57 protein-coding genes, 1 tRNA gene and 2 pseudogenes (2 of these 60 only partly in view) are annotated in these 57671 nt (G+C 49.9%); 20 read left to right on the forward strand and 40 right to left on the reverse strand.

From position 1 onward, the window contains the following. From gshB to ruvX, 3 genes are all read left to right on the forward strand, one after another. A protein-coding gene (gshB, locus tag OGX86_RS20650; RefSeq protein WP_003027083.1) for a glutathione synthase crosses the window boundary here: on the forward strand, positions 1-172 show its final stretch. The gene continues 776 nt to the left of window position 1, outside the view; the window shows 172 of its 948 coding nt (coding positions 777-948); its start codon lies off the left edge, out of view; it ends in the stop codon at positions 170-172. Between the two features lie 176 nt (positions 173-348). After that, a complete protein-coding gene (locus OGX86_RS20655) occupies positions 349-912 on the forward strand; it encodes a YqgE/AlgH family protein (RefSeq protein ID WP_003027086.1) in 564 nt (187 codons plus the stop codon). Then, positions 912-1328, forward strand: a complete 417-nt coding sequence (gene ruvX / locus OGX86_RS20660; RefSeq protein WP_136392335.1) for a Holliday junction resolvase RuvX — start codon at positions 912-914, stop codon at positions 1326-1328. Before OGX86_RS20655 ends, ruvX begins: the two co-directional genes overlap by 1 nt. Here ruvX and OGX86_RS20665 read toward each other — a convergent pair. Then, on the reverse strand, positions 1325-2305 hold the full coding sequence (locus OGX86_RS20665) for a type IV pilus twitching motility protein PilT (RefSeq protein ID WP_136392336.1): 981 nt from the start codon (positions 2303-2305) through the stop codon (positions 1325-1327). The genes ruvX and OGX86_RS20665 overlap by 4 nt on opposite strands. 17 nt (positions 2306-2322) lie before the next feature. On the opposite strand from OGX86_RS20665, the pseudogene OGX86_RS20670 reads away from it, so the two are divergent. Continuing rightward, a pseudogene (locus tag OGX86_RS20670) lies at positions 2323-2493 on the forward strand (YggS family pyridoxal phosphate enzyme); the annotation flags it as partial. A 5-nt stretch (positions 2494-2498) separates the two neighbouring features. Here the strand turns inward: OGX86_RS20670 and OGX86_RS20675 are convergent. From OGX86_RS20675 to OGX86_RS20685, 3 genes and pseudogenes are all read right to left on the reverse strand, one after another. After that, positions 2499-2918 (reverse strand): DUF3828 domain-containing protein, encoded by a 420-nt coding sequence (locus tag OGX86_RS20675; protein WP_048225501.1) that lies wholly within the window; start codon positions 2916-2918, stop codon positions 2499-2501. Continuing rightward, complete coding sequence (locus OGX86_RS20680) at positions 2918-3277, reverse strand: hypothetical protein (protein ID WP_071692592.1); 360 nt, start codon at positions 3275-3277, stop codon at positions 2918-2920. The genes OGX86_RS20675 and OGX86_RS20680 overlap by 1 nt, the downstream gene beginning before the upstream one ends. Positions 3278-3629: 352 nt before the next feature. Then, positions 3630-3755, reverse strand: a pseudogene (locus tag OGX86_RS20685) (type IV pili twitching motility protein PilT); the annotation flags it as partial. Positions 3756-3772: 17 nt separating this feature from the next. On the opposite strand from OGX86_RS20685, the gene OGX86_RS20690 reads away from it, so the two are divergent. From OGX86_RS20690 to hemW, 5 genes are read left to right on the forward strand one after another with little or no spacing between them, the layout of a single operon-like run. After that, complete coding sequence (locus OGX86_RS20690; RefSeq protein ID WP_048215572.1) at positions 3773-4477, forward strand: YggS family pyridoxal phosphate-dependent enzyme; 705 nt, start codon at positions 3773-3775, stop codon at positions 4475-4477. 18 nt (positions 4478-4495) lie between these two features. Continuing rightward, complete coding sequence (locus OGX86_RS20695; protein WP_003825417.1) at positions 4496-5062, forward strand: YggT family protein; 567 nt, start codon at positions 4496-4498, stop codon at positions 5060-5062. Then, positions 5059-5349, forward strand: a complete 291-nt coding sequence (gene yggU, locus OGX86_RS20700) for a DUF167 family protein YggU (protein ID WP_003027101.1) — start codon at positions 5059-5061, stop codon at positions 5347-5349. The genes OGX86_RS20695 and yggU overlap by 4 nt, the downstream gene beginning before the upstream one ends. Before the next feature lie 7 nt (positions 5350-5356). Then, entirely contained in the window at positions 5357-5950 is a 594-nt protein-coding gene (locus tag OGX86_RS20705; RefSeq protein WP_003825414.1) for an XTP/dITP diphosphatase, read from the forward strand. Further along, positions 5943-7079 (forward strand): radical SAM family heme chaperone HemW, encoded by a 1137-nt coding sequence (gene hemW, locus OGX86_RS20710; protein WP_286640588.1) that lies wholly within the window; start codon positions 5943-5945, stop codon positions 7077-7079. Before OGX86_RS20705 ends, hemW begins: the two co-directional genes overlap by 8 nt. A gap of 114 nt (positions 7080-7193) precedes the next feature. Here hemW and ansB read toward each other — a convergent pair whose 3' ends face one another. From ansB to trmB, 4 genes are all read right to left on the reverse strand, one after another. Next, positions 7194-8240, reverse strand: a complete 1047-nt coding sequence (gene ansB, locus OGX86_RS20715) for an L-asparaginase 2 (RefSeq protein WP_003027108.1) — start codon at positions 8238-8240, stop codon at positions 7194-7196. A gap of 188 nt (positions 8241-8428) precedes the next feature. After that, positions 8429-9148, reverse strand: coding sequence for a YggN family protein (locus OGX86_RS20720; protein ID WP_168978778.1), 720 nt, complete (start codon positions 9146-9148; stop codon positions 8429-8431). A 49-nt stretch (positions 9149-9197) separates the two neighbouring features. After that, positions 9198-9524 carry a YggL family protein gene (locus OGX86_RS20725; RefSeq protein ID WP_003027115.1) on the reverse strand — a complete coding sequence of 109 codons (327 nt, stop codon included), beginning with the start codon at positions 9522-9524 and terminating at the stop codon, positions 9198-9200. After that, positions 9524-10243, reverse strand: a complete 720-nt coding sequence (gene trmB, locus OGX86_RS20730) for a tRNA (guanosine(46)-N7)-methyltransferase TrmB (RefSeq protein ID WP_003825406.1) — start codon at positions 10241-10243, stop codon at positions 9524-9526. Before trmB ends, OGX86_RS20725 begins: the two co-directional genes overlap by 1 nt. Positions 10244-10403: 160 nt before the next feature. Here trmB and mutY point away from each other — a divergent pair, with 160 nt between their 5' ends. The 4 genes from mutY to OGX86_RS20750 all read left to right on the forward strand — a co-directional run bounded on the left by mutY (position 10404) and on the right by OGX86_RS20750 (position 14392). After that, the gene (gene mutY / locus OGX86_RS20735; RefSeq protein ID WP_032941749.1) at positions 10404-11456 is read left to right on the forward strand and encodes an A/G-specific adenine glycosylase; all 1053 of its coding nucleotides are present in this window, start codon (positions 10404-10406) and stop codon (positions 11454-11456) included. A 27-nt stretch (positions 11457-11483) separates the two neighbouring features. After that, positions 11484-11753, forward strand: coding sequence for an oxidative damage protection protein (locus tag OGX86_RS20740; protein ID WP_003027126.1), 270 nt, complete (start codon positions 11484-11486; stop codon positions 11751-11753). Positions 11754-11839: 86 nt separating this feature from the next. Continuing rightward, positions 11840-12925, forward strand: coding sequence for a membrane-bound lytic murein transglycosylase MltC (gene mltC / locus OGX86_RS20745; RefSeq protein WP_286640591.1), 1086 nt, complete (start codon positions 11840-11842; stop codon positions 12923-12925). Between the two features lie 210 nt (positions 12926-13135). Next, positions 13136-14392 (forward strand): nucleoside permease, encoded by a 1257-nt coding sequence (locus OGX86_RS20750; protein ID WP_008785778.1) that lies wholly within the window; start codon positions 13136-13138, stop codon positions 14390-14392. A 52-nt stretch (positions 14393-14444) separates the two neighbouring features. On the opposite strand, the gene OGX86_RS20755 is transcribed toward OGX86_RS20750, so the two are convergent. After that, positions 14445-16580, reverse strand: coding sequence for an ornithine decarboxylase (locus OGX86_RS20755; RefSeq protein ID WP_204191861.1), 2136 nt, complete (start codon positions 16578-16580; stop codon positions 14445-14447). A 468-nt stretch (positions 16581-17048) separates the two neighbouring features. Here OGX86_RS20755 and OGX86_RS20760 point away from each other — a divergent pair, with 468 nt between their 5' ends. Continuing rightward, positions 17049-17756: a DUF554 domain-containing protein gene (locus OGX86_RS20760; RefSeq protein ID WP_048215570.1), complete on the forward strand. Its 708-nt coding sequence runs from the start codon at positions 17049-17051 to the stop codon at positions 17754-17756. Between the two features lie 105 nt (positions 17757-17861). After that, a tRNA-Phe gene (locus OGX86_RS20765) sits at positions 17862-17937 on the forward strand. A 215-nt stretch (positions 17938-18152) separates the two neighbouring features. Here the strand turns inward: OGX86_RS20765 and OGX86_RS20770 are convergent. From OGX86_RS20770 to OGX86_RS20850, 17 genes are all read right to left on the reverse strand, one after another. Further along, entirely contained in the window at positions 18153-18740 is a 588-nt protein-coding gene (locus OGX86_RS20770) for a VasL domain-containing protein (RefSeq protein ID WP_286640593.1), read from the reverse strand. Between the two features lie 512 nt (positions 18741-19252). Continuing rightward, positions 19253-20005 carry a hypothetical protein gene (locus OGX86_RS20775; RefSeq protein WP_071692507.1) on the reverse strand — a complete coding sequence of 251 codons (753 nt, stop codon included), beginning with the start codon at positions 20003-20005 and terminating at the stop codon, positions 19253-19255. After that, a complete protein-coding gene (locus tag OGX86_RS20780; RefSeq protein ID WP_128316971.1) occupies positions 20002-21900 on the reverse strand; it encodes a lipase family protein in 1899 nt (632 codons plus the stop codon). The genes OGX86_RS20775 and OGX86_RS20780 overlap by 4 nt, the downstream gene beginning before the upstream one ends. A gap of 144 nt (positions 21901-22044) precedes the next feature. Beyond that, positions 22045-22719, reverse strand: a complete 675-nt coding sequence (locus tag OGX86_RS20785) for a tetratricopeptide repeat protein (protein WP_286640596.1) — start codon at positions 22717-22719, stop codon at positions 22045-22047. A gap of 23 nt (positions 22720-22742) precedes the next feature. Continuing rightward, positions 22743-25268, reverse strand: a complete 2526-nt coding sequence (locus OGX86_RS20790) for a type VI secretion system Vgr family protein (RefSeq protein ID WP_128316987.1) — start codon at positions 25266-25268, stop codon at positions 22743-22745. Between the two features lie 54 nt (positions 25269-25322). Then, positions 25323-25724 carry a hypothetical protein gene (locus OGX86_RS20795; protein WP_053069287.1) on the reverse strand — a complete coding sequence of 134 codons (402 nt, stop codon included), beginning with the start codon at positions 25722-25724 and terminating at the stop codon, positions 25323-25325. Positions 25725-25730: 6 nt separating this feature from the next. Continuing rightward, positions 25731-26423, reverse strand: coding sequence for a hypothetical protein (locus OGX86_RS20800; RefSeq protein WP_128316969.1), 693 nt, complete (start codon positions 26421-26423; stop codon positions 25731-25733). Between the two features lie 490 nt (positions 26424-26913). After that, positions 26914-27561, reverse strand: coding sequence for an Ssp6 family T6SS pore-forming effector (locus OGX86_RS20805; protein WP_048225511.1), 648 nt, complete (start codon positions 27559-27561; stop codon positions 26914-26916). A 76-nt stretch (positions 27562-27637) separates the two neighbouring features. After that, positions 27638-30262, reverse strand: coding sequence for a type VI secretion system ATPase TssH (gene tssH, locus OGX86_RS20810; protein WP_286640599.1), 2625 nt, complete (start codon positions 30260-30262; stop codon positions 27638-27640). A gap of 162 nt (positions 30263-30424) precedes the next feature. Continuing rightward, positions 30425-30916, reverse strand: coding sequence for a type VI secretion system tube protein TssD (gene tssD / locus OGX86_RS20815; protein WP_003024437.1), 492 nt, complete (start codon positions 30914-30916; stop codon positions 30425-30427). Between the two features lie 16 nt (positions 30917-30932). Beyond that, positions 30933-32597: an OmpA family protein gene (locus tag OGX86_RS20820; RefSeq protein WP_286640601.1), complete on the reverse strand. Its 1665-nt coding sequence runs from the start codon at positions 32595-32597 to the stop codon at positions 30933-30935. A 3-nt stretch (positions 32598-32600) separates the two neighbouring features. Further along, on the reverse strand, positions 32601-33242 hold the full coding sequence (gene tssL, locus OGX86_RS20825; RefSeq protein ID WP_286640603.1) for a type VI secretion system protein TssL, short form: 642 nt from the start codon (positions 33240-33242) through the stop codon (positions 32601-32603). 5 nt (positions 33243-33247) lie between these two features. After that, a complete protein-coding gene (tssK, locus tag OGX86_RS20830) occupies positions 33248-34585 on the reverse strand; it encodes a type VI secretion system baseplate subunit TssK (protein ID WP_286640605.1) in 1338 nt (445 codons plus the stop codon). A gap of 23 nt (positions 34586-34608) precedes the next feature. Further along, complete coding sequence (gene tssC, locus OGX86_RS20835; protein ID WP_048225521.1) at positions 34609-36138, reverse strand: type VI secretion system contractile sheath large subunit; 1530 nt, start codon at positions 36136-36138, stop codon at positions 34609-34611. Between the two features lie 65 nt (positions 36139-36203). After that, on the reverse strand, positions 36204-36701 hold the full coding sequence (gene tssB, locus OGX86_RS20840) for a type VI secretion system contractile sheath small subunit (RefSeq protein ID WP_048225523.1): 498 nt from the start codon (positions 36699-36701) through the stop codon (positions 36204-36206). A 466-nt stretch (positions 36702-37167) separates the two neighbouring features. Further along, entirely contained in the window at positions 37168-39030 is a 1863-nt protein-coding gene (gene gss / locus OGX86_RS20845; RefSeq protein WP_286640606.1) for a bifunctional glutathionylspermidine amidase/synthase, read from the reverse strand. A 153-nt stretch (positions 39031-39183) separates the two neighbouring features. Further along, a complete protein-coding gene (locus tag OGX86_RS20850) occupies positions 39184-41472 on the reverse strand; it encodes an FdhF/YdeP family oxidoreductase (RefSeq protein WP_258885893.1) in 2289 nt (762 codons plus the stop codon). A gap of 218 nt (positions 41473-41690) precedes the next feature. Here OGX86_RS20850 and yghU point away from each other — a divergent pair, with 218 nt between their 5' ends. Next, positions 41691-42557, forward strand: a complete 867-nt coding sequence (gene yghU / locus OGX86_RS20855; protein ID WP_008785803.1) for a glutathione-dependent disulfide-bond oxidoreductase — start codon at positions 41691-41693, stop codon at positions 42555-42557. A 94-nt stretch (positions 42558-42651) separates the two neighbouring features. Here the strand turns inward: yghU and hybG are convergent, their stop codons facing one another. From hybG to yghX, 11 genes are all read right to left on the reverse strand, one after another. Beyond that, complete coding sequence (gene hybG / locus OGX86_RS20860; RefSeq protein WP_286640609.1) at positions 42652-42900, reverse strand: hydrogenase maturation factor HybG; 249 nt, start codon at positions 42898-42900, stop codon at positions 42652-42654. Positions 42901-42930: 30 nt separating this feature from the next. Then, positions 42931-43272: a hydrogenase maturation nickel metallochaperone HypA gene (gene hypA, locus OGX86_RS20865; protein WP_003828349.1), complete on the reverse strand. Its 342-nt coding sequence runs from the start codon at positions 43270-43272 to the stop codon at positions 42931-42933. Next, positions 43265-43753 carry a hydrogenase-2 assembly chaperone gene (gene hybE, locus OGX86_RS20870; RefSeq protein ID WP_008785804.1) on the reverse strand — a complete coding sequence of 163 codons (489 nt, stop codon included), beginning with the start codon at positions 43751-43753 and terminating at the stop codon, positions 43265-43267. The genes hypA and hybE overlap by 8 nt, the downstream gene beginning before the upstream one ends. Beyond that, positions 43746-44240, reverse strand: a complete 495-nt coding sequence (locus OGX86_RS20875; protein WP_032944999.1) for a HyaD/HybD family hydrogenase maturation endopeptidase — start codon at positions 44238-44240, stop codon at positions 43746-43748. Before OGX86_RS20875 ends, hybE begins: the two co-directional genes overlap by 8 nt. Further along, entirely contained in the window at positions 44240-45943 is a 1704-nt protein-coding gene (gene hybC / locus OGX86_RS20880) for a hydrogenase 2 large subunit (RefSeq protein WP_003828353.1), read from the reverse strand. The genes OGX86_RS20875 and hybC overlap by 1 nt, the downstream gene beginning before the upstream one ends. Beyond that, on the reverse strand, positions 45940-47118 hold the full coding sequence (hybB, locus tag OGX86_RS20885) for a Ni/Fe-hydrogenase cytochrome b subunit (RefSeq protein WP_003828354.1): 1179 nt from the start codon (positions 47116-47118) through the stop codon (positions 45940-45942). The genes hybC and hybB overlap by 4 nt, the downstream gene beginning before the upstream one ends. Continuing rightward, the gene (gene hybA, locus OGX86_RS20890) at positions 47108-48094 is read right to left on the reverse strand and encodes a hydrogenase 2 operon protein HybA (RefSeq protein WP_003828357.1); all 987 of its coding nucleotides are present in this window, start codon (positions 48092-48094) and stop codon (positions 47108-47110) included. The genes hybB and hybA overlap by 11 nt, the downstream gene beginning before the upstream one ends. A 2-nt stretch (positions 48095-48096) precedes the next feature. Beyond that, complete coding sequence (gene hybO, locus OGX86_RS20895) at positions 48097-49215, reverse strand: hydrogenase 2 small subunit (protein ID WP_003024486.1); 1119 nt, start codon at positions 49213-49215, stop codon at positions 48097-48099. 188 nt (positions 49216-49403) lie between these two features. Then, a complete protein-coding gene (locus OGX86_RS20900) occupies positions 49404-49691 on the reverse strand; it encodes a DUF2623 family protein (RefSeq protein ID WP_003024490.1) in 288 nt (95 codons plus the stop codon). 84 nt (positions 49692-49775) lie between these two features. After that, positions 49776-51416: a methyl-accepting chemotaxis protein gene (locus tag OGX86_RS20905; RefSeq protein ID WP_048225534.1), complete on the reverse strand. Its 1641-nt coding sequence runs from the start codon at positions 51414-51416 to the stop codon at positions 49776-49778. 215 nt (positions 51417-51631) lie between these two features. After that, entirely contained in the window at positions 51632-52519 is an 888-nt protein-coding gene (yghX, locus tag OGX86_RS20910) for a YghX family hydrolase (RefSeq protein ID WP_286640734.1), read from the reverse strand. 155 nt (positions 52520-52674) lie between these two features. On the opposite strand from yghX, the gene OGX86_RS20915 reads away from it, so the two are divergent. Next, complete coding sequence (locus tag OGX86_RS20915) at positions 52675-53715, forward strand: aldo/keto reductase (RefSeq protein WP_032945003.1); 1041 nt, start codon at positions 52675-52677, stop codon at positions 53713-53715. Positions 53716-53783: 68 nt separating this feature from the next. On the opposite strand, the gene OGX86_RS20920 is transcribed toward OGX86_RS20915, so the two are convergent. Then, a complete protein-coding gene (locus OGX86_RS20920) occupies positions 53784-54287 on the reverse strand; it encodes an ESA_00282 family adhesion-associated protein (protein ID WP_008785809.1) in 504 nt (167 codons plus the stop codon). 104 nt (positions 54288-54391) lie between these two features. On the opposite strand from OGX86_RS20920, the gene OGX86_RS20925 reads away from it, so the two are divergent. Beyond that, entirely contained in the window at positions 54392-54796 is a 405-nt protein-coding gene (locus OGX86_RS20925; protein ID WP_048225538.1) for a hypothetical protein, read from the forward strand. A 1-nt stretch (position 54797) separates the two neighbouring features. Beyond that, a complete protein-coding gene (locus OGX86_RS20930; RefSeq protein ID WP_286640610.1) occupies positions 54798-55205 on the forward strand; it encodes a cytoplasmic protein in 408 nt (135 codons plus the stop codon). Positions 55206-55282: 77 nt separating this feature from the next. Here the strand turns inward: OGX86_RS20930 and exbD are convergent, their stop codons facing one another. Both exbD and exbB read right to left on the reverse strand, forming a co-directional pair. Beyond that, positions 55283-55708, reverse strand: coding sequence for a TonB system transport protein ExbD (gene exbD, locus OGX86_RS20935; protein ID WP_008785812.1), 426 nt, complete (start codon positions 55706-55708; stop codon positions 55283-55285). A 6-nt stretch (positions 55709-55714) separates the two neighbouring features. After that, positions 55715-56449 (reverse strand): tol-pal system-associated acyl-CoA thioesterase, encoded by a 735-nt coding sequence (gene exbB / locus OGX86_RS20940; protein WP_048225540.1) that lies wholly within the window; start codon positions 56447-56449, stop codon positions 55715-55717. A 250-nt stretch (positions 56450-56699) separates the two neighbouring features. Between exbB and metC the strand changes: the two genes are divergently transcribed. Beyond that, positions 56700-57671 carry the 5' portion of a cystathionine beta-lyase gene (gene metC / locus OGX86_RS20945; RefSeq protein WP_032945009.1) on the forward strand. 216 nt of this gene lie beyond the right edge of the window, so 972 of the gene's 1188 nt are visible here — the first part of the coding sequence; the start codon lies at positions 56700-56702; its stop codon lies beyond the right edge, outside the window.

Here is a 57671-nt window from a genome sequence, read left to right on the forward strand (position 1 = left end):
GCCAACGCTGAAAGCGAAAGGTTTGATTTTTGTCGGTCTGGATATCATTGGCGATCGTCTGACGGAAATTAACGTCACCAGCCCAACCTGTATTCGTGAAATTGAAGCGGAGTTCCCGGTTTCGATTACCGGTATGCTGATGGATGCCATTGAAGCGCGTTTGCAGAAATAAATATGTTGCCGGATAGCGACGCCATCGCGTCTTATCCGGCCTGAAATTACACCCCGCAGGCCGGATTAGGCGAAGCCGCCATCCGGCAATGCTATCTTCAGAGGGTGACATCTTCGAGCTTTGCCCACATACTGGGCTCTGTAGCTTTTTTGAACCAGGAAACAGAACCTCTGACAATGAATTTACAGCATCACTTTCTGATTGCCATGCCTGCTCTCCAGGATCCGATTTTCCGCCGTTCCGTGGTGTACATCTGTGAACATAATGAGAACGGAGCAATGGGGATTATCGTCAATAAGCCTCTGGAAAACTTACAGATTGAAGGGATCCTGGAAAAGCTGAAGATTACCCCAGAAGAACGCGATCCGGCCATTCGTCTGGATAAACCAGTGATGCTCGGCGGCCCGCTGGCGGAAGACCGTGGATTTATTCTCCACACTCCACCGTCACGCTTTGCCTCCAGTATTCGCATCTCAGATAACACCATCATCACTACCTCCCGCGATGTACTAGAAACCCTGGGTACGCAGGAGCAACCGTCCGAAGTGCTGGTTGCGCTGGGTTATTCATCATGGGAAAAAGGTCAACTGGAACAAGAGCTACTGGATAACGCCTGGCTTACGGCGCCAGCAGACCTCAACATCTTATTCAAAACGCCGATTGCCGACCGCTGGCGCGATGCGGCGAAGCTTATCGGGATAGATATTCAGACCATGCCTGGCGTGGCGGGACATGCCTGATGAGCGGAACATTACTCTCTTTTGATTTTGGTACGAAAAGTATTGGTGTTGCTGTTGGTCAGCGCATTACCGGTACGGCCAGACCGTTGCCCGCCATCAAAGCGCAGGACGGTACGCCGGACTGGAGTTTGATTGAACGCCTGCTGAAAGAGTGGCAGCCGGATGAAATTATCATAGGCCTGCCGCTCAACATGGATGGCACAGAACAGCCCCTTACCGCGCGCGCGCGTAAGTTCGCTAACCGTATTCACGGTCGCTTTGGCGTAACCGTAAAGCTGCACGATGAACGCTTGAGCACCGTCGAAGCCCGCTCTGGCCTGTTTGAACAAGGCGGTTATCGGGCGTTGAATAAAGGCAAAGTAGATTCCGCTTCTGCCGTGGTCATCCTCGAAAGCTATTTCGAGCAGGGCTACTAAATCCGCCCCTGCGCCTGACGCTGCTGCTGGCTTTGCGCAAATGTCTGCATACCTGTCTGCTGCCCGGTTTGAATTACGCCGGGTAGCTGATGCGTTTTCCCTTCACGAATCAAATTGCCCACGGCTGGCGTGTTGACGAGCAGCTCAAATAGCGCCACGCGCCCTCCCTGTTTATCTTCCTCCAGCTTTTGCGAAAGTACCGCCCTCAGGCTATCTGCCAGTTGGTTACGCACCGGCTCTTTCTCTGTTGCCGAAAAGGTGTCCACCAGCCGCGCGATGGCCTGCGCCGCCCCTCGCGTATGTAACGTTGCCAGCACCAGATGCCCAGTTTCCGCTGCGGTTAACGCCAGACGAATGGTTTCCACGTCGCGTAGCTCGCCCAGCAAAATGACGTCGGGATCTTCACGCAGCGCGCCGCGTAAACCAGCGGCAAAAGAAGCGCAGTGCACGCCCACCTCCCGTTGTTGAATAAGACAACGCTGGCTGGTGTAGCGATATTCAATCGGGTCTTCCAGCGTCAGAATATGCCCAGCAACTTGCTGATTAAGGTACTCAACCATCGCCGCCAGGGTCGTTGATTTACCGCTACCGGTAGCGCCTGTCACCAGAATTAACCCATTTTCACTGCGCAGCAGTTCAGGTATGACGTCAGGGGTCTGGAGATCGTCTAAACGTGGGCAATCAAGCGGGAGCAATCTTAGCGCCAGCGAGGTTCCCTGTTGATGAGCAAAAGCACTGGCGCGCAGCCGCCGGGAACCTGCCAGCGCAATAGCAAAATCTACCTGCCCCTGTTCCCGCCACTGTACCTGTTGTTGCTCACTGAGCCAGCACATCAGCAGATTCTCCACGTCAGGCGGAGTAAATGGTGCGATTTCGACTTTTCCATGTATGCGCCAGCGCGCAGGCCATGCATTGCACAGGTGTAGATCCGACACGTTATGCTTTACACTAAGGGCCACTATTTCTTCCATATTCATATGAACATCCTCGGAAAATAAACGATATCGCGCATAACCTGGCACATGTCCGGGACAAAATCTCAACCGCCGCGACGCGTTGCGGGCGGTCTTCAGAAGAAGTTACGTTGCTTGCAGTCAGTAAAACCAAACCTGCGAGCGCCATCGAAGAAGCCATTACCGCAGGATTATTTTCAATTGGTGAAAACAATAACTAATGGCGAGTAGCCACGCTCTTGATTTTCCATACACCATTTTCTTCTACCATGCAGTCAATGACTTTTTGAGATGACTCACCTGTTCCAAATGTTAAATAGACATTGGTACAAATAGGATCAGTTATAGTTAGATCAATACTAATATGCTTACTCCAGTCTTCATTTGCAAAATCCTGAACCTTTAGAAAATAATCCTCTTCAAGCTCATTGTTCATATAAGCTTGTTTTAATTCATTCAATGTATCAATACTAACAAAAGGCTCTAATGCCGTCGGGTTATCTGCAACTGGAATGATATTATGAGCAATCTGCTTTATATACCAGGCATTGAATTTTAATGCTTGCATATCAGCAGGAACTATTTCTGCCATAGCAAATGATGAGAATAGAAAAGTAAATAATATTAATCGCTTCATCAGTTGTGCCTATATAATTTATACGAAGGCTGACTTTTACGATAACCAGGCCCGGGGTACACGCCATGTTCCTGCTTGAAATCTGACCACCAGTAATGCCCATCAAAAATCGCCATATGACCTGCTGTATTTCCTCCAGTATATGGTTGGATTATAGCAACATCACCTTTTATAGGATTCCCATATACTTCACGAAAACCAGCTAATACTAAATATTTACCCATATTTTTAGCATTATCATGATGTAATGATACGCCGCCATGTTCGATAGCTGCTGTTACTGCCCTGGCACAATAACCCGTAGCGTGTGGATGAGCATTATGTCTAACAAAATTTATAGCGGCTTCCTTATTCCACATTTACAACACCTCATTTATAAATGAAGAATATTAAATATCACAAAGCGAACCATTAGCATGAACATTAAATGCTTCCAACTCCATTTATTGACATCATCACCATGTCCCAAACTTATATTTGCAATGTGTATTATCGTTTAGTTATAAAATAAGCAACAATATTCACCCCACCAATTAAGTAATAGCTTAATTTTATTAGAGATATAATTTCACACCTGTTTTTATTACTTTAAACCTTTAAATTAAAGCGAACTTGAGCTAAATAAAAACGAATTAAAAATTCTATTTGTTAAATCTGTTTACATCTTCCTACAGACTCACATTTTGTACTCAGCACATCCACAGTCCCACCAGGTGTAGTAAATGGTGCGATTTCGACTTTTCCATGTATGCGCCAGCGCGCAGGCCATGCATTGCACAGGTGTAGATCCGACACGTTATGCTTTACACTAAGGGCCACTATTTCTTCCATATTCATATGAACATCCTCGGAAAATGAACGATATCGCGCATAACCTGGCACATGTCCGGGACAAAATCTCAGCCGCCGCGACGCGTTGCGGGCGGTCTTCAGAAGAAGTTACGCTGCTTGCAGTCAGTAAAACCAAACCTGCGAGCGCCATCGAAGAAGCCATTACCGCAGGGCAGCGAGCCTTCGGTGAAAACTATGTGCAGGAAGGGGTGGATAAAATCCGCTACTTCCAGGAAAAAGGCGTCAACGATCTGCAGTGGCACTTTATCGGCCCGCTGCAGTCCAACAAAAGTCGTCTGGTCGCCGAGCACTTTGACTGGTGCCATACGATCGACCGTCTGCGTATCGCTGCCCGTCTGAGCGAGCAGCGCCCGGCGGAACTGCCGCCGCTCAATGTACTGATCCAAATTAATATCAGCGATGAGAACAGTAAGTCAGGAATTTCGCTGGCAGAGCTTGATGCACTAGCCGCTGAAGTCGCTGCACTGCCGCGCATTACCCTGCGTGGTCTGATGGCGATTCCGGCTCCAGAGTCAGATTATGTAAGGCAGTTTGAAGTTGCACAGCAAATGGCGGTAGCATTTGCCGGGTTGAAAACACGCTACCCAGGCATCGACACTCTCTCACTGGGAATGTCTGATGATATGGATGCCGCCATCGCGGCGGGTAGCACGATGGTGCGCATTGGCACTGCCATTTTTGGTGCTCGTGATTACACTAAAAAATAAGGAAAACTAAGGAACACCATGAATACGTTGACCTTCCTGCTCTCAACGGTAATTGAGCTGTATACCATGGCGCTGCTGCTGCGCGTGTGGATGCAATGGTCTCGCTGCGATTTTTACAACCCGTTCTCGCAGTTTATAGTGAAAATCACTCAGCCCATCATTGGGCCGTTACGCCGCATTATTCCCCCGATGGGGCCGATCGACAGCGCATCGGCATTAGTTGCGCTCGTTCTCAGCTTTATCAAAGCAATCGTGCTGTTTAAGGTGGTCACGTTCCAGCCGATCATCTGGATCGCCGCCGTACTGATTGTCCTGAAGACTATCGGGCTGCTGATTTTCTGGGTGCTGCTGGTGATGGCAATTATGAGCTGGGTCAGCCAGGGCCGCAGTCCTGTAGAGTACGTGCTGATTCAACTGGCAGATCCGCTGCTGCGTCCTATCCGTCGCATACTTCCAGGCATGGGCGGGATCGATTTCTCCCCAATGATTCTGGTTCTGCTGCTCTACGTTATTAACATGGGCATCGCGGAAGTGTTGCAGGCGACAGGCAACATGCTGCTGCCGGGGCTGTGGATGGCGCTATGAGTGCCGTTACACCCTGCGACGACGGTCTGGTTTTACGGCTCTACATTCAGCCTAAAGCCAGCCGTGACAGTATTGTGGGTTTACATGGCGACGAAGTTAAAGTCGCCATTACCGCCCCGCCAGTAGATGGCCAGGCCAATAGCCATCTGGTGAAGTTTCTCGGCAAACAGTTCCGTGTGGCAAAAAGCCAGGTCGTCATTGAGAAGGGCGAGCTTGGTCGTCACAAACAGGTTAAAATCATTCATCCGCAACAGATCCCGCCCGAAATTGCGGCGTTAACTGATTAGGTATCCCATGCAAAAAGTTGTCCTCGCGACCGGCAATGCCGGTAAAGTGCGTGAACTCGCCTCTCTTCTGAGTGATTTCGGTCTTGATGTTGTTGCCCAAACGGAACTGGGTGTTGATTCTGCAGACGAGACCGGGCTGACGTTTATTGAGAACGCCATTCTGAAGGCGCGTCATGCCGCGCAAATTACCGGCTTACCGGCCATTGCTGATGACTCAGGTCTGGCAGTAAATGCCCTTGGCGGCGCGCCGGGTATCTATTCAGCCCGCTATTCCGGCGAAGATGCGACCGATCAGCAGAACCTGGAAAAACTGCTTCACACCCTGCAGGATATTCCTGATGACAAGCGCCAGGCGCAGTTCCACTGCGTGCTGGTGTATATGCGTCATGCAGACGATCCAACGCCTGTTGTGTGCCACGGAAGCTGGCCGGGCGTGATTACCCGTGAACCTGCCGGAAACGGTGGTTTTGGCTACGACCCGATCTTCTTTGTGCCGTCTGAAGGGAAAACCGCCGCCGAACTGACCCGTGAAGAAAAGAGTGCGATCTCTCACCGCGGACAGGCGCTGAAGCTGTTGCTGGATGCCCTGCGCAATGGTTAAGCTTCCGCCGCTAAGTCTTTATATTCACATCCCGTGGTGCGTGCAGAAATGCCCGTACTGCGACTTCAACTCGCATGCACTAAAGGGCGAAGTCCCTCATGACGACTATGTGCAGCATCTGCTGAGCGATCTGGATACTGAGGTGGCCCACGCCCAGGGACGTGAAGTAAAGACGATTTTTATCGGTGGTGGTACGCCGAGCCTGCTTTCTGGCCCAGCGATGCAAACGCTGCTCGACGGCGTGCAAGCACGGCTGAATCTGGCCGCAGATGCAGAAATCACGATGGAGGCGAATCCCGGGACGGTGGAAGCCGACCGCTTTGTGGATTATCAACGCGCTGGCGTCAACCGTATCTCGATTGGCGTACAGAGCTTTAGCTCCGTCAAACTTGAGCGTCTGGGACGTATTCACGGGCCGGAAGAAGCCAAACGAGCAGCACACCTGGCGAGCGGTCTGGGGCTACGCAGCTTTAACCTCGACCTGATGCATGGTTTGCCGGATCAGACGCTGGAAGAGGCGCTGGGCGATTTACAGCAGGCCATCGCGCTCAACCCGCCGCATCTTTCCTGGTATCAGTTAACCATCGAACCCAACACGCTGTTCGGTTCTCGTCCTCCGGTATTACCGGACGATGACGCGCTGTGGGATATTTTTGAGCAAGGCCACCAGCTGCTGACCGCCGCGGGATATCAGCAGTACGAAACCTCAGCCTACGCCAGACCGGGTTATCAGTGTCAGCACAACCTTAACTACTGGCGTTTTGGCGACTATCTTGGCATTGGCTGCGGCGCGCACGGTAAGATCACATTCCCTGACGGACGCATCCTGCGCACCACCAAAACACGGCATCCGCGTGGGTATATGCAAGGGCGTTATCTCGAAAGCCAGCGCGATGTTGCCGAAGCCGATAAGCCGTTCGAGTTCTTCATGAATCGTTTCCGGCTGCTGGAAGCCGCGCCTCGCGCGGAGTTTACGCAATATACCGGTCTTACCGAAGACGTTATTCGTCGACAGATCGATAAGGCTATTTCCCAGGGCTACCTGAGTGAATGCGATGAGTACTGGCAGATTACCCAACACGGTAAGCTGTTCTTGAATTCGCTGCTGGAGCTGTTTCTGGCGGAGTGATGGCTGGTGAATGTAGGCCTGATAAGCGTAGCGTCATCAGGAAAATTGCCGGATGGCGGCTGCGTCTTATCCGGCCTACAGGGTTAGGGCGGTAAGCGCAGCCACCTTCATCGATTAATACTGATTAAACATTTCCTGGATCTGCTTAGGATCCTTGGTTTGAGTCAGCGCAAGCTGCAGCAGAACACGTGCTTTTTGCGGGTTCAGGGAACCTGAAGCCACAAATCCGTATTTTGCATCATCAACTTCTGCATCCTGTGTAGTGGCGCCCGTTGGTACACGGGATGAACGCACTACAACGGTACCTTTATGCGCGGCGGTTGCCAGCGTATCGAAAATGGTTTTATACAGGTTACCGTTACCTACACCCGCACTGACGATCCCGGCGTAACCCGCATCCACCAGCGCTTTTGCCGGCAGATCGGAGGCGTTAGCGTAGTTATAAACAATTCCAACTTTCGGCAGCTCGGTCAGCTTAGACACATCGAACGGAGTAGACGTGGTGTGCTTACGCGCAGGCGTACGCTGGTAGTCGATTTTACCGTTATGGATGTAACCCAACGGGCCGTAGTTAACGGATTTGAAGGTAGCGACGTCGGTAGTGTTGGTTTTAGTCACGTCACGACCATCCATAACGGTGTCGTTCATCACCACCAGCACTCCGCGGTTGGCAGAGGCTTTGTCTGCGGCAGTTACTACTGCGTTATACAGATTAAACGGGCCATCAGCGCTCATACCCGTAGACGGACGCATTGCGCCGACCAGCACCACCGGTTTGTTACACTTGACGGTCAGGTCGAGGAAATAGGCGGTTTCTTCCATGGTATCCGTACCATGTGTTACCACGAAGCCGTCGGTTTTATCACACTCGGTATTAATCTTTTTCGCCAGCGTTAACCAGACTTCGTCATTCATATCCTGGGAGCCGATATTCACCACCTGCTCGCCTTTAACGACAGCGATATCTTTCAATTGAGGTACGGCCTCAACCAGATTTTCTACGCCAACCTTGCCTGCCGTGTAGTTAGATTTTGTCGCGGAATCACCGCCGCCGGCAATCGTCCCACCGGTCGCTAAAATGGTGATGTTTGGCAGTGCAAGCGCCGCGCCGCTGAAACCCATAACCAGTGCGGCAAGTGCCGTTTTCTTGAAAAACTCCATGTTATTTCTCCAGTTACTTGAATTTGCAGCATTATGTCTATCCTACAGATGAATAATGTGACGAGTTCCAATTAACCAGATTTATATCTCCACCAAATTGCCGTTCTTAGAGATGGATATCAAAAAAACAGAAATATACAAAATAAAACGGCACAGAATGTTTCTGTGCCGTTAATAAGAGGTGAAGATTATTTCAGAGTGCTAACCAGCGTTTTACGATCGTTTTCCAGCGTCACAACGCGGGAACAGACATCTTTGCCAAACTGCTGGAAGTCTTGTTCCTGATTCTTCCATTCGTTCTGAATTGAGGTCTGCAAACCACCGAGGCTTCCGAGTACGCCCTGCAGTGGATTACCACCGCCTTTGAGCACGGCTTTCGCCCCCATTTCGTTGATGCTGTCCTGCAAAATGCCGCCCATCGCCTGATTAACCAGCTGTTGTCCGTCCGCGCGGACCTGATCAATCGCCTTATAATGGAAAGTCAGGCCATCAGTTCGATGCTCGATGATGCGGTTCATCTGCTCTTTCAATTGCGCATCCAGCTTGGTTAAGCGGCCACGCATGTTGCTGCTTTCACCGACCTCTTTGGCGATGATTTTGTCCAGCGCCACGCGACCTTTCTCTACGCGCGCTCTGGCACCTTCGTCGATCCACGGCAGGCTGCTACGCAACGCCGCCTGATAATCTTTAGCCTGCTCACGCTGTGCGGCGTTCAGGTTGTACTGTTTACCGTTGAAGGTGACATCGCCAGTCTGGGTAATAACCAGGTCGCCATTCTCGCCCTTCACCTGCACCGTTTGTGGGCTCAAAATCACATCGTCACGCGGGGTGACGCTGCACTGGTAATCTGCATGTGCGGCCATCGCCGTGAACGTTAGGACTGCCGCCAGCAGCGTTTTGCGCATCATATCTTTCCCTCAATACAAATCGGGCCGGCATTTGCCGACCCTGTGCTACTTAGTCCCACCAAATATCGAAAAGTTCGCTGGTACGCACTTCTTCGAGTTTGTGCTCTTCCAGCCACTTACGCACGATTGCCTGGTGTTCTTCGGTGCATTTGCCGATTTCCTGCAGACAGATCAGACCTTCCCAGGCCAGATAGCCGCTGCCGTCAAAAGCCAGCTTGTTCGGTTCGATGACTTCATTGATAAAGTCATCAACGATTTGATCGACCTGCTCTCCAGATGTACCTTCCGGGAAACGCCATGCAACCGAAAATCCTACTTCCTGGAATTCTTCGATGTGCATCTTTTTACGCAGACGACGGCTACGGTTCTTTGCCATTATTTCACCCTCTCGAACATTAAGTCCCATACGCCGTGGCCAAGACGATGACCACGTTGTTCAAATTTGGTTACCGGGCGCGATTCCGGGCGCGGTACATAATCGTTACTCTCTGACTGGTTTTTATACCCGTCAATCGAGGACATCACTTCAAGCATGTGCTCCGCATACGCTTCCCAGTCGGTCGCCATATGGAACACGCCGCCCAGCTTCAGCTTACTTAAGATATGCTCAGCAAACGGTACCTGAACGATACGGCGTTTATTATGACGTGCTTTATGCCACGGGTCAGGGAAAAACAGCTGAACCATAGATAAAGAATTGTCAGGAATCATTTTATGCAGGACTTCAACGGCATCATGGCACATGACGCGCAGGTTCTCGACACCCTCTTCATGGGCTGAAGCCAGACACGCACCAACGCCCGGTGAGTGAACCTCAATGCCGAGGAAATTCTGTTCCGGACGCGCTTTCGCCATTGCAACCAGCGACGCTCCCATACCAAAACCGATTTCCAGCGTGACTGGCGCGTCACGGCCAAACAGTTCTGCAAAATCTACAGGCTCTTCGCTGAACTCAACGCCCATCACCGGCCAGTAGTTTTCCAGCGCGTGTTCCTGCCCTTTCGTCAGTCGCCCCTGGCGACGAACAAAACTACGAATCCGGCGCAGAGGGCGGCCGTTTTCATCAAATTCCGGTGAAATGACGTCGTTCTTCATAAAAGTTTAGTCTGCTGTGTTTGAGTTCTGAAAACGGGCATTATCCAAAGTTAGTTGCCGGATGCAAGTAAAGGAAGAAAGTGAGCAGCGGAAAGTTCCGGTTTACACCCCGTTGCCGCTGTGCTGCAATCTTGCCCCCGGCAATAATGAAACGGTAATCATGCAAGCGTCTCAATTTTCGGCTCAGGTTTTGAGCTGGTACGACAAATACGGGCGGAAAACGCTGCCCTGGCAAATTGACAAGACGCCTTACAAAGTATGGCTCTCTGAGGTAATGCTGCAACAAACTCAGGTTGCGACCGTTATCCCTTATTTTGAGCGCTTTATGGCGCGCTTCCCAACGGTAACGGATTTAGCCCATGCGCCGCTGGATGAAGTTCTGCATTTGTGGACCGGGCTGGGTTATTACGCCCGTGCGCGAAATCTGCATAAAGCCGCGCAGCAGGTTGTGACGCTGCATAGCGGTATATTTCCGCAAACCTTTGATGAAGTAGCCGCCCTACCTGGCGTCGGACGTTCAACCGCAGGCGCGATCCTTTCCCTCTCTCTGGGTCAGCATTTTCCGATTCTCGACGGTAACGTCAAACGCGTGCTGGCTCGCTGTTATGCTGTAAGCGGCTGGCCGGGTAAAAAAGAGGTCGAAAAGAAGCTGTGGGAGCTGAGCGAGCAAGTTACGCCGGCCCAGGGTGTTGAGCGTTTTAATCAGGCGATGATGGATTTAGGCGCGATGGTCTGTACGCGCTCAAAACCTAAATGTTCCCTGTGTCCGTTGGAAAATGGCTGTGTGGCGAGCGCCAATGCAAGTTGGGCGCTGTATCCCGGTAAAAAGCCCAAACAGACGCTACCGGAACGAACGGGCTATTTTTTACTGATGCAGCATGATGACGAAGTGCTGCTCTCACAGCGACCGCCCAGCGGCTTGTGGGGTGGTTTATACTGTTTTCCGCAGTTTGACGACGAAGATGGACTGCGCAACTGGCTGGCGCAACGACAAATTAACGCAGATAATCTGACCCAACTTAATGCGTTTCGCCATACCTTTAGCCATTTCCACTTAGATATTGTGCCTATGTGGCTTCCCGTGTCTTCATTCACCTCATGCATGGATGAAGGCAACGCGCTCTGGTATAACTTAGCGCAACCGCCGTCGGTCGGACTGGCGGCTCCCGTGGAGCGTTTGTTACAGCAATTACGTGCCGGTACACACGTTTAACGTACCGGACGATAGAGAGGACTTTTTATGAGCAGAACGATTTTTTGCACTTTCCTGCAACGCGAAGCAGAAGGCCAGGATTTTCAGCTGTACCCGGGCGATCTGGGAAAACGCATTTATAACGAGATTTCTAAAGAAGCATGGGCGCAATGGCAGCATAAACAGACCATGCTGATTAACGAGAAAAAACTCAATATGATGAACGTCGAACACCGTAAGTTACTGGAACAGGAGATGATTAACTTCCTGTTTGAAGGTAAGGATGTGCATATTGAAGGCTATACGCCAGAATCATAAGAACCGTTGCCGGATGGCGCTGCGCTTATCCGGCCTACGTTTTAATCTGGTCCTTGCAAACAACAAACACAACACGCACTCCCGGAATGATGAAAAAATTTCTCGCGCTTGCCGTTATTGCGCCGTTGCTCATCTCCTGTTCCAGTTCGACCAAAAAAGGCGATACCTATAACGAAGCCTGGGTCAAGGATACCAACGGTTTTGATATTCTGATGGGGCAATTTGCCCATAATATTGAGAATTTGTGGGGATTTAAGGAAGTGCTGATTGCGGGTCCGAAGGACTACGTCAAGTATACCGATCAGTATCAAACCCGCAGCCATATCAACTTTGATGACGGTACGATAACCGTCGAGACCATTGCCGGGACAGATCCCGCCGGACACCTGCGTCGGGCGATTATCAAGACATTGCTGATGGGCGATGATCCGGGTTCTATCGACCTCTATTCCGATGTCGACGACATTAAGATTTCCAAAGAGCCATTCCTGTACGGACAGGTGGTTGATAATACCGGCCAGCCCATTCGTTGGGAGGGGCGTGCCACCAACTTTGCCAACTACCTGCTGCAAACACGACTTAAAAGCCGCAGCAATGGCCTGCGTATCATCTATAGCGTGACGATCAATCTGGTGCCGAACCACCTTGATAAGCGCGCGCATAAATACGTCGGTATGGTGCGTCAGGCTTCACGTAAGTATGGCGTCGACGAGTCGCTGATTCTGGCTATCATGCAAACCGAATCCTCGTTTAACCCGTATGCGGTGAGCCATGCCGATGCGCTGGGACTGATGCAGGTGGTACAGCACAGCGCCGGGAAAGATGTGTTCCGCTCGCAAGGGCGCTCAGGCACACCAAGCCGTAGCTTCTTGTTTGACCCGGCCAGCAACATTGATACCGGCACGGCCTATCTGGCAATGCTCAACAATGTCTATTTAGGTGGTATCGATAATCCGACCTCACGCCGCTATGCGGTAATCACCGCGTACAACGGCGGTGCGGGCAGCGTGCTGCGCGTGTTCTCGAACGATAAAATTCAGGCCGCGAATATCATTAACAGCATGTCTCCAGGTGACGTTTATCAAACGCTGACCACCCGACATCCCTCTGCTGAATCACGCCGATACCTTTACAAGGTCAATTCCGCACAAAAATCCTATCGACGCCGCTAATGTATTCCTCTTCAGCCCCCTAAAACGGGGGCCTGAAGCACCAAAAATGTTAACTCCATCACTCTTTTGCTTTGCAATCAGAAATTGTTTGCAAATATTTGTCACAGGTAACAAAAAAAGAGTGCCTCTCATTGATAGAATCACATCATATAGCCACGGCAAATGTGCCTTTTAAAACATTCATCCGCATTACGGTGTGAGGAAATTAACATGAATCTTAAGCTGCAGCTGAAAGTTCTCTCGTTTCTGCAGTTCTGCTTATGGGGTAGTTGGCTCACTACCCTCGGCTCCTATATGTTTGTCACCCTTAAATTCGATGGTGCATCCATTGGCGCGGTGTATAGCTCGCTGGGGATCGCCGCCGTGTTTATGCCAACGCTGTTAGGGATCGTGGCCGATAAATGGATCAGTGCGAAGTGGGTTTACGCCCTTTGCCACTTGGTCGGCGCAGGAACGCTGTTTGCCGCAGCCGAAGTCACCACGCCAGGGGCAATGTTCTTTGTGATCTTGCTTAACTCCCTGGCCTATATGCCAACACTGGGGCTAATCAACACCATCTCCTACTATCGCCTGCAATCTGCCGGGATGGATATCGTTACCGACTTCCCGCCAATTCGTATCTGGGGCACCATCGGCTTTATTCTGGCGATGTGGGCCGTGAGCTTCTCCGGCTTTGAACTGAGCCATATGCAGCTGTATATCGGTGCGACATTGTCCCTGGTACTGGTACTGTTCACCCTGACGCTGCCGCATATTCCGGTTGCCAATCAGCAGAAAAACCAGAGCTGGACATCAATGCTCGGTCTGGATGCTTTCGCGCTGTTTAAAAACAAGCGTATGGCGATTTTCTTCATCTTCTCAATGATGCTGGGCGCAGAGCTGCAGATTACCAATATGTTTGGTAACACCTTCCTGCACAGCTTCGATAACAACCCACTGTTCTCCGGTAGCTTTATCGTGGAACACGCATCGGTGATGATGTCGATTTCACAGATTTCCGAGACGCTGTTTATCCTGACCATCCCGTTCTTCTTAAGCCGTTACGGTATTAAGAACGTGATGCTTATCAGTATTGTGGCGTGGATGCTGCGCTTCGGCCTGTTTGCCTACGGCGATCCAACTCCGTTCGGTACCGTGCTGCTGGTTCTGTCGATGATTGTTTACGGCTGCGCCTTCGACTTCTTCAACATCTCTGGTTCCGTGTTCGTGGAGAAAGAAGTACGCCCTGAAATCCGCGCCAGCGCACAGGGTATGTTCCTGATGATGACCAACGGTTTCGGTTGTATTCTGGGCGGACTGGTGAGCGGTAAAGTCGTTGAACACTATACGCTGAACGGTATTACCGACTGGCAGACCGTGTGGTTGATCTTCGCAGGTTACTCGCTGGTTCTGGCTTTTGCCTTCGTTGCGCTGTTTAAATACAAACACGTACGCGTTCCAGCAGGCACCCAGACTATCGCGCACTAACGTTTACGCAGAGAAAAGCGGGTTGCCAAAAGGTAACCCGCTTTTTTTGCACTTACTTCACCACATATCCATACAGACGCTTAATACCGTCTGCATCCGTTTCACTGTAAACTCCTTGCAGCTCCGGCGAGAAGCCTGGCAGCAGGTTTACGCCCTCTTCCAGCGCCAGGAAATATTGCTGTACCGCCCCACCCCATACTTCGCCCGGTACCACGCACAGCACGCCCGGAGGATAAGGCAGCGCACCTTCCGCCGCAATGCGGCCAGCTGCTTCACTAATCCGCACCAGTTCAACATCACCACGGATAAAAGCGCTGTTCGCATCCTGTGGGTTCATCGCCACGGCAGGTAAACTTTCCTGACGGAACATCGCTTTTTGCAGATCTTTCACATCAAAGCTGACGTACAGTGAGTGCATCTCCTGGCACAGTTCACGCAGCGTGTAATCCCGATAGCGTACCGGATACTTGTTGAAGATAGTGGGCAGCACATCTGCCAGCGGCGTATCGTCTTCAATATGCTGCTCAAACTGCGCCAGCATCGCCACCAGTTGCGCCAGTTTCTCTGCGCTTTCTGCCGGGGTCAGCAGGAACAGAATCGAGTTAAGGTCGCATTTCTCCGGCACGATGCCGTTTTCACGCAGGTAATGCGCCAGAATCGTCGCCGGAATACCAAACTCGGTATATTGCCCGGTTTGTGCGTCAATGCCCGGAGTGGTTAACAGCAGTTTGCAAGGATCGACGAAATACTGGTCGCGCGCGTAGCCGGAAAAACCATGCCATTTAGCACCTGGTTCAAAGCTAAAGAAGCGGCGCTCGCTGGCAATCACCTGCGTCGGATAGCTTTCCCACGGTTTGCCATCAACTACCGGGGGAATAAACGGCTGAATCATCTTACAGCGGGTAAGTATCGCTTTACGGGCCTCAATGCCCAGCGTCACACACTCCGCCCATAGCCGACGGCCGCTCTCGCCTTCATGGATTTTGGCGTTAATGTCCAGCGCCGCAAACAGCGGGTAAAACGGACTGGTGGAAGCATGCAGCATAAATGCATTATTCAGACGCTTATGCGGGCAGAACCGCGCCTGACCGCGAATATGGTTATCCTTTTTGTGGATCTGCGAAGTTTGCGAGAATCCGGCCTGCTGTTTGTGTACTGACTGGGTGACAAAGATCCCCGGATCGTTAGCATCGAGATCCAACAGCAGCGGTGACCCATCGGCCATCATCGGAATAAATTGTTCGTAGCCGACCCATGCGGAGTCAAACAGGATGTAATCACACAGATGACCGATCTTGTCGATCACCTGCCGGGCGTTGTAGATCGTACCGTCATAGGTGCCGAGCTGAATGATCGCCAGACGAAACGGGCGCGGTTGATCGGCCTTTTGCGGCGCAACCTCGCGAAGTTGCTGGCGCAGGTACTCCTCATCAAAGCAGTGCTCGTCAATACCGCCAATAAAGCCAAACGGATTACGCGCCGCTTCCAGATACACCGGCGTCGCACCCGCCTGGATCAGCGCACCGTGGTGGTTCGACTTATGGTTATTACGGTCAAACAGCACCAGATCGCCGCGCGTCAGCAGCGCATTGGTTACTACTTTATTGGCCGCAGAGGTCCCGTTCAGCACAAAGTAGGTTTTATCCGCGTGGAAAACTTTCGCGGCAAATTTCTGCGCATGTTTCGCCGAGCCTTCATGAATCAGCAGATCGCCAAGCTTAACGTCGGCGTTGCACATATCCGCGCGAAACAGATTCTCGCCAAAGAACTCGTAGAAATGGCGCCCCGCGGGATGCTTTTTAAAGAACTCACCGTGTTGATGTCCTGGGCAGGCAAATGTGCTGTTCCCCATCTCGACATACTGAGTCAACGTGTCATAGAACGGCGGCAGCAAATCTTCTTCATACTGACAGGCAGCAGACTCCAGCTCCAGCCAGTCCTGCGCCTGACCGCGAATGACCGCATTCACGCCCGCCGGCAGATCAACATCCGACTCTGCGAACAGAAACACGGGTATATGAAAACCGGTGCGTTTCAGCAAAGCAAGGATCCCGCTGCGGCTATCCGCAACGGTAATGACGACTGCCGCAACGTCAGTAAAATCAGTACTGTCCAGCGACACCACCTGACGATGGCTGGACAGACGAGAAACCAGTTCTCCACTGGCGGCAATTTTCATTGATTTCATAAGCGCAATAACCCGTTTCGGGAAAATCAAAAGTCCCGGACAAAGCCATATTGCTTTGCCCACGAAATGACAGGTCAAACTGGTTACCAGCCCCGACCGCCAGACATCAGTAAAAGCAGATAGCCTCTGATTTTACTGTTATCCTGCAGTGAGCGTGCGCTGCCCTCACCGCATGGTGGGAGCGTAAAGATAAGTCGCAGGAAGGGGCAAACGTCGCGCAAAAAGGCGATGTTGAAGGCGATGTAGGGGGAGTAATATCATCCCAGGCAGCCCCATTCAGACAGGAGAAAATTCGCGCAATCATGGCACCTTTCACTTTCAGGCGCAAGATAAAATCCGGAGCCTGAACCTCACAGATAAACAAGCAATCCGCCTGTCAATCGCGGCATAATAATGCAATCTGAAAACATATTTTACCCAGAGAATTGCCTTTAGCATCAAGACGATAATGGGTATGCAGGAGCAAACGTGGTAATTGGACCCTTTATTAATGCTGGCGCCATTTTATTTGGTGGTGTTCTCGGCGCACTACTCAGCCAGCATTTACCGGAACGCATTCGTGCCTCCATGACCTCCATATTCGGACTGTGCTCTTTGGGAATTGGTATTTTGCTGGTTATCAAATGCGCTAACCTACCGGTGATGGTCCTGGCTACGTTGGTCGGTGCATTAATTGGTGAGTTCTGTTATCTGGAAAAAGGGATCAATACCGCGGTTGCCAAAGCGCAGCAGCTTTTCACCCGGTCGGATGCCAACACCACGCACGAATCCTTCATCCAGAGCTATGTGGCCATCATCGTGCTATTTTGCGCCAGTGGTACCGGGATCTTCGGGGCGATACATGAAGGGATGACCGGCGATCCGAATATTTTAATCGCCAAGTCGTTTCTTGATTTCTTCACGGCCATCATTTTTGCCTGTTCATTAGGTATCGCGGTATCGGCAATTTGTGTACCAATGCTGGCAATCCAGCTAACGCTTGCCACCTGCGCGGCAATGATTTTGCCCCTAACGACGCCAGCCATGATGGCCGATTTCAGCGCCGTAGGTGGGCTACTGTTGTTGGCAACCGGTTTACGTATTTGTGGAATCAAAATGTTTGCGGTTGTGAATATGCTTCCTGCCCTTCTGCTGGCAATGCCGCTTTCCGCCGCGTGGACGGCATTTTTTGCCTGAGAATGCGTGCAATAGCAACAATGTGGTGATAGATTGTGCAGTCTGCGTTGATTTGAAGAAATTTCGTTGACGAAACGAAGCGAATCGGTTTTAATGCGCCTCGTTGCCCGGATAGCTCAGTCGGTAGAGCAGGGGATTGAAAATCCCCGTGTCCTTGGTTCGATTCCGAGTCCGGGCACCACTATTTAGAAGAACCCGCCTATGGCGGGTTTTTTGCTTTTGGCGAAACGGACTCTTCATCGAACTTCGTTCGATTATTCGCCGCCAGCGGCTCACCCCTTCGGGGCCAGCGCGACAAGCGCGCTGTTCAACGCTTACAGCGTTAGTCCGAGTCCGGGCACCACTATTTAGAAGAACCCGCCCAAAAGGCGGGTTTTTGCTTTTGGCGAATAATCACTATTCTCTCCTCACCGAACTTTGTTTCAACAGCACATAACGATTAAGAAGCTGATTAATCCGCATATCGAGTTGCTGATACAAAGCGGGTGATACACTTCCCTGCTTTTTTAACTCCTCATCAATTTGACGCAATAACTCTTCTGTCGGCGGCGATTGGTCAAGCTGTCGGCGGATAGTGAAAATAGCTGATTTCAGCTCCGAACCCGTCAGATATTTACCTTTACGTTCATCAAGCGAATTTAGCTGGGCAGTTAACGCCTCCAGCCCCTGCTGGGCATGATGCCAGTTTTGCAGAGCACTTTCCGGCAACGCTTCCGTGTTTAACTGTTTCTGTAATCCGCTGGCGAATACCGTAGTCTGCGATTCTTCCGGCCACAGGGTGACTAACTGCTGTGCTAATGATGCGGCATATTCTCTTGACCACAAAGGTGACAGGCGATGTAAAACGTCCAATTGCCCTTGCGTTGCGGCGATTAATTCCTGTTTCTTCTCCTTCAAATCTGAGGAATGTTTCAATGTGGACAATTGTTCAGGTGTCAGCCCCCGTGGCAATGGCTGAACCAGTTCAAATCTGTCGGCCCACATAGGGCTGATTCCAAGAAAAGCGCCTTCCCATCCAACCGTTTTCCTGCGCAGTGTGAATTCCTTTGGCGTGTGCCAATAAAAAAGTCATTATTTATACAAATGAATATTATAATTAAATGAGGCCGTAATATTTTGTTCTGGAGCTGGTAATATGTAAGCTACAGCCACTCCTATAAGCCTTAGCTATAAATTTCTCGATACGGTTTACCAAGTTTCTTCACGAATATCCCCACATCAATATTCATCTAATATAACCCTGCCATCACGACCAGCTCTTCAGGTACATGGTTCTCCCACCATGACCCATTGAGTATCTTCTGGGAGGATAATGTCCGGTTCCGCTCTGAAACGCAGCCCGATAACATTACCAGTGGTGCGAAAAAATATGTCCATATCATATGCCAACCCCTCGACAAAGATTTTAATCCATGAACAGCCAGTTAACTTAAATCAGTTGAAATGAATAAAGAGATTTGTATTTGTAATAATATGAGCGATTGCTCTGCCCTTCATCACTTTATAAATTTCTTCAATACATCAATATCAGGAAAGGCTTCAGTTATCGGAATCGTCGTACCATCAGGATAAATCAACGTCCTATAAGCTCCTTTCTCTTTCTTTTTCGGGCCTATGCTCCTTATTAATTTATCTGAATGCAACAGGGGATAAAATGTAATCGAATTTATATTTAACGCAGAGTACCGCTCGTCCATTTTTCCATTATATATCCATATAGCTTTGTCATAACCACCAATAAAATCCTCAGTTAAATATGGAAAATAATCTTTTGAAATCAAGCCATCACTGTTGATCCTTTGATGCCAACCACCTTGATTCGCCGCAAGGTAATCAAATTCCAGCCTGATTCTACTTTTTACCGACTCTGTACCCTGACCAAACTGTAGGGTATTTTTGTATTGCAACAGTATATCTGCCACAGACAGATGCCATTGACAACGCCCTCCGCCTTGCCGGGCAAGTTTCACATCATAGAAATTCTTTATACTATCTTTTTGGGATAATGGAAATTCCATTGAGTTATACCCGGGAACTTCATAAGCTTCCCCGGACGAATTATGCCGGGTGCGTTTACATATTTCTGAACGATAAATTACCGCCAAAGGAAGCACCATAAGTTCTTCAGGGACGTTGACTCCTACTGTGACCCATTGGGTATCCTCTGGAGGAGATAATGTCCGGTTCCGCTCTGAAGCGCAGCCCGATAACATAAGCACTAAAGTTAAAATAAAGCATTTTTCAATCATAGCTCAAACTCCTCAAAGTTAAGTGGCTTTATATATTCCAAGGCTTCATTTCCTCCCTTAACTCCACGCGTCATATCCAGCGTCGATGCGACTACATCATGAATCTCAATGAAAGCACTATTTCTTGTAAACTCTTCCACCGGGGAACTACTCTCATACGTTTTCATTTGCTTTAAAAATTTCTCTCTGTTGATTCTCCTCATCATGGTCAATGTTGGCTGAGTACATTCTTTTAGTTGGTTATTAAGATAACTCAAATATTGATCTGGCATGGAATGCCTGCCAACGTTCGTCGCATGATCTAAATCAGGGTTAGTATAGGGAGGAAACCAGTCTTCTTTATCCATCATTGTTAATAATTGAGTGAATCTTTTTTGTGCTTCATTCGCCTTTTGACTGGCCTCTAAAATAAGTTCAGGAACCAAATACAATCTGGTCTCGATGGGAAGACGTTTACGAATCCTGCGGCATGAAGAAGAGTTGTTGGGTACCTTACACTCCTTCCATTCCGTCGTTTGGGTGGTGTTAAAAAATACGGCAATACTTCCATGATGCCAAAAACATTCCCAAAACTTCAACCCTAGCGCTTGAGGCATGAGTTCTATTACCGACCAGAAAAAACCCAGCGTGCCACCTACTGGTCCCCATAAGTCATAAAACCAGTTATCAAGATTCGCATCAGGCGGAACGCTTGGAATGGTGTCTGCGTCATTAACATGACGAAAATGGGTGAGATTTGTTAAATATTTAACGGCAGAAGCAGTTAATGTCCTTGGCATACCATATGTATACAGCAACGGATTAAGATCTCTTATTTCTGCGCAGTGAATCAGCGCAAGCGAACCTCCCAGACTATGCCCGCAGATGAATAGCTCCAATTGTTTTCCATCATCCTTAATTTGCCTAAATATCTCAGAATAATTTTTCTTTGCGACCTGGTATGCCTGTAAAAAACCACCGTGAATCTTCCCTTCAGGAACAATATCAAAACACTCTACCGGCATAAAACTTGCGTCTGTCCATAAATCACTGAGCTTACTCATCTCTGTACCACGCCAGGCCACAATCCCCTGCGTTTTCGTCGTAACATAAAATAGCTGAGTTTCCCCTTCCTCTTCATCTGCCGTATCTATAAAAATGGGTTTAGAATGCCGTTCACGAAAAGGGACATCGGTGACAATAGCAGGGAATCGATGTTTTCCATCTTCCAAAACGGGAATTGACGACAGATCCAGACATTGAATACAAAAGAATCCATATACCGAATTACGGTCAGTTTCCGAGTCATAACTGTAAGCCAAATCGGCCATAATCCCCAGGTTGTAAGCATTAGTCAGAGAATAACTCGCTGTGTGATGCAAGATTAATGTCCATGCACGGAATGGACAAATTTCGATCATTGTACGTTTATTAAGATCCGCCACATGAACGGTAACGCCTTTATACGTTTTATCCAAAGGGAAATGGAATTCTGGTAGAACAATTCCATCCCATTTATCTAGTGTGGGTCTGACATTGCAGAGTTGTCCGACCCTGACATATTGATATCCATAGTTATTCTCAGAGGAGAGTTTTTTGACCTTTGAATTATCCTCATCTCTTTCAAACCGTAAGGCTCGGTTCTCCATCTCATCAACCAATGGCTGAGACTGGATTTTTAAAGTCAAAGGCAATGGATGTATATCTTTAATCTTTATTATTCCATTGGCATCACTATAGCCAGTATAGCGTGGAATCAAACCGCACCTTGTAGCCTCATTTTCGGCAAACCACTCCATATTGGCTACGGTATCACCTAATTCGTCCACTAACTGGAACTCTACCCAATCGAATGCCTCATTTTCTATAAAAAAATCAGGATATTTGCACTGAGTAGATGTTGTCACTTCTGCCATAATTAGAATTCCTTTTCGTTACTTTAAGTTAAGAACATCTGAGATGGGATAAACATAATCTACCGAATACACAGTCAGATGACATGGATGGATTCCAACTCCTGTCATCTATAATTTAATTATGTAAATTACGAATATGACATCCTAGTCATAACTCTTGAGACGGAGATACTTTTCATATAATTCTTTCGATCGCTGACTATCTTTTTCTACAAAAAAGCCATTATTGTACATATCACTCAAGTATTTTGCTGCATTCGCACAACCCTTCTCCAAGGCACTTTGGAGATAAGGATAGGCTGATTTATAATCCCGATCGAGATAATAAAAATCACCTACATAGCATTGTGCAGACCCTTCTCCTTGATCTGCTGCCTTTTTCAGCCATACTTTAGCTTCCGGTTTATTTACTGGAACGCCTTGTCCATATAAATACATTGTGCCAACCATTCCCTGACAAGCAAGAATAGCCTGTTCCGTTTTTCTTTCTGTACCAGATTGGATATCATGTAAGGCACATTTTTTAAACCAAGGAAGAGCATTTTTATAATCTTGTTTCTCAAAATAAAGCCTGCCTACAGTACCTTCAGCAAGAGGATCACCATCACTTGCCGCAAGTTTATACCACTTTAAAGACTCATTATAATTTGCCCGAACACCATAACCATATTGATACATAAAGCCAAGATTGCCCTGAGCCTTATGATCGCCAGACTCAGACATTGCCTCTAGCATTCTTACATCATAACTCTTACACGATACAATAAAAAAAATAGAAAGGAGTGCAACAAAAGATCTATTAACATTATTACAGTTCATACCCTCACCTCATAAACCACATTTTATGAATTACCTTTTTTTACTTGTTCTATTTTTAGTTTTGTTGGGGCTGCCGTATATATTGGCATTGTTTTGCCATATTGATCTGAAACACCCTCATAAACATTTCCCTCACCAGTGGTAATCCGGTATTGGACAAAAGGTACAGGCTTACCTGTTTCTTTATTTTTAACTGTAAATCCTTCACAAAATCCTCGCGGCAACTCCTCTAGTGGCGTATTTAGACTTGTAGCCCCTAATTTCTGCACATTCATTGACTTCAGCAGAATGTTCTTCGGGCATCCCAGTTCGATATTCCCCCCTTTCAGCCGGATATACGCCCCGCCACAGCTTAGCAAGAGCTCCTCGCTCGCATTCACGGTGATTTTCCCCTCTGTGCTGCTTACCGTAATATCGTTCTTCGCCGTCACCCCCATTTCATCATCTTGGGCCTGAAGATCCACTTTTCCCTTTGCCGCATACAGCTGCATTCCCTGTCCCTGCGCATACAGGCTTACCGTATCGCTCGCCGCCACCGTAAACGACCTGCCGGTGCTGATGTCCGTATTGTGCCCCGACATTATTCCCACGCTGTCCGTGCCCGAGGACACCCGTACGGCCTTCGCACTCATCATCCCTACGCCCGCTGGCGCATGCAGAATAAGACCCGGCTGAGCCAGTTCCTCCAGCGCATCATTCAGCGTCTGCTGGCTCGCAGTGTCTCCCGCCGTTGCCTTTGCCGTCTCCGCTGACCGCTGCAGGCTCCTTGCCAGTGACAACGCCTGCTCAAGCTGACGTATCACACCGTCCATCTCCAGCATCCGATCTACAGCTTCCGCCTGCATCTCTGCAGTTATCAGAACCCCTTTACCTCCGCGTACCGCCACCCAGTCGTCTGTGCGCAGCTCGGCCCCCTCTCCCCGCAGCGCACGCCCCGCATCCACGTTATGCCCCAGATTAAGCTGTGTCTTCCCTCCGTACTCGGTGCTGAGCTTGACGTGTTCCTCACCCCGTTTGTCCTCCATGCGCAGCTTGTTGTTCGCGGGCGTGCGGATGACGTTGCGGGTATGGTTTGCCTGTGTCACGTGGTCCGGATGCCGGGAGTCATGCAGCGCATGGGCGATATAGGGCCGGTCCGGGTCCCCTTCATGGAACGCCACCGCCACTTCTGTACCCTGTATCAGCGGGAAGTGAATACCATAAGTGTCGCCGCCGTAGGGTTTGGCCAGGCGTACTGGCATACTTTCGTAGCCCTGTTGTTTAGCATCGCGGTCCGCATCAAACTTAACCCAATAAAGCCCGCTCTGATTTAAATGAGCATATTCATCATTCTTTTTCGGGCTTGAAACACGTGCCATTAGCGTGCCGCTAATCACTGGCCGCGGTTTGAGTGGAGGTCTCCAACAGCGCGTTTCACTGTAAATGGTCGCCATCAACACCACTTGTAGCGCTTCCTTTCGACTTGCGCTGAATGAAACCGCCGTAACCAGCAAGCTGTTACGCACACTGGCAGGAAGCGTTGGGACAGGTGTCGATTCCGTAATATTCAGGACCTGAGCCGGGCTGAGGCTTACATCGGTTGATAATCCAGTGATTGTCGCTTGTGAGGAGAGATAACGCTCATGTTCCAGACGCGCCCAAAAATTCCCTGTTTCAGGCGCCGGCGAAACCTTATCACCCGTTTCAAGATGGCGTGGGCGATAGTGGTAAACATCCCCGTAAGTCACCCCGTCACCTTCACCGTAAGTCATATCGGTTTGTGCAGAAAATAATATTTTCTGAGCCTGGCGATGGTTATAATCCCCGGCAGTAACCGATGCCTGCACCGCAGACTGTTGGAACTGAATATCCCAGACTGAGTCGATGCCATTGTCATTCATTCCGGAGGGACTATTCAGCGGTAATGTTTTGCCAAACTCCCATGCGCTTTGTTTGTCAGCAAAATAGATCACCTCGGTGCCAGCATCAGGCTGAAGCCTAAAGAAGAAGAAAATCCCAACCTCAGAGAGCAGGCGTTCAATAAAAACCAGATCACTCTCCTGATACTGATTAATTTGCTCTCTTTTGGGATATTCCATTACTAAATCAAAATTATATTCCCAGTCTTTTAAACCATGCTCTTGTAAAATTTTAGTAACAACTTCCGGAACTGACATATTAATAAAAAAACGGTGTGTACGAAATTGGTTTTTCAGCAACGCGACAAAGGGTTCAATGATTATCTGATAAATTGCCTGGTCTTTTGAACCACTGATACGATGGAAAGATGTCACAATACCATGTACCATTTTACGGGCAGTTAACTCACTTAACTTCCCCATTCCCATAGTCAATGTCGTTGATTTTCTAAGTATCGATTCGGCCGCAATATCTTTATCCTGGCTGGAAAAATGTACTACGTATCGATACAGCGAACTCATTTCCTCTGTACCATTAAAGTTAATAACATCCAGTATCGATTTACATGAAGGGATATACAATTGATAACGATTCAGCGTATTTTCAGATATAAATGATATCCCGCCGCCAAGTGATTCACCCATCCCCATATATTCAACCCCTGTAATTTTATAAAGAGCCATTTCCAGAGCAAAAACTTACCCTCAACGCATTGTTTTTATTAAACTGACCAAATCTTTTTTCTTGTTAGTAACAATAGAAAAAGTAAATCGACGATTATCATTTGATATCCAAAGTTCTTCTCTTCCATTATCACTATAATCATAAAGATGAAAACCAAGACCTGTTAGATAATCACGAATAATTCCCACATCACCACCGTAAAAAACAACAAGGTTTGTTTCCCGTGTACTTCCATCAGGAGAAATATATTCAAAGCGATAATTATTTGATATCCTTGGAGTCTGTTTGATATCAACATCAGTATAGAAATAGTAGTCAAAAAGATCGCTTTCCCGATATTCTAATTTATCTGGCCAGGGTATTAACAGCGGTGACAAGAAAATCAAAATAATCATCACCAGTATTATTTTATAGTAGCTCATTACCATTCACCTCGACAAAAATGAATAATAACCGCCATCCCCGGGGATAATTTCTACCCGACCAGAAGTGAAATCACTCCACGGTTGCACCCATGTCATAAATGAAGGCAGCTGCCCTTTATAGGGTTTATGGACAGCACAGTTATCCTTGGGGGCTGGAAACAGTAATGGTAAAAATCCTTTATTTTTATAATTGCCTATCGGCCCATAATAATCCCATCTACTCAGGGCCTGCTCTTTACTGACAAGCCTCAGTCTTGACTGATAGTCTGAAGGAAGGATTGCCCGGTAGAAGCCTAAAAGATCGGAGGTAAGATCCTCACCGCTGAACCCACTGTCGGTATACCAACTAAAACGCCAATTAGATTGCAAACTTTCAAACAAGTGTGCCGTCGTCATCATCATGGCTAACGCAACGCTATTTTTCTCACATGCAGATAAACCTTGTTTGATACGCCACTTAACAAACTTTCCTGTACCAAACTGGCGATGATATACAAACATCTTTTGGCTATAGGTGACGTCATAATAACCATCACGACTTGATTCACCTCGTTTTATATCTGACAGTAGGTTTTTAATATCACTTCCCTGTGCATGGCCTATATCTATCCATCCCAATATTTCGCTGTAAACAAGCCCTGTTTTACGATCCAATGTCCACTCGGAAGGTTCAATAATATCGTTACGTTTACTCATCATTAAACTCCAGAGTCATTCGCTCTTCATAACTCAAACTCAATACTACTGATGAAACGGACTGAATAATGGTAGAGAACGCTTAACTGCTCCAGTCCCTCAAAACGCAACACATCCAGTGCATACAGGCATGAAGGGATCGTTAAGCTGTAGCGGTTAAGCGTAGGCCCTGATGTTGTTAGTTCCATATTCATAGAGTTAACTCTATTTAATAAACTATATTTACGCGCTTATAAAATCATAATAAAAACTGATCGGCGCAGTTCCCCATTAAATAAAAATTACAGATAATCATCCCAATTACTACGCACATGAGGCCAGCCAAATTTCATCACAAAATACCCTAAAACGATCAATAAAAAATTTCCCATGCCCCATAAATATCTAAACCCATCGTCAGAAATGAAGAAAAACCAAATGGAAAAGGCAATACCAAACATGCATAAGATATTACCTAGCAGATATGAAAAATAATACATTAAATATATAGCTACTTCTCTAAACTTCCCAAACCGTCCAGAAAACATTGGCAAACCTCATTAAAAAACACTTCATTTGCATTGTGAAGTTCAATTGCTTTTTCAAAAGGTGAAACAAGATCTTCTATCAGAAAATAAAGCAAATCCAGATCCCCCATATCTTTCAATTTCTGATAATTACCCGGACTCCTTGCAGCCAGATAGCGAGATGTATAGATTGCTCTGGATACTTCCGCTCCCAACGTAAGAAGCGAGCCTATAAGAGCACCTGAAAAAAATGCTGTGACTAACCGATTAGAAATAACAGCCCCAATTTTAACGCCAGTTAGTTCTGAGAAAATTATCCTTCCAGCACTACTCCCAACAATTTTCTCCGTCATTAAAGCAACGTCCAGTCGCGAAGAAAAATCACTAATAAAGATATCAATAACCTGACCTATCAACTCCTTATTTAGCTTTGCTTTATTAAGAAGTCTGGCAAACCTGTATTTATCATCTTCATTCGTTCTGCGATGTTCTGTATCCATAAAATCGTAGGCCAGATATCCCATACTCACAGGAAATGATATAAGCCCTTTAGCCAAAGCAGCTATAAACCCAGAATCATCAACGTTAATAGCTTCGAGCATATCTTTTGCAAGATCTTTAGCACCATCCATATTTAGTCCTTTAGCGCAAAGCATATCCCGATACAAAGTAAAACCCAGCGCTAGTATTATCACTGGGTTTTATTTTTCACTCGCTATCAATTATCAGTTCAATTCCCTCTTCATCACTCCAACTTAAAGTGAGTTGCTGAGGTTTTTGCTGCCGGGAAAGATACGTTAATAACTGCTGGCTAAGCACAGGCAAGATTTGTTGATTGAGCAGACTATCGATATTCCTCGCCCCCGTATCCGGTAGCAGGCAAGCGGCGGTCAGGGCATCAAAAAGGCTCTCGGATATCGTAGTGGTGATGCCGTAGTGACGCAGTAATCGCTGGCTAACCTGATCCAGTTTCATTTGTACAATCGTACGTAACGCAGATTCACAGAGCGGATGGTAGATAATCGTCTGGAAGCGGGCCAGTAGCGCTGGCTGGAAGTGATCGCGCAAAAGTGGTCGCAGCAGTTCGTGCAACTCAGACTCTGTGGTTTCCGGCTGTTCTTCCAGCATCTGCATTACAGCGTCGCCGCCAAGATTGGAGGTCATCAAAATAACGGTATTGCGAAAATCAATTTCACGGCCTTCGCCGTCACGCATGAAACCACGGTCAAATACCTGGTAAAACAGATTCATGACGTCGCGATGCGCTTTTTCTACTTCATCCAACAGTACCACGCTATAGGGGCGTTTTCGCACCGCCTCGGTCAGGATCCCTCCCTGACCATAACCCACATATCCCGGAGGTGAGCCTTTTAGCTGGCTCACGGTGTGCGGCTCCTGATATTCAGACAAATTAATCGTGATCAGCGATTTTTCACCACCAAACAGAATGTCAGCCAGGGCCAGCGCCGTCTCCGTTTTGCCGGTTCCACTTGATCCAGTAAGCAGGAACACACCCTGTGGGCCGTTTTCCGGCGTCAGTCCTGTTTTTGATGCCCGCAACCGCTGTGCGATCGCATTCAGCGCGTAATCCTGGCCGACAACGCGTTCTCCCATCTGGGTTTCAAGCGTCAGTAAGTCTGCCTGGGAGTCCTTCATTAATGAAGACAATGGTATACCGGTCCAGTCGGCGATCACCGTAGCCACGGTGCGCGCATCTACATCCGGAAACAGTAACGGATGGTCCTGCTGAAGCACACTAAGCTGCTGCTGCAATTCAACCGTTTCCGCCTGACGAGAAATATCACGGCGGCTGGCCAGCAGTTGCTCAGTGAGCGTTAATTCCTGACCATACTGGGTTTCGCGTTCATCCAGTTCGACAAGCAGACGATTTTCACGCTGTTCAATGGTGGCCAGCCTTTCACCATGCTGACCATTTCCTACCGCGAGGTCTGCAAGCAATGCCTGCTTTTCAATTTCAAGCGCGGTGATCTCAGACTTCAAACGCGTCAGTGGTTCCGGAACGGTATCAAGGCTCATCCGCACTCTTGCACCTGCGGTGTCCAGCAGATCGACGGCTTTGTCGGGTAATTGTCGCCCGGTAAGATAGCGGCGAGAGAGCGTAACAGCAGTTTTAACCGCTTCGTCGGTGATGTGAACGCCATGGTGTTCTGCATAGCGTGATTTCAGACCACGCAGCATTAAGCAGGCAGTGTCATCATCCGGCTCATCCACTTTAACCATCTGAAAACGCCGCTCCAGCGCAGCATCACGCTCAAAATACTGTTTATATTCACTCCATGTGGTCGCCGCGATAGTTCGTAATTCACCTCTGGCCAGAGCGGGTTTTAGCAGATTGGCTGCATCAGCGCCTCCCGCCTGATTACCGGCCCCAATAATGGTGTGTGCTTCATCGATAAAGAGCAGAACAGGCGTTGGCGATTGTTGAACGGCATCAATGATATTTTTCAACCGCTGCTCAAACTCACCTTTCACCCCGGCACCTGCTTGTAACAGCCCAAGATCCAGCGTGCGTAATGTTACTGATTTCAGGCTATCCGGCACGTTACCTTCAGCAATACGCAGCGCCAGACCTTCCACCAGAGCGGTTTTGCCGACACCGGGTTCCCCGACCAGAATGGGATTATTTTTTCGCCGACGGGACAACACATCCACCATTTGCCGGATTTCATTATCGCGACCAAATACCGGGTCGATATCGCCGACACGCGCTTTCGCGGTTACATCCAGCGTAAATTTATCGAGCACGCCTTGTAATGCTGGCGACAACGTCGACTCAACCTGACCCGGACGCGGTTCATCATCAGGGGAAACCTGCACCAGAGAAGCTTCCTGCTGCCTTTCCGGACGTTCATCCGACTGGGAATTTAATAGCGGCAGGAGTCTTTCCAGTTGAGTATGTCCGGTACTCAGAAGCGGCCACAGGCCATCACACTTCAGTAGCGAAGGCTTTCCCACCAGCGCCATCAGTAGATGCACACCACGTATCTGCGAATTTTCATCCGTTGCGGCACACAACCACGCTTGTTGCATTAAAGAAAGGAGCGCATCAGACAACTGGGGGCGGCTTTTCACGGAACGCGGCTGAACATCCATATGCTTCAGCAGCGATTGCCAGAGATTATCGATATCCCATTCATAACGACGAGCAATGACAGTAATATCGCCCTCCCCCTGCTCCAACAGCTTCAGTAACCAGTGTTCGGGAGTGATTTCTGCATGCGCGCGCGTCTGACATAACGATGCCGCCGCTTCGAGCGCCTGGGCGCAATAGGGGTTGAGACGTCGTAATAACACTGCTGACTGGTGTTCCATTTGCTTCCTGGCTCCCTGTATTCAGGCACGCTACCGCCCGTGGCCGTAATCCAATGCCCATAAGGTAATAGTGATGTTGATACTCTCTGCTAAACCCCCGCCCCGGACGCTTAGCAAAGGGCATAAAAAAAACGGATGAGGAAATCCTCATCCGTTAGTGCATTACGCGGTGGTACGCTCGTTCCAGGCGTCAGAATGGATAATGTTGCCATCCTTATACGTCCAGACGATCTTCTCGTAGCGCAGTTCAATCTGTTCCAGGTGGTTATGCTTCTCTTTAGCGGGATCTTTGATGTCGTACATCACAGGGTTTACTTTCACCACTTTCACGTTGTGCAGAGTGGTGTTGAAGTATTCCACTTCCTGACCCGCATCATTGATGCGATACCATTTAAACTCGGCCTGGCGCAGGGTCTGACCGGTAGTTACAGCCTTGTACAGATACGGGCTGGAGGCATCGATTTCCTTAGTGAAAAGGAACGGGGTATGAATGCGCGTCCCGGTCAACTTACCGGTGTTGTTATCGGTAGGGATGTACAGGTTATGTTCCTGAGCTACTACTTCGATACTGCCCACACGATCTTTTACATCAACAGAGCCTTTAATATCCGCGCCGCCGTCATCTTTCAGCCAAAGGTAGACTGGAATTGCCATAACTCTTTCTCCATTTTTACTTCGCTAATGCGTCACCGCTTTGCGGTGACGGTTCCTTCATGCCCGGCACCCGACAGGCATCAGCCTGCGGTACCAGACTGATCTCTACACGGCGGTTGGCTGCCCGCCCCTCCGGCGTATCGTTGTTTTTGTAGGGACGTAATTCGCCGTAACCCTGAACGGCAAAACAACTCTCCGCGACGTCACCGGTATCACGCATCCAGTCGCGAACAGATTCCGCGCGTTTGAGAGAGAGCTGCTGATTAGATTTATCGTCACCCACATCATCGGTATGTCCGGCGATGACTATCAGCCAACCGGGCTTGGCTTTGATATTGACCAAAGCCCCAATGAGTACTTTTGTTGAGCCTGCTTTTAACGCCCATTTGCCCGTATCAAACAGCGACATACTGTCCAGGCGTACGGTTTGCGGAGAGGTCACTTTTGGTTTTTCAGGTGGCAGCCAGTCGCTGATGGCGGCCAGCAAAGGCGGGATCAATCTCATCCCCTGATACAATCCCATTGAAAGAGAAAGGGGTTCACCGCGCTGATACCAGCGATCGAGACGCTGCGCATCACGACGAAGCTGATCCTGTGCCTGAACCTTTGGCTCGACAGGATTACCGGTAAGATGGCGGTATAACGTCAGATGATCGTTTGTGATCCTGATGAGATGTTGGTTATTGATAAAGCTGCACGTCATCGCCAGTCCGACAAAAATACCGCATAGCAGACCACTTACGCCCACCGTACGTTGAAATGCTGTCAGCGCCCGACGACGAGATAAAAAAGGCAGCGCTAAATCAGGAAAAGGCAGCAGCTCGGACACTGCTGACGTCGCAGGGGAAAGTGTTGTTTGCGCAGTGATATGCCGTTGCCACAGATTATTTTCGCAGACCGCTGATGAGGTGAAACACACCACCCGTAATGCAAAGAAAACAGGCAGAGCATGGTGTTCAGTATCGCCTTGTACCTTCTTCAGCCAGCCCAGTAAATTATCTAACCACACTGCATGTGTAAGATGAAAATGGCGAGCCGGGCGCTCTTGTGAAGAGAAAGGAACAAAATCGTCTAATCCCGTAGCCGACTGCACTTCTGCATCCTGGGGCGTTCGAATAAACCAGCGTACAGCCTCATTACATTGAGGAGAATTCAGCCAACAACACAACCAAAACGGCGGTACACCTGATAACCAACGCCGACTCTGGGTCACCACTCGCCGCCAACTGAGCAGTATGTGCTTAAGCGCATCTTCATCAGTATGCCGTTCCGGAGTTAATGCCAGCATTACGGAGACGCGCATAAGAAGCCCAGGACGCTGAGCAGCTATCTGACGAACCAGAGCAATGTAATGCTCAGGGGACTGGACAGATAAATACCAGCCCTGCGAGCTCTCGCAAGAACCGCTGCGTCCGGCAAACAAGGGGGCATTATCGCCACACACGAGCACAACTGGCCCACTGAAACTCTCCGGAGGGAGCGGAACTTCATGCTCGGAATGCGCTGATCTCAACTGGCCATATTGACGCCAGCCGTAAACGATCCCTGGAATGGAAAACAATAAAATAAAGACGCTCAGGCCGCCCCGGACACCCGTACTTAACGGACTGAATCCCCAAACCAGCAACAAAGCCAGCACAGCTGTCAGCACATAGTTAACGATCCCTCGCAACTGAGCCATGTTTTAGCCCTGCCCAATAAGCTGATCAACCAGCCCTTGTAAGACATGAGAAAATGTTAACCATAAAGCCCCCAACGCCACCGCGCCGACAATCCATGCCAGCCACCAGCGGCGCTTACCGCCAGAAAAGCCGGAAGCCCGCATAATTACCGGCGCATCGTGCGTTAACTTAAAAGGCTTCGCCTGAGCCGCCAGCGCCTCAAGAACATCTTCACGACGTTCGTCACCTTGCTCACGATAGCGCCCAACAAAACCGAGCGTGATTGCGCGATAAAAGCAGGTTATTACGGCGGTATCAGGAACGGGCTCACGCAGCACAGACCGGATGCGTTCCCAGAACTCTTCCCCTGCGTTGGTGGTATTGAAATAACGGGCCTGTAAGGGTGTCACAAGCCAGGTGATATAACCGCTATCCTGCCGGTTGCGGTTCAACACGCTTTCATCCAGTAACGCACATTGCGTGTAGAGCATATGTTCAACGCTGTGTTCGCTGTACCCCATATCACGCAATGCCTCACGTGCAGATTCAACCCATTGGCTGGCCCGACGATAAAGAACAGCTCCGTCGTCGACTTCTGCCCCGTCACGTAGCTGGCTTACAGCAAGCCATGTTGGCCAGAAAACCTGATCAATTTCCTTATTCATTTATTTCAATCCCTTAATACTGCAAACAGCTCAAGTTGAATCTCTCCCAGCGTTCCCGGCACATAGAAAGCACAATTACCGGCGTCCAACATGGCCTGGGCTGCTGGATGATTAATTTCAAGAGCAAAGTATTGATTTTCCAGTCGTAACGGGATGGCTGCGGGTACATGTGTCAGCGGTTTTAATGGAATACCGCTGAGTGCCACATTGACGACATCTGACACATCCGCCCGGCTCCCTGCTTTACAGAGCTGTGGAAATTGCGCCAGGAGGACATGTGCGGGGAGACCCGAGCGAACGGACAGGTAAAAATCAGCACCTTCACGCAGTCGGGCATCCGACAGAGCGCCATACCAGAACTGTCTCTCCTGCGTCAGTTCAATAGCGACAACGCGAGATGGCAGGCTGGCCTCCAGCAGTTCCACCAGGAGTGCAAACAGGGGTGGGAATACCTGCTGCAGATTGGCGTGCTGGTATGGAGGCACAACGCTGACATCATTTTCTAATGAAAAGGTCAGCAGGCTGCCCGCTAACCGCGCCAGCTCACGCCACAAAAGTTCGGGATGACGGCCTGGGTTTTGCAGCATTTCTTTCAGAACAGGTTCCGAACTATTAAGCGCATTCAGCAACCAAAACAACGAAACATCTGCTACCGCAAAATCCGCCATTCGTTCGTTACTTTCGCGGCGCAAGGCCATCAGGCGTCGACAGCGAGCCTGGATACGATGCACCAAATCACTGAGCGAATTGATTAATGAGGGGCTGGCTGAGAGTGAAAGCGATGGGGGTAAAAAATCGCGTCCCAGCTCCCATTGCCCCTGAGCATTACGAATAAGGCAAGCTACCGGGCAAGTCAGGTAAGCGCTGTTATCGTCATGGGCATACCGGAGGGTGATAGCATGCCGCAGCACTGCCATATCAGTCCGTTCCTGACCGGAGAGATCCTGAACTGGCAGCCATTCCTGCTGCCAGCGACACGGACGGCTGACACCGTTGCCTGATGAAAGATTGCCGCCATTAGCTGAAAGCAGCGGCAATGCCAGCACGATATCAACGCTGTTGTAGCCAGTAAGATGCGATAAATCACACGCTGGAGGCAGGTTATCTGAAATACCTGTATCCACTAACGTACCGTCAGGAAAGCGCACAACCAGATTAACGGGATTCAAACGAGAAACCGTTAGCGCACTTTCATCAAACTCCGCGCTGATGACGCCCCACGGTGATGAAAGCGACATGTGAGCAACAACGTCAGCTACATAGGCATCCCAACGTGTCTGTTGCTGAAACTGCTGGGGAGCCAGAAAAGCCCCCTCGCTCCATAACGGACGATAGATCTTCATCGCACCTCCTGTGCATTACGCCGTTAAGATTTCGACTTAGGCATCTGTGAAACTAACGACAAGCTGACATCCATACCTTCAACCTGGAAATGCGGGATGGCGTACAGGCGCACGCGGAAGAAACCCGGGTTATCCTCAATGTCCTCCACCACGACACGCCCATCACGAAGCGGATGTGAAGCCTGCAAATCATCGCCAGGATCGGTCATTTCGGTTACCAGACTGCGTAACCAGTTGTTTAGTTCAAGCTCAAGCAGGCGGCGATCTTTGGTCGTACCAATGTTTTCTCGCTGCAAGATTTTCAGGTAATGAGCAATACGAGAAAGCAGGAAGATATACGGCAAACGTGAGTTAATTCGGCTGTTAGCTGTTGCTTCCGGGGTATCAAACTGTGCAGGTTTTTGAGCCGAGTTAGCAGAGAAGAAGCAGGCGTAATCACGATTCTTATAATAAGAAAGTGGAATAAAACCGAGGTTGGCGAATTCAAATTCACGAGTTTCCGGGATCATCACTTCAGACGGGATTTTCACCTGATTACCCGTCCCCAGATCGTACAAATGGATAGGTAAATCTTTAACCGCGCCACCCGCCTGTGGTCCACGGATCTGGACGCACCAACCATTCTTGATAAAACTTTTCACCATATTCACAGCGAAAGAGAAAGATGCGCTGGTCCACAGATATTTTTCGTGATCCGGGCCCTTAACTTCCTCGACATAGTTAAAGCTGCGCACAGGAATGGTATCAGGGCCGTACGGCAAACGCCCGAGTACACGCGGCATAGTTAATCCGATATAGCGTGAATCATCACTATCACGAAATGCTTTCCATTTGATGTATTCAGCACGTTCAAAATAATCATTGATATCTTTTATGGCTGCGACCTCTTCCATATTTTCTTTCAGGAAGAATTTCGGCCCAACTGAACCAATAAATGGCATATGGCAGGCTGCCGATACGCCAGAAATGTTGCGCAGCAGCGCGATATCCTGCGGGCTGTTATCAAATTCGTACGCTGAAATCATTGCCGCAATAGGTTCGCCACCTGGCTGGTCATATTCTTCAATATAAACATGACGATATAACCCACTCTGGATAAGTTCCGGCGCGTCATCAAAATCATCACGCAGCGCATCCTTACTGACATCCATCATTTCGACACGGACATTTCGGCGAAAATCGATACCAGAGATCATTGAATGCAAACCACGCCAGAGCGATTCTTGTTTTTGAAATTCAGCATGATGCATAACTTCATTAACCTGATCGCTAATCTGCTTATCCAGACGAGCAATCTGCTCATCGAGTAGCGTTTTATCCAGGCGTTCTAAGGGTTGTGCGGCATCCGCCAGACATGAGACCAGAACCTGAATAGCAGCGGTCACACGCTCCGCCGGAGCGGCATCAGAAAGCGCTTCATCACTCTGCCACGCATCTACATTTTTTAATGACGCGACGGGGGAAAGATTAATTTTGTCAAAGAGGGACTGATAAACACTGCGTTCACTGGTCGTGGTGGTCGCGGCTGAAGAGGTATGTTCCTGAACAGACATCAACATATTCCTTTTATGTTCCTTTACTATTCCTGCCGATTTAGCGGAGGAAACCCTGTAGAGCGTTAAATCTCTTCTGGCATCATAGTTGCCAGCTCATTACGCAATTCCTGACTCAGGGCTGGATCCTTAAGGATTGTTTCCAGCTCGCGACGAAAAGCAGCGTTATCGAGTAAGTTAGATTTCAGGTCACGTAGTAAGTTACGCATAGCCAACAGAACACGTAATTGTGGGATATTTCGTGCGACCTGCTCAGGTTCAAAATCGCGGATATTCTTAAAGGTAAGGTTAATATCGTCCTTTCTGTCATCATCAGCTAACGTATTTTTAACACTTAAATTAACCACTGGTGAAAACTTGGCCAGCACATCGTTAAAGTTATTTTTATTAATATCTATCTTTTCACGCTCAGATAATGGTCGCTGCTCTCTGCCATTACTGAAATCACCGACAGTTAGTAGTTTTAAAGGCAATTCAACTTTCTTTTGAACGCCTCCGGTGTGTAAATCTAACTTAATATTAACGCGTGCCGTCGGCACTTCATTCTGAAAACTGTCACCCATACGTCCCTCTCAGACCGGCGACTCCTGCCGGTATTTTGCGTTTCCTAATGGAGCACGTTCCAATCGCTCAACATGTTTCTTACAACGTCATTTCTGCAGGCAGTTAACAATGGCTGTTGATGACAATTAACTATTATAATTATCACGCTAATGCAATCCGATTATTCCATAGGTAAAAACATGATCAATGTCATTAATTAATCGAATAACACATTATGTTTTTATATTTAAAATGACAATCAAGAAGATATTTATCTAATACAAACAACAATAATTATTTAATGATTGATGCATTCATTTAACGAATGCATCAATCATTAAATATCATTTACCATGAGAATATTTACTGTCATTTATATAAATATAGACACTCATTTAAATATAAGTGCTATCAATCTAATCATAAATAAAAAAACCGGAGATATACTCCGGCTTTTCATATCTCACTCATGAGCGAGCAGAAAGATTAGTCTTCCTTCACCACAATCAGCGGTTCGATATCGCTCTCTTTTTTAATCACCAGCGACTCGTCACCACGCAGGCAGGTACCGCCATAGTTACCACCTACGGTAAAGGTACAAACCTGGATATATTTACCGGCAACTTTTGGCAGACACCAAAGCTGCTGATAAATGTTCTTCTGCTCGGCAAACTTACCGCTGGTTTTATCCAGTAGCTCTTCCTGATGACTCACAAGATCGATGTTGCTGCCACAACGTCCTGCAATAGGTTTCACCGCATAACCGGTTTGCGCCAGCTCTTCATTAACAGTGAAATCCGTATCAAGCAGATAACGGTGGTGCGGGAACAGTTGCCAGAGGATCGGCAGAATCGCTTTGTTGCCAGGGATCACCGTCCACAGAGGTTCGAAGACCAGCACTTCCGGGCGCAGCAGCACGTCGATTAAACGCACTTCCTGATTCGTATGCCCGGTACGAATTGGCACCGCGGCGTACTCCGTTTCGCTGACCTCGCGCACCTGTTCAATTGCGGTTTCCCACGCCCAGGTCTTCCAGACGCAGTTCACCAGACGGCCTTCCCCGTCAATCAATTGACCGGCGTCATCCCAGCGCAGTTCATCCAGACCTCGCAGAATTTTGCTGTCAAACCCGGCCTGACGCAGCGCCTGCTGCATAAACTGCGCGTGATAGTTTTCCTCGATATCCTTATCCTGCATGATGTGGACAAACGGACGTGCACGGCTGTGCTTCCAGGCACCTGCCAGTTCGTTGATCAACCCTTCAGCCGGGTTGTGTCCCTGCCCTGTGTAACCACGCTCGGCCCATCTTTCGAGAATCAAACCGGCTTCGGTATGACACGATGCGGAATCGGCGTTGTACTCATACACCTTCAGTCCACGTTCATCCATACAGAAATCCATACGCCCCGTAATCATATGATGCCGACGACGCTGCCAGGAAAGGCGCAGGCGCGGCCAGAGGATTTTCGGGATATCAAACAGCGCCAGCAGGTTGTCGTCTTTCAGCACCTTGTCGGTCGCATGCAGATACATCAGGTGCAGCTCGTTGGTGGCTTTAATCAGCTCCTGCTCGGCGCTCTCGGTAATGGTGAAGTATTGATGCGGGTCCTGATTAATCACATGGCCGTTCGCCAGCACGTAGGCTTTTTGAAGCGGGTCCTGCTCATTCAGCCATTTACCATCAAATTGCCCGTTATCTTCCAGTCGCGCGCCGCTAATTTTCAGCGAGTCATTGGCGATCTCCGGCTGCGGTAGGCTGAAACGGGTATCATCGGTCTGGATCATCCAACCAAGAATGGTCGTGTCGTCAAAGGTATCACGCAGGGTGTAACAACCGTTCTCAACCACCATCTCCAGTTCGCGGGTCCACTGCTGTCCGGGAGGCAGCGGCGTATGGAGCACGTTCTGTTCGGCAATACGGATTTTGTTTTCCAGCAACTGGGTGACGGCCGCCACATGCCCGGTATCTTTAAATTCGCCGCCTTTTTGCCAGATAAGCAGTGCGCCTGCTACCGGCGCGCGGGGCGAACCATTCGGAAATGCCTGTAACGGTAGGATGTTGTCATTCACCACTTCGCGCAGGAAGCGTAAGGAGAAGATCTCCCATGCCATGCCCACATCGGTGAAGACCATGCCATAGTTCAGGAAGAGAAAACGGCGGGCAAACTCTACGCACTGCCATTTGTGGCCCATATATTCGTCGTCGATATAGCTGCGAAATGCCGCATCATCGTCGTAGTCCCGTGGGTCGAGGGAGCTGTAATCTGAAGAGTAGATTGCTACGCCGCCTGGGGCGTAGCCCAATAATGTCCCGAATGGGGCATCCTGACTGGTCGTTCCTTTGCTCATGCACCTTACCTCAAAACAATACAGCCTGAGCAGGTTGGCGTGAATTTTTCGCTCTGATTGCCTGCTCTGCGACACTAACCGGACAGAGGTCGACATCATCATACACCTCAACGCAGCGGCTGGCGCTCAGAGGCGAAAAATTCACAGCAGGAACTACGCTTTGGTCAGGGTGACCGGTATGCTTTTATACGCCGGAGTCAAACTTTGTGTATCTACCGCATCCAGCGAAAGCAGGACATTCGCTTCAGGCAGATAAGCGCCAATTGAGCCAGCCGCCATGTTGTAAATCACCACCGTTAAGCCGTACATGATGCGATCCGCGCAGGGCTGACCGTTGTCGTCCAGCGCCTGAACGTTGACCACATCACCTTGGCTCAGACCGCGGCTCGTCGCTTCTTCGGCGCTTAAAAACACCACATCCCGACGGCCAGTAATGCCACGATAGCGATCGTTCATACCATAAATCGTGGTGTTGTACTGATCGTGGCTACGCAGCGTCGCCAGAACCAGTGCATCAGCAGGCTGATGTTCCCGCTCTACCGCCCGCTGATGGCTGACGATAAAGTTGGCTTTGCCATTCTCCGTTCGCCATTCACGGCGCGAAGCAGGCGTATCCATACGAAATCCGCCCGGCTCGGCAATACGTGCGTTGTAATCGTGGAACGCCGGGATCACGGCTTCAATGGCGTCACGGATCAACGCGTAGTCCCCGGTAAATGCTTCCCAGTTGATCGGAGAATGTGGCAGCGTGGCACGCGCCATGCCCGCCACAATCGCGGGCTCCGATTTTAGCCAGCGGGAAGCCGGCTTCAGCGCGCCACAGGAAGCGTGGACCATCGACATAGAATCTTCGACGGTCACCGACTGGATCCCCGTCGCCTGCATGTCGCGCTCCGTTCGGCCTAATGCAGGTAGCAGGTAGTTATGCTTTGCCAGCAGCAGATGCGATCTGTTCAGTTTGGTCGCCACATGGACCTGCAGATCCAGATTTTTCATCGCCGCAAAGGTACGCTGCGGCTGGGGCATCGCTACCGCCAGATTGCCGCCCATGCAGATGAGCGCTTTTGCATCTCCCCGCTCGATGGCCCGAATGCTCTCCACGCTGGAGCGTCCATGTTTGCGCGGAACGCGGATAGAAAAATGCTTCTCAAGTCGTTGCAGGAAGTCTTCGGACGCCGCTTCGTTGATCCCCACAGAACGATCGCCCTGCACATTAGAATGGCCGCGTAACGGGCAGATCCCCGCCCCCGGCTTACCCATATTACCTTTCAGCAACAACAGATTTACCAGTTGCTGGACGTTCTCGGTGCCGTTTTTATGCTGAGTGATGCCCAGACCATAACAAACAATCGTGGCGCTGGATTTACTGTAGCTGTGCGCCAGATCTTCCATCTGACTGCGCGTCAGGCCCGAGTCCTGTTCCAGCTCCGCCCAGTTATGCTGACGTAAGTCGTCATACAGCGCTGCATATCCCGCGGTATGTTGGTCGATAAACGCATGATCGAGCGTCGGCTGCTGATCCAGTAGGATCCGCGCTTCGTCCATTTCGATCAGCGCCTTCATTATGCCTTTGAGCAACGAGGCGTCACCGCCCATTTTTACCTGGTAGTAGTCGTTGCTCAGCTCCGTCGCCTGACCAGTGAACATCTCTTTCGCACTTTGCGGGAAGCTAAAGCGCTCAAGCCCCCTTTCGTTCAGCGGGTTGATGGAGATAATTTTGGCTCCACGTTTGGCAACGTCGCGTAAGGTGGTCAGCATGCGTGGATGGTTAGTACCAGGGTTATGCCCGATACAAATCACCAGATCGCAGTGGTCAAAATCATCAAGTTCAACGGTCCCTTTCCCAAGGCCAATGGCCGGCGTTAGCCCTGCACTGGTCGGTCCGTGGCACATGTTTGAGCAATCAGGAAAGTTGCTGCTACCATATTCGCGGGCAAACAGCTGATACAGGAACGCCGCCTCATTTGACGTTCTGCCGGAGGTATAAAACTCAACCTGTTGTGCTGAGTCATAGCTGCGCAGACGCTCGCCGATTTCCCGAAAGGCGATATCCCAATCCACCGCCTGCCAGGTGTCAGACACTGCATCGTATTTCATTGGATGCGTCAAACGACCAATGTTTTCCAGTTCATAATCGCTGTAGTGCCAGAGTGTGGAAACCGGGTGACGGCTGAAAAATTCCGGTGACGCTTTCTTACTGGTTGTCTCCCAGGAAACCGCCTTAACGCCATTTTCGCACAGCTCCATTGGCGCACGATGCCCGGGGTCCGGCCACGCGCAGCCCGGACAGTCGAACCCTTTCACCTGGTTCATTTTGAACATCGCGATAATGTCGCGCGCGACAGCCTTTTGCGAAAACACCGAAGCAGTGACGGCTTTTACCGCACCCCACCCACCCGCAGGGCCCTGATAACCGCTTACTCCTGGAACACCATTTTTCATTATTACTGCTTATTCACCGCCAATTTTTGATGGTGAATACGGTAGCAATTTCCGTCCAACATTGATTTCCTCTTCATGGAGTACGGGCCAGGTACAATGAACGGGTTAGATTTATCTTCCCCTTTCAGCACAAAGCGACATAAAGTCCCAATCTGTTAAATTGAGTTCTACCTAACTGCTACACTGCATCAACACAACCACTCAGAAGGCAGGTCAATATGTCAGACAATACCTATCAGCCCGCGAAAGTCTGGACGTGGGAAAAATCGAACGGCGGCGCATTCGCCAATATCAACCGCCCGATTTCCGGCGCCACCCACGAAAAAACGCTGCCGGTTGGCAAGCATCCGCTGCAGCTCTATTCGCTGGGTACACCAAACGGGCAGAAAGTGACGATTATGCTGGAGGAGCTGCTGGCGCAGGGCGTGAAGGGTGCGGAATACGATGCCTGGATTATTCGCATTGGCGATGGCGATCAGTTTTCCAGCGGCTTTGTTGAGGTGAATCCGAACTCGAAGATCCCGGCACTACGCGACCACTCGCAAAACCCACCGGTTCGCGTATTCGAATCTGGCGCAATCCTGCTCTATCTGGCGGAAAAATACGGTTATTTCCTGCCGCAGGATTTGGCAAAACGTACTGAAACACTGAACTGGTTGTTCTGGTTACAGGGTGCGGCGCCGTTCCTCGGTGGTGGTTTTGGTCACTTCTATAACTATGCGCCGGTAAAAATTGAGTACGCCATTAACCGCTTCACGATGGAAGCCAAACGCTTACTCGACGTACTGGATAAGCAGTTAGCACAGAATCAGTTTGTGGCAGGAGATGAATACACCATTGCCGATATGGCGGTTTGGCCGTGGTTTGGCAATGTGGTGCTGGGCAACGTGTACGACGCGGCAGAGTTCCTCGATGCAGGAAGTTACAAGCACGTACAGCGCTGGGCAAAAGAGGTTGCCGCGCGTCCGGCAGTTAAGCGAGGTCGTATTGTAAACCGCACTAACGGGCCGCTAAACGAGCAGCTTCATGAACGTCATGACGCCAGCGACTTCGACACCAATACCGAAGATAAGCGCCAGGGTTAACGCAAGATGCCGGATGGCGGCATAAATGCCTTATCCGGCCTACATAGAAGGCGTAGGCCTGATAAGCGTAACGCCATCAGGCACTAACCGATTGTCACACGCTGGTGACGTCGTACTCCATGCGGCGAAGTGCGTCTAACGTGGCTTTAGCTTCATCTTCATCAATGATGCTCATGGCGAACCCTACGTGCACCAGCACCCATTGCCCGACCAGCTCAGCGGTATCACCTTCACAAATCAGGGCAATATTGACATCACGTTTGATGCCGCACACTTCAACCTGCGCAAGCTGGTGAATATCTTCACCAACGGCCAGAACCTGACCAGGGACTCCAATACACATATCTGACTCCGCCCCATAGCAACCTATGGGTTATTCGACTTCAATACTTTTCACTTTCAGTGAATCGCCTGCATCAACCCGCAGACGATCGCCCTGACATAGTGGACACTGCGCATCATGCTGGGTGATTTCCACAACCTGACTGCAATCCCAGCACCATGCCTGGGCTGGTTTGTAATCAATATGCAGCTCACACCCTTGCGCCAGCGTGCCCTGACAGACGATGTCGAAACTGAAACGGACGGCGCTCTCTTCAACGCACGAGAGCGCTCCGATTTCCAGCCAAACGCCGGTTACACGTTTGACACCGTGCTGCTCTGCCTGCTGTTGAACAATCTCAACCGCGCTCTGACAAAGGGACAGCTCATGCATTTTCGCAGTTCCGACGACCCAGCAGCAGCGCGCGGCGATTTAGCTGCGGCGCATTCGGATCGCTCACCGGCAGCGATAACAGCATGCGCGCGCAATCGTCAGTCAGACGCACACCTTCTTGCGCCGACATACTGTGCGAAAGCGGCGACATCAGTGAACAGGAAAGGTATTGCGATACGCCCTCCAGTTCACCAACGGTAAAGGTCATCTCGCCATACGGCAGACGCAACCCGATTTTTTCACTGACTTTACGCACCGGCCAGATCTGGTCCGGTCCGGGGAAAATCAGTGCGCTGAGCATCCAGGGTGTGATAACACACCCCGTCCACTGTCCTTCAAACAGCGTAAAATCAGAGACATATACCGGCATGTTCGGATGCAAGAACGAGAGGTCGTGCATCGAACGCCGGGCAACCTCTTCAAACGCTGCCTGAATCTGCGTCTTCGGGGCCGTCTGAAAACCGACAAACTCCTCAGACATGAGCCGCCTCCCGAGGGATCGCTTCAACGCCTGATTCGCGAAGCGCGGCAAGAACCTGCTCCAGCGCAGGTTCAATCATCGCTTCAACCGTTGGCGTTAGTCCGATATGCGGTTCCAGCGATTCCGGAATAACGCCGACTAAGGTCAGCTTTTTCGGAAACTCGCCGGTAAAACGCAGGGCCGACAATACGTCGGCCAGGCCAAGCTGGTGCGGTGAGATTTTGTTGGTAAACAGCGCCGGGATCTCTTCATCCCGCAGGACCATCATCGTTCCTGGCGTGTTTTTCTTCGACACAATGGCGTCAGCAATGATCAGATGATCTCTGTTCGCCATATCGCCGAGAAGCTCCATCCCAGCCGTACCACCGTCCAGAACATCAACAAAGTCTGGCAGGATGTACCGTTGCTCTAATGCCTCAACGATACGTACCCCGATGGCTTCGTCGGTCAGCAAAATATTGCCGACCCCTAAGACTAATATCCGCATTACAGAACCTTAACTGAGACCACTTCGTTCCCGTCAACGTCCACCACATGCACCGCACATGACATACAAGGGTCGAAGGAGTGAATGGTACGAACCACTTCCAGCGGTTTGTTTGGATCGGCAATCGGCGTACCTACCAGCGAGCGCTCATACGGTCCCACTTCATCATTAAAGTTACGTGGGCCAGAGTTCCAGGTTGACGGTACAACCGCCTGGTAGTTGCTGATAATGCCGTCTTTAATCACCATCCAGTGAGACAGCATACCGCGTGGCGCTTCGAGGAAACCAACACCTTTGAATTCGCCTGTTGCCGGAATATCCGGTTTCACGAAGGTGGTGTGGTCGCCTTTACCGATGTTCACAATCAGCGCGTTGTACTGATCCTGCAGAACGTTCTGCAGTTCACAGCAGTGAACAGTACGGCCAATAATACGGCCCAGCGTAGAGTGCAACTGCGACACTTCGATAGTTTTACCGGTCAGCTTGGTGTAAATCGCGATGATTTCATTCAGCTTGGCATGGGTAGACTCGCGTTTGGCCGCCAGTTTACACAGCATGTTGGCCAGCGGACCCACTTCAACCGTTTTACCGTAGAAGGTCGGTGCTTTAACCCAGGAGTATTTGCCGTCGTCTGACCAACCGGTGTAATCAGGAACCGTTGTGCCTTCCCACGGAGCCTGCGGCGCTTCGTCTTTGTACCACGCGTGTTTCGCACTCTCCTGAATCCCTTTGATCAAGTACTCATCGGAGTGAGAGGTGATCGGACGATAGGTCGACAGATCAGCATCGGTGATGTAACCACCCGGGAACAGGAAGCTGCCGTTTTTACCGTCTGTCGGGAATTCCGGCGCACTCAGGTAGTTAACCGCACCCTGACCACGTTCCAGCCACTCAGGATAGAACGCAGCAATAACCGCGGTATCAACCTTGTACACCTGTTCAACGAAGTCGCTCAGCTTATCGATGAAGGACTTGATGTACATCAGGCGTTCAAGGTTCAGCACACCGAGGCCGTCAAGGTTAATTGGGTTAGCAACCCCACCTACCGCCAGGTTCTGGATGTGCGGAGTTTTACCGCCCAACAGTGCCACAACGCGGTTGGCATCACGCTGGCATTCCAGCGCTTGCAGGTAGTGTGCGACCGCAATCAGGTTCACTTCCGGCGGCAGCTGCATTGCCGGGTGCCCCCAGCAACCGTTAGCAAAAATGCCTAACTGACCGCTGGCAACAAGATCTTTGATCTTGTTCTGAACCTTGGTGAACTCTTCTGCGCTGTTCAGGTGCCAGGAGGACACGCCGTTCAGCATGGCAGACGCTTTCGCTGGGTCAGCTTTCAGGGCAGAGGTGATATCCACCCAGTCCAGCGCAGACAGCTGATAGAAGTGAACAATGTGGTCATGCGTGGTGTGCGCGGCCAGAATGATGTTACGGATATACTGTGCGTTCACCGGAACATCAATATTCAGCGCACTTTCTGCTGCACGAACGGAAGAGATAGCGTGAGTGGTCGTACAAACGCCACAGATACGCTGCACAATCATCCAGGCATCGCGCGGATCGCGGTTTTTCACGATCTCTTCCATGCCGCGCCACATGGTACCGGAAGCCCATGCTTTAGATACCACGCCATTTTCGATTTCGCAGTCGATGCGTAAATGACCCTCAATACGGGTTACCGGATCAATAGTAATTCTCTGGCTCATGCTTTGCTCGCCTCATGACGATTTTGATCGTTTTGTTTTAAAGGAGGAAGTATCGGCAGTAGACGAATGAGTACGATGTATGCACAAATCTCAATAGCCACAAAACCAATAGAAATCAACAGCTCTTCCCAGGTTGGGAAGTAGTGGTAGCCACCACCAGGATTGAACGCCACCAGCGAATAGGACAGACGCCATGTTGCACAACCCAGCAATGCGCTCAGCGCAGACAGATACAGCATGCGCGAGTCATTACGCAGCTTAGTGACACGCAGCACCACCAGCGGGAAGACCATTAGCACGACTTCAAGCCAGAACATCAGGGAGTAAAGATCGCCTGAGAACGCATAGGACAGCTTGTCGCGATAGATCAGTTCGCCAAAGCGCAGAACGACGAAAATAGCCAGCAGCACGCTGATGGTATTCGTCAGCTTGATGAACAAACTTTTCTCGTCCGGACCGTTACCTTTCAGACCGGCTTGTACCAACGAGCCTTCAAAGATGACGATCGAGAAGCCCATAATAAAGGCGGTTAATACCGAGAAAAGCGGCAGCATTTCATAAGCTTGCCATAGCGGATGCACCTTATAACCCGCAGAAATCATCAATGAACCCATTGAAGACTGGTGCATGGTTGGCAGCAGCGCGCCGAGGGCAATAATAAAGAACATCACTTTATTCAAACGTTTGAGGGAAACTTTCCACCCCAAGCGTTCAAACAGAGCCGGAGCAAATTCCAGCGCCATGATGCCGATATAGATGGTCATACAGACCGCCGTTTCGAACAGTACCGAGTTCACGTTGAAGTGGCCCGGAATGTAGAAATACGGCAGGTTCCAGTAACGACCGACGTCAATGGTGATCGACAGACCACCCAACGAGTAGCCAAACAGGCTCGCCAGCAGCGCCGGACGAACCAACGGATGGTATTGTCCTCTGTTGAAAACGTACACCGCCCACGCCAGCGCCCAACCGCCGCACGCGAAGCCAGTACCAATCAACAGGTCAAACGCGATCCATACACCCCATGGGAAACCGCCGTTCAGATCGGAGACTGAGCCCAGTCCGAAGACCAGACGTTTCACGATCAGGAGCATACACAGGACGATAAGCGGCCCAAAAATAATGACCGGTTTGCTGATTATTTTTCCGCCCAGCGGTTTAGGATCATGACTCATGATCGTCTCCTCCATCGTGATGGTCGTTTTTCGTGTTACGACGAACCAGCACGGTTAAGCCCGCCAGCGCAGCCAGGGGTAATATCATGCCCTTGTACAGGGAATGTTGAACATGTTCGGAACGCGCACCAGTTGAAAGATCATCCAGCTTCGGCAGATCCAAATCCTCGTAAGGAACACCCGTCAGTACCATAACCTGCGTACCACCACCTTCTTTCTCACCGTACAGGTGCGGGTAGTACTTCGGTACCGTATGCAGATAGGTATCGCCTGCTTTCACCGTCTGACGCGGATAGTGGTATTCGCTACCTGGCTTCAGCGCGAGACGTTTTTTCGCCTCAGCCATCAGCTCTTCACGCGTACCAAAAATCACCGCACCGGCAGGGCACACTTCAACACAACCCGGTAAACCACCTTTGTCCAGACGCTCAACGCCTTTCTGGTTACACAGTTCACATTTGTGAAGCGCACCAAACGGGTTGTTGTAGTCGTACTTAGGCACGTTGTACGGGCAGGCGACCATGCAGTAACGACAGCCCGTGCAGACATCTTTGTCATAATGGACGATGCCGGTTTTCGGATCTTTCTTCAGCGCGGAGACCGGGCAAACGGAAACGCAGTTCGGATCAACACAGTGCATGCACTGTTTCTTGATGTATGCGTAACCATTTTCTTCCTGGTCTTTGTTAACGCCTGTTCCGCTACGCCACACCTGAATGATGTTATTGGTATACGGCGACAGTTTGTCGTTGTTCGACCAGGTTTGCTCGCCTTCCGGGTTACGCGCCGGGAAGTTGATATCCTGACACTTGGTGACACAGGCCTGGCAGCCTACGCACAGCGTCGAGTCATAGAGCATCCCAAGAGAACCAGGGATCGGCGGACGGTTTTCTGCAGCCGCATGGCTGATGGACGGCGCTGCGCCCAACAGCAATGCCCCGCTGGAGGCTGCTTTAATAAAGTTACGTCTGTTCACGGTTATTCTCCCCGTGAGTCAGCGTTATCTTTCTTCTGCTGACGCCCCAGTTCACGAACCGCCATCACGCTGACACCGGCAACCAGTCCTACTACGCCACCCAGCAGTCCAATCGCTCCGGCAGAAACATTGCCGCCTTCTTTCATGTTGACATCAGGTTTCTCGGAACGCGGCGTTTGGTTTTCCACGTGAGCAAGCTGGTGAATACCTTTATGGAAGCCGACGCCTTCTTCGTTACAGCCGTAGCAAGGGTGACCGATAGCCACCGGCCACACGCCACCCACATCGCAGAATTGCAGCGTTGAGCAGTTGCCGTAGGTTTCTGGTCCTTTACAGCCCAGATGGTAGAGGCACCAACCTTCACGGTGGCCTTCATCGCCAAACTCTTTAGCAAAGCGACCAGCATCGAAGTGCGGGCGGCGTTCGCAGTGTTCGTGAATCAAACGGCCATAGGCGAATGTCGGACGGTTTTTGGTATCCAGCTTCGGCGGCTTACCATAAGTGATGATATGCGCGACCGTTGCGAGGAAGTTATGCGGGTTCGGCGGACAGCCGGGGATGTTGATGATGGTTTTGCCTGGCAGAACTTCTTGCAGGCCGACGGCACCCGTTGGGTTAACGCCAGCGGCAGCAACACCACCCCACGCGGCGCAAGAGCCGATGGCAATGATAGCGGCTGCGCCTTCTGCGGCCCGGCGGATGTGATCCACGATCGGCTCACCGGCAACCATGCAGTAAATACCATTATCTTTCAGTGGGATAGAACCATCTACTACCAGAACATATTGCCCTTTGTACTTCTCCAGAGCGTTATGTTTGTTCTCTTCGACCTGATGGCCGAAGGCGGCAGAGAGCACCTCATGGTATTCCAGAGAGATTGTCTCCAGAACGAGGTTTTCCACTGTAGGGTGTGTCGCGCGAAGCAGCGATTCAGTACAACCCGTACACTCCTGAGCACCAATCCAGATAACCGGTGGGCGCTGAGGACGAGAAACTGATTCGGCCATTTCTGCGGCGGCTTTGCTACTGAGCCCCATGGTAGCGGCCAGTGCTGCACAAAGCTTCATGAAATCACGGCGATTAATGCCGCTCGAATTGATGAGAGAGTTATCTCCAGTCATTTTATAGTTATTCCGTTGCGAAGACCTGGCTTTTATTTTGCACCATTCGCATGTTGCATATTGCGATCGGCGCGCCATTACCACACTTTTTATATGGTTATGTGCATTATAATACTTCGGCGGAGCAACAAAACGAAGGCGTAGGTCAATAGTGTAATTAATTAAAGCAAGATAATACCCCTTTCGGATCAAGCTTCGAGTCGATAGCCGGCCATGAAAAACCGAATTGTTGTACTGGACTGGTTCTCTTTAAAGAAATCCATCACCATCTCTTTATCCAGCCCATAACGGCGCGTCAGGATCCCCGCTTCCCACGCGCTGAGCTGTCGATCGCCCGTTTTTTCAAACATTCGATGTGAAAATCCCAGCACAAAACCACGCTTATAATCCGCACAAAAATTCGCCACCGAGCGTGCACTGTCCGCACTTGAGGCGTTTAATCCGGCCATCAGGCCTTTACCAAAATGGTTGTCCATGCATAACCCCCAATCGCTATATAATAAATTATATAGCGATTTTTTAAGCAAAGACCAGAGGTATCACGAACTTTTTATAACGGCTTAAAAGGACACCCACTCATCCGTTTTAGCGGCCGCAGACGTTTTGCTGTCTGCTGAAGAGGAAGCGGTTTGACTGGCTGCGTATTGCACATCATTAGCGGAAAGGCGGAACTGTTGCACCGAGCGTTGCAGCTCCTCTGTTTGTCGTTCCAACGCCACTGCCGCGGCGGAAACTTGTTCTACCAATGCAGCGTTCTGTTGCGTTACGCTGTCCATCTGCGTGATCGCCACGCTCACCTGCGAGATACCCTTATTCTGTTCTTCCGAGGCAGAGGCAATTTGCTTCATGATGACAGTCACTTCGGTGGCGCCGCGCAGAATCGCCTCCATGGTTAATCCTGTTTCTTTAACCAGACGAGCGCCCTGATCAACACGACGCGATGACTCGCCAATCAGCGTCTCAATCTCTTTCGCCGCCCCGGCGCTGCGACTGGCAAGGTTGCGTACTTCACCGGCGACGACGGCAAAACCGCGCCCCTGCTCGCCTGCCCTGGCTGCTTCAACCGCCGCGTTCAGCGCCAGAATGTTGGTCTGGAAAGCAATGCTATTAATAACTGACGTGATTTCCGCGATCTGTTTAGAGCTGGCGGCAATGCCGTCCATCGTCTCTACCACTTCCGAAACCAGCGTGCTCCCTTTGCCTGCCGTTTCTGTGGCCGTATCGGCAAGTTGGCTGGCTTCACGCGCATTTTCTGCGTTCAGTTTTACCGTTGCGGTCAGTTGCTCCATGCTGGCAGCGGTCTCTTCCAGTGCCGCAGCCTGCTCTTCAGTACGTGAGGAGAGATCGTTGTTCCCGGTGGAAATTTCCGTCGCCCCTCGCCAGATGTTGTCACTACCTGAACGGATGGTACTGACGGCTTCACGCAGGCTATCCTGCATCGCGCACAATAACGGCACCAGTTGACCCACACAGTTACGACCAAAATCTTCGATGGGATGGCTGAGATCGCCCTGCGCAATCTGCTGGAACTGTTGGCGAATACGTCCCAGCGGTTTCACCATCATGGAAACAAGGTAGCGGTCGGTAAAGAAAAGGAGGGCAATCCCAAGAATAACGGCGGTGATAATTAGCGTCCGGATGATAGAGGTTTTGCCATCGACCATCACGCGGGTGGTATCGAGTCGCTCACCTGCCGTGGCGTTAAAACGCTCGGCACTGGCGCCAAATTCACGGCTCAACGCGGGTGTAATAGTGCTGGCATGCTCCGCAAAGGCCGTAAGCGTGCCCTGCTGCGCCAGTTGCATTTGCGGGATCACGCCGTTGTCCAGCAGCGCCTGCCACTTCGTCAGTACTGCGTTAGCGACGTCAGGATCCATTGGTCCCGGAGACAACGTTTTCATCTCCTGGAGTTTTTTGCTCATATTCTCCAGGGACTGTTGCGCTGGCGCAAAATCAGGCATTCCGCCACTCATTTTGACATCCATGGCGCGACTTAAGCGCGTTACGAAGCGAAAGTACTGATCGTTACCCTGACTGAGAACCGTCATCTGATGGACAAGATGACGGTCAATATCATTGCCTTCAGATATTTTTGATAACGAATGAAGACTGAATAAACCCACGCCCGACCAGAGCAGGCAAAAAAGTCCCAGTATTGCCAACATGACAATACGAATAGTGAAGTTTTTCAGCAAACGCATAATAATTTCCTTGCCGTTGATGAGGAATTCGCCATCAGGCGATACTTATCCTTGTTATCGGCAGGCAGTAGAGAAGATATAATGCGTTCTTTATTTTTTTACTTTCTTAAGTACATCCACTATCTCTCCACACTATATCAATATGAATGCTAATGAAATTAGGTAGCATTATTATTCAGGTAATTAGTTATAAGCATTAAATAATCTATTGTTTTCTATCGCAAATATTTGTTAAACCACGCAAGAGTACGTTCCCAGGCTAAATCAGCGGCAGCTTTATCATAACGGGGGGTCGAATCGTTGTGAAAGCCATGATTAACACCGGGATAGATATAGGCTTCATAGACTTTCTTATTGGCCTTAAGCGCCGCTTCATAGGCAGGCCATCCCTCATTAATACGTGTGTCTAATTGCGCATAGTGCAGTAATAAAGGCGCGTTTATTTTAGGGACATCTGATGCAGGAACCTGCCGCCCATAAAAAGGCACCGCGCAGGCCAGTTCAGGGAAAGCCACAGCAGCGGCATTCGACACACCACCACCGTAGCAAAATCCGGTAATACCTACCTTTCCCGTCGTCCCTGAATAATGTTGCATAAATTCAATGGCGGCAAAAAAATCATTCATCAACTTTACGGGATCAACCTGCTGCTGCAATTCCCGACCTTTATCATCATTGCCAGGATATCCCCCTACCGAACTTAATCCATCCGGTGCAAGTGCCATAAAGCCCGCCTTCGCCACCCGTCTCGCCACATCTTCAATATACGGATTCAGCCCACGATTCTCATGCTCTACCACCACCGCCGGAACTTTCCCTGTCACCTTCGCAGGTTTAACTAAATACCCCCGCACATCACCATGCCCTTCAGGCGAAGGATAGGTAATATATTCCGCCAGAATATCGGGATCGGTAAATTCTACCTGCGTTGCGAGGGCATAGTTGGGTTTCAATAAATTGAATAAGGCCAACGCCGTCATGCCACCCACTGCATATTTCGCTGCCAGATTGAGAAACTCGCGTTTCGTTATTTTGCCATGCGCGTAATAGTCATAGTAGTCGAGCAGTTCTTGCGGAAAATCTTTGGCAGTCAAACGCGGCATCGTCGCACTCCTGATTGATGTTTTTTTAAGCAAAGCACAGTGACCTGTTTTTGCCCAGTTTTTCATCTCAGTGTGACCTGGTGAACGGGATATTCACCGTGAACCCGCTAGAATAGAAACGTTGTTTCGAAATTCACCTGCACTAAGGAGATCTCATGGCCTGGTTTGCCAATCCTGAACGTTACGAGCAGATGCTCTATCGCTACTGTGGGCGCAGCGGTTTGCGTTTACCCGCGCTATCGCTGGGTTTATGGCACAGTTTTGGGCACGTTCAGGCGCTGGATTCACAGCGCGCCCTGTTGCGTAAAGCATTTGATTTAGGCATCACGCATTTTGATTTAGCCAATAACTATGGGCCGCCACCAGGCAGCGCAGAAGAGAATTTTGGCCGATTACTGCGCGAGGATTTTGCACACTATCGCGATGAACTGATTATCTCCACCAAGGCAGGCTATGACATGTGGCCTGGGCCATACGGTTCTGGCGGTTCGCGCAAATACCTGCTCGCCAGCCTCGACCAGAGTCTGAAACGCATGGGTCTCGACTATGTCGATATCTTCTACTCTCACCGCGTTGACGAAAATACGCCAATGGAAGAGACCGCCTCGGCGCTGGCCCACGCCGTGCAAAGCGGTAAAGCGCTGTATGTCGGCATCTCATCCTATTCTCCGGAACGTACGCAGAAAATGGCCGAGTTGATGCGGGAATGGAAAATTCCATTGCTGATCCATCAGCCGTCTTACAACCTGCTTAACCGCTGGGTAGACAGCAGCGGCCTGCTGGATACGCTGGAATCCAACGGCATGGGCTGCATCGCATTTACGCCGCTGGCTCAGGGACTGCTGACGGGGAAATACCTTAACGGTATTCCGGAAGGTTCACGCATGCAGCGTGAAGGGAAAAAAGTTCGTGGGTTAACGGAAAACATGCTGACGGAAGAAAACCTTACCAGCCTGCGTTTGCTTAATGAGATGGCGCAACAGCGTGGACAGTCGATGGCACAAATGGCCTTAAGCTGGCTGCTAAAAGACAACAGGGTAACGTCGGTATTGATTGGCGCCAGTCGACCGGAGCAACTGGAAGAAAACGTTCAGGCGCTGGCGAATCTGACGTTCAGCGCCGAAGAACTGGCGCAGATCGATAAGCACGTCGCGGACGGTAAGCTGAACCTGTGGCAGGCCTCATCTGACAAATAGCCGTAGGTAATACCGTGCCGGGTAGCAACGTTGTTCTTCCCGGCACATAATACGGGCCAGCCAGCTCCTCACACCTCTTCTGCTTTGATTTCTGGGCGCTGATATTCAGGCCACACCAGCGCGACAAGTGCAGGGTAGGCTTCCAGGCTGAACTCCCTGAAGCACTGACGTAAGTTAAGCACGTCCAGATCGGCATGCGGGACTTTCTCGCCACTCAGACAGCGTTTTTTAATATTGTCGTAATATTTATACACTGCAGAGTTGAGATCGCTGCAACGCCGCTGTGCATCAAATAGCCCTGGCGTCTCATTCAGCTCCACCATTGTCATCCGTTTGATCGTCGAGTGGATAAAATCGATATATTCGTGATTGACGCGCCAATACCAAACCGGAGTAATCGAATTCATCAGTACCGAGAAATGATCTTCACCCTCTTCTTTACTCAGTATTTCCGGCTGGTTTTCAGCGTATCCATTTTCTGCATTACGGTTTTTATTTGCACTGCGCATCAACAAAAGTACCCCGCAGGTCAGCAATAGCAGGGTAATAACAGAATAAAATATACTGTTCATATACTGGCTCCATTTTTTTTGATTTTAAAATTACGCCATGCTATTGTCAACGCGGCATGGTTTATTTAAAACAACATATCATTGGCATCAAAGGATATTTCAACATGCTTCCCGAGCATCTTGTTCCCTCGTGTTTTCACTTATCCAGCTCACCTGACAATACCACCTCCACAGATAATAGTGAAAATTTGACTCAGGGGAAGATAACATTAAGCGATTACGAATCCGATATTTTGATTAGCTCAACCGCTACCGGTCAGTCACGAAATATGCTATTTGAAGAGTGCGACCGCCATTTAAAAGAGCGTCTATTTCGTGCAGCAAAAATTGAGTCATTCTCTCGTCTACTCAATTCACTACAGGCAGAAGGCGACATTAATGCACAAGAATTAAGTAAAATTTTGACTCAAAAAACAGCCATCATAAATGAACAGGGCAACAAAATTTGGCTTAATTTAATTACCCGTGAAACCAGCGACCCTATTTTTTATTCTCTGGAAGAGAAATAAAATGAAAGATGTTGAGGATAATAATGTTTATTTGGCTTTAGATAACCATAAAAGCGATGAGTTTGTCTTAAGGCAAAATTTAGCCGTGTTGATTGCCAATAAAAACGCGACACTGGAAAGCGTTGCTCAGGAGATAGTCTCTATTCCCGCTGCACTGGTGCGGATGAAATGGCAAAATCGCCGTGAAATTTACTCGCTACAGGCTAAAGAAGAGATCTACGGTGCCGCGATTGAAGCCATTATGGAGCAGCAACCAGAACTGCGGGACAAAATCATGGCCCGACTGGAAAGCACCTACCAGCATATACTCGCGCGGGAAACGGCCACCTTACGCCTGACGCGAAAGCTGTCTGAAGGGAACTACGAACCCACCAGGATAACCACGGTCGCGTTAGATGAGAACAGATAAGAACAAGAGTGCAAGGGAGTTGAATCAGGAGAGACACGCCAGGTAAGGCGGCAACCATTACCCGGCAATGATGAGGATTACTTCGCTTTCACAGTCTCTTCGCCAACCAGACCAATCTTCAGGAAGCCCGCCTGATGCAGCGTATCCATCACCTTCATCATGGTCTCATAATCAACGGTTTTATCTGCCCGGAAGAAAATCGTGGTGTCTTTCTTCCCGTCAGTTAACGCATTTAGCTCGTTAATCATGGTTTCATCCGTCACCTGATTGTTGCCAATAAACATACTCTTATCGGCTTTAACTGACAGGTAAACCGGTTTTTCCGGACGCGGCTGCGGCGTGCTGGTGGAGGCAGGGAGATTCACCTTCACATCTACGGTTGCCAACGGCGCGGCAACCATAAAGATGATCAATAAAACCAACATAACGTCGATAAACGGCGTCACGTTGATTTCATGCATTTCACCGTTGTCGTCCAGGTTTTCATTAAAGCTCATTGCCATGGAACATTATCCTACACGTAATTTCTGCGCTGCACGTACCGGATGCGCGGATGCGCTTGCATTCAGGTCCAGATCGCGACTTTGCAGCAACAGCACCTGTGCCGCGACGTCACCCAGCATCGCTTTATAGCTGCCAATCTGACGTGCGAAAATGTTGTAGATAACAACCGCTGGAATTGCTGCAACCAGACCAATTGCGGTCGCTAACAGCGCTTCTGCGATACCCGGCGCAACAACGGCCAGGTTGGTGGTTTGAGTTTGTGCAATCCCGATGAAGCTATTCATGATGCCCCATACGGTACCGAACAGACCGACGAATGGTGAGATAGCCCCGATGGTGGCCAGGTATCCGTTACCGCGGCCCATATGACGACCTACCGCCGCCACACGACGCTCCAGACGGAAGCCGGTACGCTCTTTAATGCCTTCGTTATCGTCGCTGCCTTCTGACAGTTCCAGCTCGTTCTGCGCTTCGTTAATCAACTGTGCGCCCAGGCTTTTACCATCGAATCCTGCGGCAATTTCACTTGCCTGATCTAAAGAGCGGGCATCTGCCAGCAGTTGCTGTTCACGCTTAAGGCGGCGTTTCTGAGTAAAGAACTCAAGGCTCTTACTAAAGAAGATAGCCCAGGTGACCACTGACGCCAAAATCAGTCCAATCATCACGCACTTAACCACGATATCGGCGTGCTGATACATACCCCAGACGGAAAGATCCGTCTGCATCAAATTATTACCCACTCTGTATCTCCAGGACGCAAATCACAAAATCTGAGCGTAATCATATCAAAACGACGTCGAATTGATAGTCGTTCTCATTACTATTTACATATTGCCGCACCTTTGGTTTCTTTTCCTTGCGCTTACGCAGTAAAAAAGTCACCAGAAGCATTTTGAGATTATTTTCTACTGTATGACCGTTCTGCAGGATGCGTCATCTTTGATTCATGGTAGTTTAGACATCCAGACGTATAAAAACAGGTAAGACAACATGGCAGATAAGCAACTTGAAACCAAGCTCGTTCACGCAGGACGCAGTAAAAAGTACACGCTGGGCTCAGTAAATAGCGTGATCCAGCGCGCTTCTTCGCTGGTATTTGACACCGTAGAGGCCAAAAAACAGGCCACGCACAACCGGGCGAACGGTGCGCTTTTCTATGGGCGTCGCGGAACCCTGACGCATTTCTCTCTGCAGGAAGCGATGTGCGAACTGGAAGGCGGCGCGGGTTGCGCGCTGTTCCCCTGCGGTGCGGCGGCCGTTGCCAACACCATCCTTGCCTTTGTGGAGCAAGGGGATCATGTGCTGATGACCAATACCGCCTATGAACCCAGTCAGGATTTCTGCACCAAAATTCTCGGTAAGCTCGGCGTGTCCACCGGCTGGTTCGATCCGCTGGTTGGCGCCGATATCGTTAAGCACATACAGCCGAACACGAAAGTCGTATTTCTGGAATCTCCCGGTTCTGTCACTATGGAAGTGCATGATGTTCCCGCTATTGTTGCCGCCGTCAGAAGCGTCGCGCCGGATGCAATCATCATGATTGATAACACCTGGGCTGCCGGGGTGCTGTTCAAAGCGTTGGATTTTGGCATCGATATCTCTATTCAGGCAGGCACCAAATATCTGATTGGTCATTCTGACGGCATGGTCGGCACGGCGGTATCTAATGCCCGCTGCTGGGATCAACTGCGCGAAAATGCCTATCTGATGGGGCAAATGCTGGACGCCGATACCGCCTATATGACCAGCCGTGGACTGCGTACGCTGAGCGTTCGCCTGCGTCAGCACCATGAAAGCAGCTTAAAGGTCGCCGAGTGGCTGGCCAGCCATCCGCAGGTCGCCCGCGTGAACCACCCGGCACTGCCCGGCAGTAAAGGGCATGAATTCTGGAAGCGTGATTTTACCGGTAGTAGCGGCCTGTTCTCCTTTGTATTGAATAAGAAGCTCAATAATGAGGAGCTT

The organism is Citrobacter sp. Cpo040, from assembly GCF_030332915.1.
GTDB classification, from domain to species: domain Bacteria; phylum Pseudomonadota; class Gammaproteobacteria; order Enterobacterales; family Enterobacteriaceae; genus Citrobacter; species Citrobacter portucalensis.

Bases quoted from the DNA above. Each gene is read 5' to 3' on its own strand.
- OGX86_RS20655 (WP_003027086.1), top strand. From the start codon at position 349: ATGAATTTACAGCATCACTTTCTGATTGCCATGCCTGCTCTCCAGGAT.
- ruvX (WP_136392335.1), top strand. From the start codon at position 912: ATGAGCGGAACATTACTCTCTTTTGATTTTGGTACGAAAAGTATTGGT.
- OGX86_RS20665 (WP_136392336.1), bottom strand. From the start codon at position 2,305: ATGAATATGGAAGAAATAGTGGCCCTTAGTGTAAAGCATAACGTGTCG.
- OGX86_RS20675 (WP_048225501.1), bottom strand. From the start codon at position 2,918: ATGAAGCGATTAATATTATTTACTTTTCTATTCTCATCATTTGCTATG.
- OGX86_RS20680 (WP_071692592.1), bottom strand. From the start codon at position 3,277: ATGTGGAATAAGGAAGCCGCTATAAATTTTGTTAGACATAATGCTCAT.
- OGX86_RS20690 (WP_048215572.1), top strand. From the start codon at position 3,773: ATGAACGATATCGCGCATAACCTGGCACATGTCCGGGACAAAATCTCA.
- OGX86_RS20695 (WP_003825417.1), top strand. From the start codon at position 4,496: ATGAATACGTTGACCTTCCTGCTCTCAACGGTAATTGAGCTGTATACC.
- yggU (WP_003027101.1), top strand. From the start codon at position 5,059: ATGAGTGCCGTTACACCCTGCGACGACGGTCTGGTTTTACGGCTCTAC.
- OGX86_RS20705 (WP_003825414.1), top strand. From the start codon at position 5,357: ATGCAAAAAGTTGTCCTCGCGACCGGCAATGCCGGTAAAGTGCGTGAA.
- hemW (WP_286640588.1), top strand. From the start codon at position 5,943: ATGGTTAAGCTTCCGCCGCTAAGTCTTTATATTCACATCCCGTGGTGC.
- ansB (WP_003027108.1), bottom strand. From the start codon at position 8,240: ATGGAGTTTTTCAAGAAAACGGCACTTGCCGCACTGGTTATGGGTTTC.
- OGX86_RS20720 (WP_168978778.1), bottom strand. From the start codon at position 9,148: ATGATGCGCAAAACGCTGCTGGCGGCAGTCCTAACGTTCACGGCGATG.
- OGX86_RS20725 (WP_003027115.1), bottom strand. From the start codon at position 9,524: ATGGCAAAGAACCGTAGCCGTCGTCTGCGTAAAAAGATGCACATCGAA.
- trmB (WP_003825406.1), bottom strand. From the start codon at position 10,243: ATGAAGAACGACGTCATTTCACCGGAATTTGATGAAAACGGCCGCCCT.
- mutY (WP_032941749.1), top strand. From the start codon at position 10,404: ATGCAAGCGTCTCAATTTTCGGCTCAGGTTTTGAGCTGGTACGACAAA.
- OGX86_RS20740 (WP_003027126.1), top strand. From the start codon at position 11,484: ATGAGCAGAACGATTTTTTGCACTTTCCTGCAACGCGAAGCAGAAGGC.
- mltC (WP_286640591.1), top strand. From the start codon at position 11,840: ATGATGAAAAAATTTCTCGCGCTTGCCGTTATTGCGCCGTTGCTCATC.
- OGX86_RS20750 (WP_008785778.1), top strand. From the start codon at position 13,136: ATGAATCTTAAGCTGCAGCTGAAAGTTCTCTCGTTTCTGCAGTTCTGC.
- OGX86_RS20755 (WP_204191861.1), bottom strand. From the start codon at position 16,580: ATGAAATCAATGAAAATTGCCGCCAGTGGAGAACTGGTTTCTCGTCTG.
- OGX86_RS20770 (WP_286640593.1), bottom strand. From the start codon at position 18,740: ATGTGGGCCGACAGATTTGAACTGGTTCAGCCATTGCCACGGGGGCTG.
- OGX86_RS20775 (WP_071692507.1), bottom strand. From the start codon at position 20,005: ATGATTGAAAAATGCTTTATTTTAACTTTAGTGCTTATGTTATCGGGC.
- OGX86_RS20780 (WP_128316971.1), bottom strand. From the start codon at position 21,900: ATGGCAGAAGTGACAACATCTACTCAGTGCAAATATCCTGATTTTTTT.
- OGX86_RS20785 (WP_286640596.1), bottom strand. From the start codon at position 22,719: ATGAACTGTAATAATGTTAATAGATCTTTTGTTGCACTCCTTTCTATT.
- OGX86_RS20790 (WP_128316987.1), bottom strand. From the start codon at position 25,268: ATGGGGATGGGTGAATCACTTGGCGGCGGGATATCATTTATATCTGAA.
- OGX86_RS20795 (WP_053069287.1), bottom strand. From the start codon at position 25,724: ATGAGCTACTATAAAATAATACTGGTGATGATTATTTTGATTTTCTTG.
- OGX86_RS20800 (WP_128316969.1), bottom strand. From the start codon at position 26,423: ATGAGTAAACGTAACGATATTATTGAACCTTCCGAGTGGACATTGGAT.
- OGX86_RS20805 (WP_048225511.1), bottom strand. From the start codon at position 27,561: ATGGATGGTGCTAAAGATCTTGCAAAAGATATGCTCGAAGCTATTAAC.
- tssH (WP_286640599.1), bottom strand. From the start codon at position 30,262: ATGGAACACCAGTCAGCAGTGTTATTACGACGTCTCAACCCCTATTGC.
- tssD (WP_003024437.1), bottom strand. From the start codon at position 30,916: ATGGCAATTCCAGTCTACCTTTGGCTGAAAGATGACGGCGGCGCGGAT.
- OGX86_RS20820 (WP_286640601.1), bottom strand. From the start codon at position 32,597: ATGGCTCAGTTGCGAGGGATCGTTAACTATGTGCTGACAGCTGTGCTG.
- tssL (WP_286640603.1), bottom strand. From the start codon at position 33,242: ATGAATAAGGAAATTGATCAGGTTTTCTGGCCAACATGGCTTGCTGTA.
- tssK (WP_286640605.1), bottom strand. From the start codon at position 34,585: ATGAAGATCTATCGTCCGTTATGGAGCGAGGGGGCTTTTCTGGCTCCC.
- tssC (WP_048225521.1), bottom strand. From the start codon at position 36,138: ATGTCTGTTCAGGAACATACCTCTTCAGCCGCGACCACCACGACCAGT.
- tssB (WP_048225523.1), bottom strand. From the start codon at position 36,701: ATGGGTGACAGTTTTCAGAATGAAGTGCCGACGGCACGCGTTAATATT.
- gss (WP_286640606.1), bottom strand. From the start codon at position 39,030: ATGAGCAAAGGAACGACCAGTCAGGATGCCCCATTCGGGACATTATTG.
- OGX86_RS20850 (WP_258885893.1), bottom strand. From the start codon at position 41,472: ATGAAAAATGGTGTTCCAGGAGTAAGCGGTTATCAGGGCCCTGCGGGT.
- yghU (WP_008785803.1), top strand. From the start codon at position 41,691: ATGTCAGACAATACCTATCAGCCCGCGAAAGTCTGGACGTGGGAAAAA.
- hybG (WP_286640609.1), bottom strand. From the start codon at position 42,900: ATGTGTATTGGAGTCCCTGGTCAGGTTCTGGCCGTTGGTGAAGATATT.
- hypA (WP_003828349.1), bottom strand. From the start codon at position 43,272: ATGCATGAGCTGTCCCTTTGTCAGAGCGCGGTTGAGATTGTTCAACAG.
- hybE (WP_008785804.1), bottom strand. From the start codon at position 43,753: ATGTCTGAGGAGTTTGTCGGTTTTCAGACGGCCCCGAAGACGCAGATT.
- OGX86_RS20875 (WP_032944999.1), bottom strand. From the start codon at position 44,240: ATGCGGATATTAGTCTTAGGGGTCGGCAATATTTTGCTGACCGACGAA.
- hybC (WP_003828353.1), bottom strand. From the start codon at position 45,943: ATGAGCCAGAGAATTACTATTGATCCGGTAACCCGTATTGAGGGTCAT.
- hybB (WP_003828354.1), bottom strand. From the start codon at position 47,118: ATGAGTCATGATCCTAAACCGCTGGGCGGAAAAATAATCAGCAAACCG.
- hybO (WP_003024486.1), bottom strand. From the start codon at position 49,215: ATGACTGGAGATAACTCTCTCATCAATTCGAGCGGCATTAATCGCCGT.
- OGX86_RS20900 (WP_003024490.1), bottom strand. From the start codon at position 49,691: ATGGACAACCATTTTGGTAAAGGCCTGATGGCCGGATTAAACGCCTCA.
- OGX86_RS20905 (WP_048225534.1), bottom strand. From the start codon at position 51,416: ATGCGTTTGCTGAAAAACTTCACTATTCGTATTGTCATGTTGGCAATA.
- yghX (WP_286640734.1), bottom strand. From the start codon at position 52,519: ATGCCGCGTTTGACTGCCAAAGATTTTCCGCAAGAACTGCTCGACTAC.
- OGX86_RS20915 (WP_032945003.1), top strand. From the start codon at position 52,675: ATGGCCTGGTTTGCCAATCCTGAACGTTACGAGCAGATGCTCTATCGC.
- OGX86_RS20920 (WP_008785809.1), bottom strand. From the start codon at position 54,287: ATGAACAGTATATTTTATTCTGTTATTACCCTGCTATTGCTGACCTGC.
- OGX86_RS20925 (WP_048225538.1), top strand. From the start codon at position 54,392: ATGCTTCCCGAGCATCTTGTTCCCTCGTGTTTTCACTTATCCAGCTCA.
- OGX86_RS20930 (WP_286640610.1), top strand. From the start codon at position 54,798: ATGAAAGATGTTGAGGATAATAATGTTTATTTGGCTTTAGATAACCAT.
- exbD (WP_008785812.1), bottom strand. From the start codon at position 55,708: ATGGCAATGAGCTTTAATGAAAACCTGGACGACAACGGTGAAATGCAT.